The organism is Vreelandella zhuhanensis, assembly GCF_009793355.1.
In the GTDB taxonomy this organism is placed as follows: domain Bacteria; phylum Pseudomonadota; class Gammaproteobacteria; order Pseudomonadales; family Halomonadaceae; genus Vreelandella; species Vreelandella zhuhanensis.
On the sequence record NZ_WTKP01000006.1, the window covers coordinates 57672 to 115342 of the forward strand.

The window sequence follows — 57671 nt, forward strand, 5'->3', positions numbered from 1 at the left end:
GAAGGCGGCCAGGCGGCCGGCGAGCGTTTTTACGATGCCCTGAGTCTGATTCTGCGCCTGGTCAATATCGGCGACGCCAAGAGCTGCTCCTCGATTCCCGCCTCCACCACCCACCGCCAGCTCGACGCCGATGAACTCGAGGCGGCGGGGGTCTCGGCGGACATGGTGCGGCTATCGATCGGCATCGAACATATCGATGATCTCCTGGCGGATATCGACCAGGCCTTGAAGGTGGCTGCCCGCGGCTAGTCCAGTCAGTGACAAGCTAGTCAGCGGCCAGCAGGCGGCTGGGGCGTGACTGCCAGGCGGACCAGGAGTACAGCGCCAGCCCCGTCCAGATCAGCAAGAAGGTCGTCAGCTGGATGGGCGACAGCGGCTCGTGAAACACCAGCAGGGCAATCAGAAACTGAATGCTGGGGTTGATGTACATCAGAAACCCCAGGGTAGCCAGACGCAGACGCCTTGCCGCCCCGGCAAATGCCATCAACGGCAAGGCGGTGATCACGCCGCTGGCGATCAGCAGCAAGGTGGTAAATTGCTCGTCGGCGAAGTGCGAAAGCTCCTGCAGGCTGAGCCAGCTCAATGCCAGCAGGCCCAGCGGGAGCAGCAACAGCGTTTCCACGAACAACCCGGAAAGCCCGTCCAGCGGTACCTGTTTTCTGAGCAGGCCGTAAGTGCCGAAGGACAGCGCCAGTGCCAGGCTGATCCAGGGCAATTCCCCGAGCAGAAAGAACTGAATGGCAATCGCCAGGGTAGCCAGCCCCAGGGCGACCAGTTGCAAGCGGGCCATGAGCTCACGCAGCACCAGCATGCCCAAGGCGACATTGACCAGCGGGGTCAAAAAATAGCCCAGGCTGGCCTGCAGTACCTGCTGGGTTTCCACCGCGTAAATATACAGCCCCCAGTTAAGGCCGATAAGCAGGGCGCAGGCCAATACCCGCCCCAGGCGCTTGGGTTCCGCCAGGGCAAGCCTGACCGGCGCCCAGCGTCTAAGCAGGGTGATCAGGCCGACCAGAAAAACGCACGACCAGATTATCCGATGGATCAATATTTCATAGGCAGGCACACCCTCGAACAAGGCGAAGAAAAGCGGAAAGCAGCCCCACATGACATAGGCGGCAAGCCCGAAGCCCACCCCCTTGGCCGCTTCCGGATCAGCATTGTTTGAGTGGAACATGACGGCCTCATCGTTGAAAAATGTTAATCTAGCACATAATGAACCCCAGATTATTAAAGCGCATGAAGGAGCCTTACCGATGAGTAAGCTGAGAGCCAGCCTGGTGCAATGCGACCTGCGCTGGGAAGATCCGCAGGCTAATCATCAGCACCTGGAAACCCTGCTGGGCGAACTGGATGGGCGTGAAACGGACCTGATCGTGTTGCCGGAAATGTTTGCCACCGGCTTCACCATGAATTCCCGCGAGATGGCGCAGCCGATGCAGCAAAGCCCCAGTGTGGCCTGGCTGAGCGACCAGGCGCAGCAACGCGACTGCGTGATGACCGGAAGTGTGGCGATCGAGGACAACGGCGAATACTACAACCGGATGATCTGGGCCACCCCGGACGGCGAAATTGTGCATTACGACAAGCGCCATCTGTTTCGCATGGCCGGCGAGCACGAACGCTATGGCATGGGCCAGCAGCGTTGCGTGGTGGAACTCAAGGGCATGAAGCTCTTGCTGAGCGTCTGTTACGACCTGCGCTTTCCGGTATGGCTGCGCCAGCAACCCACCGCCGAGGAAGCGTTTGAATACGATGCGCTGCTATGTGTCGCCAATTGGCCGGCACCGCGGCGTCAGCCATGGCGCACCCTGCTCCAGGCCCGAGCGGTGGAAAACCTGTGCTACGTGATCGGGGTCAATCGGGTGGGTGAGGATGCCAAGAACACGCCGTATGCCGGCGATTCGATGTTGGTCGATTTCAAGGGCGACCCCCTGATCGACCGCGACGCCGATAGCGGTTTCATCGAGACCGGCACGCTGGACAAGGACGCCCTGGATGCGTTTCGCGAGAAGTTTCCCGCCTGGCAGGATGCCGATCGTTTTCAACTATTGCCGGGAGTAGGGCATTGATTCGTCTGGATCGTTTTTTGAGTGAAACCACGGAATTGACTCGCAGCCTGGCCAAGCGCGCGCTCAAACGTGAAGAAGTCACCGTCAATGGTGAAGTAACCAAGCAAGGGGCCTTGCAGCTTGACCCTGATCAGGACAAGGTCACCTGGAACGGGGTGCCGCTCGAGCTGGTCGGCCTGCGCTATCTGATGATGAACAAGCCCGAAGGCGTGGAATGCACCGCGCGGCGCGGCCTGTACCCCCGGGTAGTCGAGTTGATCGACCTGCCCAAGGTGGAACGCTTGCAATCGGTAGGCCGGCTGGATGTCGACACCACCGGGCTTCTGCTCTTGACTGACGACGGCCACTGGTCACACCGGGTGAGTGCCCCCAAGAAGCGTTGCGCCAAGGTGTACCTGGCCAGCCTGGCGCAGCCGCTGGAAGGCCAGCAGGCCGAGGAGGCGATTGCCCGGGTAAGCGAAGGCCTGATGCTGGACGGTGAAGAAGAGCTCACCCACCCAGCCACCCTCGAACTGGTGACGCCCACCCAGGCGCGCCTGATCATCACCGAAGGGCGCTATCATCAGGTAAAACGCATGTTTGCCGCCCTGGGCAACCACGTGGAAGCCCTGCACCGCGAGTCGATCGGCCCCCTGGTGCTGGACCCTTCCCTGAAACCCGGCGAATGGCGCGAGCTCAGCGCCGAAGAAGTCGCGCTTTTCTAAACCTGAGTGGGTAGGAGGGCGATTTATCGCGCGAGGGGTTTGCCTGAAATAGGCACCAACCCATAGCCCCCGCAGATCTTGACCGGGTAGGAGGGCGATTTATCGCGCGAGGGGTTTGCCTGAAATGGGCAACAACCAGGGCTCGCCCGACAAGTCGGCCTCCTACCAATCTACTACCACCATCCCCGTAGGAGCTGGCTTCAGCCGGCGATTGGCGCCGCAGGCGCCTGGGACAAGATCCATCGCCCGACAAGTCGAGTTCCCACCAACCCACACCACCATCCCCGTAGGAGCTGGCTTCAGCCGGCGATTGGCGCCGCAGGCGCCTTGGGGCAATAACCCAAGGACTCGCCCGATAAATCAGGCTCCCACCAAACCCACCACCATCCCCGTAGGAGCTGGCTTCAGCCGGCGATTGGCGCCGCAGGCGCCTGGACAACAATCCAAGGACTCGCCCGATAAATCAGGCTCCCACCAACCCACTTCAGCCGGCGATTGGCGCCGCAGGCGCCTGGGGGTAAGCTCCATCGCCCGACAAGTCGAGCTCCCACCAAACCCACTACCACCCCCGTAGGAGCTGGCTTCAGCCGGCGATGGGCGCCGCAGGCGCCTGGGACACCAACCCAGGGCTCGCCCGACAAGTCGGCCTCCTACCTTATTACCCGCCCCTGAGGATCTTGACCTGGTGGGAGGGCGATTTATCGCGCGAGGGGTTTGCGTAGTGGGTTGTCCAGGGCGAGGTAGTTGACTGGCATCTATTTCATTGGCAAGTCCACGTGGAAGGTAGTACCCACGTGGACTTGCGAGTCGAAATGCACTTGGCCTTGCATGCCTTCCACATAGGCTTTAACGAGAGCGAGCCCGAGCCCGGTGCCTGGTCCTTTCGTCTTGCCATTCTGGGCATCACTGCCCGGGGACTGGCTGAATTTCTCGAAGAGATAGGGTCTGAATTCTTCGGGAATACCTGGGCCTTGATCGATAACGCTAATTCGTACCCGGTTGCCATCGCTATGGTCTTCATTGAGGCGCTGTGCCTCGACCCTTACGGCTTTTCTTTCGGGAGAAAATTTGATCGCGTTGGACAGCAGATTGGTCAGTACCTGCTGCAGGCGATCCTGATCTGCAAGCACCTCTACCTGCGGTATCTCTCCGAGCTTTAAGTCGACCTCATGTTTAAGTGCGAAGCCCTGATTGGTGCTCACGGCCTCGTTGAGAACTTCAGCGAGGTTAAGCGGCTTTAGTTTGAAGTCGACTTTGCCTAACTCCGCTTTCTCAAGGTCGAGAAACTCCGTGACCAGCCTCACCAGCCGCTGGCTATTGCGCTGAGCAAGAGAGGCCATTTCGGCTATTGGGTCTGGAACAGGTCCGGCCATGCCGGATGTGATTACCGTGAGCGCGCCATCGATGGACCCGAGGGGAGTGCGTAGCTCATGACTTACGGTGGAAAGAAGGTCTCGCTGGGCACGTTCTATCGCTTTGCGCTCGCTAATATCGCGCACGACACTTGCAAAAACGGGTACGGCAGTCCTGATGACCTGTAGCCGGATCTCTACCGGATACAACAGTCCATTCTTGCGGCGGCGCAGTTGCTCGCTGACCACAACCTCTTTTTCGCCTTGACGCAGCGGCCGAAGTAGCACCTCCAAAGTTTCTCGGTCTAGCTCCGGCATCACATCCACTGGTGTGGCTTCCTTGAGAGCCTCAAGGTCGATATCCAGCTCTTCCAAGGCATTGGCGTTGGCATAAATATAGCGCAGGCTATCCATGTCAAAAAGTGCCACCTCTTCCGACATAGCGTCGAGCACCGATCCAAGCCAGGCGGATCGAGCTTCCTGTCGACGTGTCTTGAGCAGTGTTTCGACCAGCTGGGCCAAGGCATTGATGGCTTCTGTTTGCTCCGGTTCCAGTTGGCGGGGCTTGCGATCCATCACGCACAGAGTGCCGAGGGCATGCCCTTCGGCACTCTGGATTGGTTTGCCGGCATAGAAGCGGGCATGGAAATCACTCTCGACAAATGGGTTGTCGTGAAAGCGCGGGTCCTGGCTGGCATCGGGCACTTCCATGATGTCTTCGCCGAGAATGGCATGACCGCAGAAACTATCTTCACGGTCGGATTCATGTACATCCATACCGTAGGTAGACTTGAACCATTGGCGGCGGGAATCAAGCAGCGCAATGAACGCATAAGGAGTATCGCAGATTTTCGCCGCCAGGGTCGTGATGTTGTCGAACACCGCTTCGCTTGGCGTATCAAGAATATAATGGTCAGTAAGATTGGTCAGTCGAGCAGCTTCATTTGGCGGTAGAAGTGGTTTTTGCATCACAGAAGTCCATTGGCAGCTCATTGATGACCGAGCGTCGAGGCACCGGCACTGTCGAGACTCTAACGCAGGCTTTGTATGTTTCCCAATGAGTATTGGAGTGCTCAATTTGACTAGCTGAATTGACTAAACTGGTTGGGTACAAATTCATCGCTATGATGTTAGGATTAATTTAATCTTGGCGCATTACCTAAGTCCTTCAATTCTTTTCGACGGTAAGAAAGAGCCTTAAGCCCTACAACCCGGTTTTTAGTATGCTTCTGGTTCCGTTGAATCGCTGGCGTCTTGCCGGCCCATGGATTGCGCTGATCACCTTGGCGGCCATCTGGCTTGCAAGCGTGATGGGCGCCTTCCTGCTTCCCGATGCCTGGATGTACTGGCAGTACCATCGCATCAACCCGGTAGACAGACCCGTGCCCCAGGTGCTGCTGGTGGAAGCCGACTTTGAACAGCGCGAGCAGTCTGAATGGCTTGAACTTATCGAGCGACTTGAGCAATTCGATCCCGCAGGCATCGGTTTCATGCGCCAGCCGGCCGGGCTGACTGGTATCCAGCTTGAACGGCTGCGCGAGGCAGGCATCGTGATTGGCCAGACCGCCGCCCAGGCAACCGACCAAAACCGAGTCCTGACGCTTCCACCCTCCCAGAGCCTGGATAGTCTGGGCTTGCACAGGCCCCAGATCATCGACGATGGCGAGCGCTACATCAGTACCGAGGCGATGTTGGCGAGCCGGTCAGAGGGTACTGTGGTTACCGATGATCCCTTTCTAGTCGACTTTCGCCCGGGCATGAACTATCTGCCGATAATCCAGGCCGAGCGGGTGCTGCGTGACGATCTAACTCGGGATCTGGTTGGTGGACGCCTGGTGCTGGTGGGCCGAAGCATCGACCCGACCAATCCGCCGCTGCTCACCCCCTTGCCGGAGGAAGCTGACGTCTCCCGGCTGGTGTATGCCGGCTACACGGTGGATACCCTGCTTCGCGGCCAGCCGCTGCGCACCACGAACTGGTGGCAGAACCTGCTGCTGTCGCTTGCTGTGCTGGGGGTGGCGGTGCTGCTGTACTTCCGCCTCGGGGCCCATCGCGCCATGAGCACCGCCATCGGTGGCACCATCACCCTGCTCATGGCGGGCTGGCTGTGCCTGCACTTTCTGGGCATCGTCCTGCCGGTGGCGGAGCTGATAGCCTTTCATTTGCTGCTCTGGTATCTGCTTTCCCGCCGCGAGCAGCGTCTCGAATCGGCAACTGTGCGCAAGCTTCTGCGTGCCAGCAGCAGCCGTCTGCAGGATCGTCTGCTGCCTTCGGACTTCAATGCAAGTCAGGATCCGTGGGGGCAGATCATCCTGCTCACCACTCAGATATTGAATTTCGATCGGGCCATCCTGCTCGAGCGTCGAGGCTCTGCCAAGCATTTGCAGGAAGTGAAGGCCTATCGTTGCTCCATCGAGGACATCGACGAGCGTCGCCGCGACTTCGAGCGCACTCCCTATTCCACTGCCCTTGCCGAGGGCGGGCCTGTCCTGCTCTCCAAGACCTTCCTGAAAAATCCCAAGCCGGGCAGCCATCAGTTTATCGTGCCGCTGGCGTTCAATGGCCAGCTGCTGGGCTTTCTGAGCGGCGAGGTGGCTGGAGATACCTTCGAGAACAACCCGTTGTTTCTCTCGCTGCTTGGGGACTTCAGCGACCAGATCGGCGAGCTTCTCCATCAGCGCCAGCTGTGGCAGGCGCGCCAGCGCAGCGAGGCCAGCCAGTGGAAGCGGCTGATGCGCCTCGATGCGGTCGAGTCCGAGTACGAATCCCTGAGCGAGGTGTCGCAACTGTTCGAGCGCCGCCTTTCGCTGCTGGAAAATGTCTTCGACTCCCTGCACACCAGTACCATCCTCTATGACCTCTTCGGCCAGGTGATGCAGGTCAATCGCAAGATGGAGGAGCTGATCAGGCATTCAGGATTATCCGTATTCACCATGACTGCCGCAGACGCCATTGCGACCCTCGGCGGGATGCCTCTTTCAACCGCGCGGGACCATCTCCAGCACATGGTTCTGACCGACGAAAGCCTTACCTTTGCGGCAAGTCTGCCCGGGGTGGAGGGCGCCTTCTCGCTCAACGTGCGGTCCCTGAAGGGCGTCGAGATAGAAAGGTCAACTCGCGCCGCGATGCCTTTCCGGATACACGGCTTCTTGCTTGAGCTGGTGGATATCACCCACCTTGTGCGCCTAGAGCGAATGAAGGATGAACTGGGCAACAAGATAACCGCGGAGCTGCGCAATCAGTTGGAGGCAGGCCTCCTGGCCGCAGAGCTTGGTCGTCAGGAAGATGTGACGGCAGTCGACAAGGCGGCATTCGGCGAGCTTATTGAAAACAAGCTGCAGCAGATGTCGCGCACCCTGGCTCGCTCCCAGCGCATTACCAATGCGGTTCAGGATATCAGCCGGCTGTCGGACTTCCCGGTCAGTGTCACTGCCCTGGCCGAGGATCTGGCCAGGCGCTGTGAGCCTCACCTGACCTCTCAGGAGCTTGCCTTCAAGCTCGAGCCTCCCCCCTTCAATGCTTTCGTGCGGGTGGATGTGACGCAGATCGAGAGTACGCTGGATGCCGTCGTTGCCGTGCTTGCCGATGATGCAAGCCCCGGCGGCGTGATACGCCTGAACCTCGAGGAAAAGCGCGAAGGTGATACTTTCTGGACCACCTTCACCTTCGAGAATACCGGCTACGGTATGCCTGAAGAACGCCTCCAGGCCGCCATGACCGACTCGGCCCGTTCCACCACCCCGGCCATGCACCGCCTGCGGCGGGCAAAAGACCAGCTAACCCTCTGGGGGGGTGAGCTGAAAGCCACAACCGCCATCGGCGAGGGCATACGTTTTGAACTACGACTACCAGGGTTTTCATTAGATGACGAGCTCGCAAACGACCAGTAAGCGCATCCTCCTCGTTGATGACGATGCCGACGTGGCACAGCTGCTCGGCTTTGTGCTGCGCCGAGCCGGCTTCGAGGTAAGGCATGCACCAAGCGCCAAGCAGGCCATGGAAGAGGTGGCCAGTGAGCCACTGCCCGATCTCTTCATTCTGGACCTGTGGATGCCGGAGCTCGATGGTGAGTACCTGCTGCGCTGGCTCAGAGACGAACAGAAGATCGCAAAACCCATCATGATGCTCACGGGTACCGTGCGTCCGGGCCTTGAAGAGAAACTCAAGGCCGCCGGCGCCGATGCCGTGGCCCACAAGCCCCTTGATATTCAGGCCCTCGACTCCCTGGTGCGAGGGCTTCTGGGAGAATGAACTGGGATCTGCTGCCTTTTCACATCTTTCCCGAGGGCAGTCTTGCCAGTTCCGTCATTACCACCGTCTGGGTGGGGGTGGCGGTGGTGGCTTTCTTCAACCTTCGCTTTGGTTGGGGCCTGGCCGGGCTTGTGGTGCCCGGCTATCTGGTACCGCTGCTGCTGATCAAGCCCTGGAGCGTGGCGGTGATCATCGGCGAGGGCATGGTCACCTATCTGCTGGTCCAGGCTTTTTCGCTGCTTGGCGCACGCTATCTGGGCCTTGCCGATTTCTTCGGCCGTGACCGTTTCTTTGCCCTGGTGCTGACCAGTGTCATCGTCCGGGTCGTGTTCGATGCCTATTGGCTGCCAGGGCTCGGGGGTTTTCTCGATGCGAACTTCGGCCTGGAGTTCGACTACGCCAACAACCTGCACAGCTTCGGCCTGATCATCGTGGCGCTGATCGCCAACAACTTCTGGAAGCCTGGGCTTGTGCGCGGCACCTTCTGGCTGCTGGTGACCCTGGCCGTCACCTTCGTGCTGGTGCGCTTTGGCTTGATGGAAGTGACCAACTTCTCGGTCAGCAACCTGAACTACCTCTATGAAGACGTGGCGAGCTCGATTCTCGCAAGCCCCAAGGCCTATATCATCCTTCTGACCACGGCCTTCATCGCTTCGCGCATGAACCTGCACTATGCCTGGGAATTCAACGGCATCCTGATTCCCTCGCTGCTGGCGCTGCAGTGGTATCAGCCGACCAAGCTGCTGCTCACCTTTGCCGAAGTGGGCGTGATCTTGATCGCGGTGCACCTTTTGCTGAAGCTTCCGTTCTTCGGCAACATCAATCTGTCCGGTGCCCGCAAGCTGTTCTTCTTCTTCAGTGTCAGTTTTGTTTACAAGCTCTTGCTCGGCTACGGCTTCGAATTCTTCGCGCCCTGGATCAAGGTCACCGACTTCTTCGCCTTCGGCTATCTCATCTCGACGCTTCTCGCGCTCAAGATCCACGACAAGGACATCGGCATCCGGGTCACCCGCGCCACCCTGCAGACCTCGCTCACGGCGGTGGTGGCGGCAAGTTTTGTGGGCTTTGCCCTGAGCTTCATTCCGGCAAGGCTGATCGAGGAGGGCGCCGATACCGAACGCTTCATGGTGTCGCCGATAACTCAGGCGACGCTCGAGGATCTGCTGTTGCGTCAGCGGGTGATCGACTACGGTGTTGTCGGGCAGGAGAACCTTCCGCAACCCAGCGGCACCCAGCTCGCCCGTTTTCAGGCGGCCCTGCTGGCCCTTAAGCGCTACCAGAATGAAGGTGAGCCGGAGCAGCTCCAGCAGGCCCGGCTTGGGCTCAGTGAGCTCGATTACGCCATTTCCCAGGCCGAGGATCGCTATCTGGTTCTGAGCGAAGTGGGCGCACCCCGAGGCTGGGGCACCTTCGTCATCGACACGCGGCCTGAAAGCCGCCTGGTAGTCGAGGTGCCTGCGGCAATCAATGAGCGTGGCGTCGCCGAGGCGGGCCTGGCGGTGTTTCGTGATCAGCAGGCCGCAGCCCTTGCCGTGAGCAGTGCGCGCGTGCGCACTGCTGGCAGCATCGACGTGACGCGCAACCCCGGCAGCTTCTTTCATCAGTTTCACCAGACGTTCGGCTTGCGTCACGCGCTTCAAGTGCGGCTGATCACTCGAACAGCCGCCCGCGAACTCCTGAGTGGCCGAATACCCGAAACGTCGAATCTTCTTGCCATGCAAAGCCAACTGCTGGTGAAGCAGCAGTTGCCGGAAGGCCTGCGGCTGCAGGCCCTGGAGCGGATGCTGGGTGAGGTGGCCCTGCGCTGGGAGGCGCCGAGCATTCCCAATGTGCAGCGCGAGCGCACACGCTCAGGGTTTGCCGAGCTCTACCTCAATCCCGATTCGCTGCGCCCCCTGCTGGCCCGCAGCCACAGTCGGGGGGCGCCGTCTCGCCTGGACGAGCGTGACGGCGCCTTGAGTGATTACCTGCTGGAAAGAACAGACAATATCCGCGAGGCAGGGAGCCTTGGCTTTCGCCAGCCGCGCCTCGATGAGCTGCTGTTTCTCGACCTCGAGGTGCTGAGCCCGCTTCTGGAGCTTGTCGCGGCAAGCGGACCCCAGGCGGCCTGGTCCGAGGACAGGCTGAATGAGCTGCGTTATCTCAATGGCCTGGCTCAGGGGCTTGGCTATCGCATCACCCGCTTCCACGACCGGTCACGCGATCAGGACTACCTGATTCTCGAGAATACGCAGAATGAAGCGCCTACCCAGCCTTGGGGCACCTTCGTCATAAGCACGGGCCTCGCCTCACCCCAGCTTGTCGAAGTACCTCGACCGCGCTTCGAAAGAAATACCCTGGAGGCCGGCACCCTGCTGTTCCAGACACTCGAGGCCGGTGCGCTTCTGGTTGCCGGCAGCCATCCTTTCCTTGACCCCGAGGGAGGAGCGGATGTGCTGAGTCCGCGCAATCCTCTCACCCTGTTCAATCTGATGCACCAGGTGTTCGTGCGCGAAGCAGGCGAAGCGCCCTTGCTTGTCACCCAGGTGCGCGGCATGAGCGAGCAGGCCTCAACCCAGGCCCCAAGCCTTCTGGCCTTCAAGGATGGCCTGCGCCCCGGTGCAGCCCATCTGCCATTGCGAGAGAGGCTGCGCGAGACCCTCGAGGCGATGGGGCTTGCCCCCAAAAGCGTTCTTGGCGATGAAGAAACCGCCGGATACGAGGTGGGGAGCAGCGCCCAGACCCGTTACCTGGATGCCGCCCGTAACACGGATTTCGCCACCGTCTGGATCGCGCCTTCGGCTCGGCGAGCCTTCGAGTTGCCGTCTGACGATCGCCAGCAGCAGCTGCAGTTCCAGGCCCTGGAAATAGACACCGTCACTGATCCCCTTGCCGAGCAGGTCAAGCGGTATGGTTTATCGCAGGCACCGCTGCCGGAAGGGGAGGTGTCTCTGCTTGAACATCATGTGGAGACCGGCGACATCGTTGCCCTGCGCAAGCTGCAGCATCAGGGATATCGTCTTCTTCGCGTGCTCGAGCCTGATTCACGCCAGGCCTTTCTGCTGGTGTCTGAAGCGGGCGATGCTCGCGCTATCCTGGCCATTGCCAACCTGAACCCCCTGGGCCGCGAGATCATCGACCCGGCACCTGGGCGCCTGGCCACGACGCTCGATGACTTCATCAGCCGCCGGGCTTTCCTGCTGCAGTCGGGAGGCAAAGAATGAGAATACTGGGTCGCCTGCTGCTGTTGCTGATGTTCGCCGCCATGGCAGCCTTTCTCTACCAGCCCCTGCGCTCGCTGTTTCAGGTACCGCCTCCGGTTCCTGCCGTCGCCCAGCAGCTCGATCTGACGGCGCGCTCCTCGACGGTGTACTTTCTGCCCGAGGGTGACTGGCTGACCTTTCCCGTCATCAGCCAGGCGGCACGACTTCGCGTACTCACCCATGCTGGCGCCGCTCCTGGGGTCGAGCAGGAAGCCTCCCTGCGCTACGCCCTGGAATATGAGCTTCTCGACGGTGACAGGCGCCCCCTGCACGGGGGGCGCTATATCCACGAGAGCCGGATTCCTCAGCCGCTTTACAAGGATGGTGTGCCGGTTTCGCGCAATCTCTATACCGACAGGGACCTTGCCGTGGCTGCCGGCCAGTCGCTCAACGTGCAGCTGGATGGGCTGCCCCAGACGGCCTATGTCCGCCTGCGCCTGACGCCGCTTGTGCCACCGCTCGAGAACGTCGCCGTGCGTGTCTATTACGAAGAGCGTATGAGTGAAAGCCAGGCATCCGTCGCCTGGGAGCGTCTGAGCCAGCCAAAGAGAGAGCGTCTGACCCAGGGCGTGATCTATCCGCCGGAGCTCTTGACGCCTCAGGAACGGTTGAATCTGCTGGAGCGCCAGTGGCAACCGGTAGGGCCGCTGGGTACCAACCCTGACCAGGGGGTGCTGTTCAGTCTCCAGGGGGCCGAGCCCTTCATCGACCCGGACCGCATGCCTCGCTCCCCCGGCCTCTATGCGGGGCCGGATCGTCTGGGCGTACTGCCCATCGAGACAGCAGGAAACTACCGCATCCAGTTCAAGCCACTCTTCGATGATGGCCTGGCCTCCGAACTCGAGTTGCGCCATGTCACCGAACAGTTCGAGGAACCACGGCAAGAGGTGGTGACACCCTCTGGCGAGCCGCTTTCAATCGAGCAATCCCTGTCGCCCGGGCTGCTGGTGGTCACCCCAAACCAACCCGGCATGCTGGATATCTGGCCGGTCGCGAAATCCGGGGAAAGCTCACTGCCCGAACCGCGTTTTCTGCGCGCCTGGGTCGTGCAGCCGGCGCTTCCTGTGCACTTCCAGATTCTGCCCGGCGAGGATGTTAGTACTTCCCTGCGCCTTGACCTGCGCGCCCATGGCGATGGCGAGCCCTTGGCGGCGGAGAAGACGATCCAGGCCGAGTACCGGCTGCTCGATGCCCAGGGCAGGGCAGTGGATACGGGCAGGCTTGAAGCCAGCGTCGTGCCCTCGATGATCGACAGGGTGGCCGACACCCAGCCTGTGGCGGATCTTTCCGAGCCGGCGAGTTTTTATCTGCGCCTGCCTTCCGAGGCGGTTCGCCTGGAGGTGACAAGCCGTCAGCGGCTGCTCGCCAATACCTATACAAGGCCCTATGATCTGCCCCATCGCACCCGGGTGCCGGTTGACTACTACGCATGGCGTGGCGACGACCCGGGCCAGCCGAGCTGGTTCATCCTGCAGCCACCGGAGGCTCGAGCGCGGACGCCGGATGTTGGGGCTCGAGCAGAGCCCTCAGCTGATAAGGAGCCTTCGACACTTACCCAACTCGATACCAGCCTGGTATTGCACATTCAGTCACGCCCACCCGAGCGTAACCCCGAACTTCTGGCCGGGCGCTACCAGTGGGAGGCGTTTGATCCGCAGCTTGCAGCCCGCGGTGCCCGTATTCTGGTTCCCCTGGGTGGCGAAGAGCAGCTGCGTGCAAGGGGCCTTCCCAGTTACTTCCAGCCCCTTGAACAGGGCATTCAGACAGTGGAAATTGCCGCGCCCGGCGTCACGCGAAGCCTCGAGCCACAGCTTGTCTACCTGCGCGAGGAATCAACCCCCTTCAGCCTGCGCCTGCGCATCGACGGTAAAACGGTGCGCCATGAACTGATCGGCAGGCGTGGCGAAATCAGCCTGCCGCCGGTCACGCCAGGCCAGCATGAGGTGGCGCTCGATGCCAGTACCTCGGGGACCTGGTTGATGAATTACCGCTACCCCGATGATGCCGGTTATCTGCGCCGCATGGCCTTTCGTCTTGACGAAGCACCGCTGCGCTATTTTGTGGACAAGCGCAAAGATGACCAGCTTGTGGGGGCACGCTTTTATTCGCTGGGCGAGGCCGGGTCCGCGAGCACGGTGCGCGTGCGTATCATCCCCGACGCCCTGAAAGACGGGCCGATGCGGGAATGGACGCATCTTGAACGGCTTTACCGAATAACACCCCCCACCGAGGAAGCCGGGGTGGGCCATGTGCTCGACCGGCAGCGCGAGCGGCTTTCCCTCGGCCAGCCCATCCTGATCGATCTCGGCACGGATATAGCCGATGGCCCCGTGACGGTGGAATTTTCGCTTCAGAGCGGGGCGCCGGGCTACGTCGTTTTCCACGAGGTACTGCCGGGACAACACTTACGAACGCGAGGCTTTCGCGAGGAAAAAGACTGATGAAAAAGAGCAAGAGCTACCTGCTGGCAGCGATGCTGCTGATGCCAGGCGCGATGACGCTTGCCTCCCCGAAGGCGTCGAGCCTCGAAGCCCTTCTTGATGGAGCCCGCAGCGAGGAGTACGTCATGCCCGATGCAAACAGCATCAATCAGGCCCAGAAAGGCTTCAGGTACTGGCTTGCCGCGGATGACCGCCTTGTCGCGGCACACGGCTTTGAATCTCCTGGCTTCGACACTCTGGGCTTCAAGCCCGTTGAACTGTCGGAGCCGGGCATCGTCGCCCTGGTTGAAAAGCAAGACGCGCGCCGCGGGCGTGGCTTCTTCGCTGCACGTACCGGAGGCGGCACGCCGCTGCTGATCCAGGCGCCGCACCAGTACTATGACCTGCGTACCGGGACCCTCGCGCGCAAGCTCTTTCTGGAAAGCAATGCCATGGCTGCGGCATGGAATACCACCCATCGTTACCACAGCGATGACACCGACCTGGTGCATATTGCCGACAGCTACCTGCATGCCCTGAGCCGCGCCTTTGCCGATGTGCATCCCAAGGGGCGAATACTCCAGCTGCATGGCTTCAGCAGTGCCAAGCGTGAAAGTTTGGCAGGGCGTGAGGCACAGGCGATCCTCAGCGATGGCAGCAGCTATCCCTCAAAGGCTCTTGCCCGGCTGACCGACTGCCTGTCGCAGCGGCTCGACATCCGTGCGCTGCTCTACCCCCGCGATGTCCGCGAGCTGGGGGCCACCACCAACACCCTGGCCGCCGATCTGCGCCGCCGGGGCTTCGAGGGTTTCGTGCACCTGGAGCTTGATGCCGAGCTGCGCAAGCGCCTGGTCAGAGACGCGGATGCCAGAAACATCCTCATCCAGTGCGTGGCGGAGACCCGTCCATGAAATGGCTTGCCGTGATCCTGGCCTCGGTACTGCCCCTGGGTGCTGCCGGCGAAAACCTGCCATATCCTTATTCCTGGGACCCGCTCACCGAACGTGAGCGCGCCAGTCAGGCGCCGCGGCTGATCTGGGAACAGGCAGAGCGGCTGGATCACGCAAGAGACGGCCGAGTGAGACTCGATGCCGGAGAGACGGCCACCTTCGAGCTCGCCGCCCAGGGGCATCTGCGTTTGCAGCTGGATGGTGACGAGATGCCCCCCCTGCTGTGGTTATCGCGAGACGGGGAGCTCTGGTGGCAGGCACCCTGGACCCCCGGCACCGAAGGGCAGGAATGGTTTCATGTAAAGGACAAGCCGTCGCCACTGCTTGCTCGCCTGGAGGCCGAGACAGACGTCAGTGGCCGGCTGCTTGTCGCCGAGCTTGATCCCGTGGCTTCGCCGGATCCCTACCGGGAAGTCGCCCTGTCGGATTCATCTGCACAGGTCACGCTTGCCGACGATGACGGCGATTGGCTGGATGTTCAGCGCCTGGGTCAAGGCGAGCTTCTCGAACGGGAGGTGGAAGGGCCGGTGGTGCTTGCCCTTGCCAGCCGGCCGGCCGAGGGTCTGGATCACCAGGCGCAGTATTCCTTGAGCTGGACCTTGGATGAGGCCGACTGGCAGCAGATCAGCATCGAGCGGACCCAGCTGAGCACCCTCTACCAGGAAGTGGGCGCCTCTCGGCTGCATGGCGGCATGGACCGACGCTACCTGACGATCCCCGAAGGTGAGCATCGTCTCAAGCTCAAGGCATCCCTGCCTTTGCTTGCAAGAATCGAGCAGGCCGAAGGGGACTACTTTCTGGATTTCAACGAGCCCGAGCCAACCACTGCCGAGCTTACCCAAGGGCTTGTCGACCAGCCCCTGAGCGCCGATGACAGAACACTGGAAGAAGTGGATGCCCTGCGCCAGTCGAATCATTTCGAGGGGGCTGCCGATATTGCCCTGGGCTTGCTTGAACAGGGCTTGCTTGAACAGGGCTTGCTTGAACAGGGCGCATCACTCTGGCCCGGCGCCAGACCTCAGGCGGCCAGGCAAGCCCTTGCCGGCGATATTGAGCGCAGCCAGCGCTTCTTTCGCAACCTCTACCCCAATGCCGGCGCTCGCGCGAAGCGTGCGTCGCTTGCCATGCACACCGCCTGGTTCGCCACCACCAGCCCGCTGGATCTCGAGGCCGATGAGGACTACTACCTGGGTGACGCCGTGCTCGAACGCCTGGGCCGCGGCCTCTTCGCCGAGCTGGGCAAGGAGCCGCTGAGTTACCCCTTGCCAGCGCGCTTCGGGCCTTCACGGCTGCGCCTTGCCATTGCGCGCCTGGATTCTCGAGAGGTCGCCGATCTCTGGATTCAGTACGACGATGCACCGGCTCAGCGGCTCAGGCTCACAGACCCCGCATTACCAGTAGATCTGCCTAAACCCGAAGACGCCGTGCTGTCACAGGCTCAGGCACAAGGGCAATCGTTCGTGCATCCGACCCTAGGGGGAGATTTCGCCGCAAGCCGCGAGCCCGGCCACTACTGGCCGGCTGCCAGCGTGGAGCTGCCCCTGCCGGCCAATATCGAGGAGGTGCGTGTCTGGAGCGACGCGCCGCTTACGGTCGCGCTTCAGTACCGGGCAAGCCAGCCTTTTGAGGCTAGTGAGAGTGCCTATCGCGCGCTTCTTGAAAAGACGGGCCCGCTTTCTCACGTTGCCCGCCTGCACCGGGCATTTGAAGCCGCGCCGAACCCTGAATCAAGGCCGCTTCCTCTTGACCCGACGCCGGAGCAGGCCCTGGAGAATCAGTGGTACCCGATGCTGCGTTATCTGCATGCTGCCCAGGCAGCCTATCTGGATGACGCAAGGCCGGAAGGCCCCAACCCGGCAGTGGCCAATCTGAACGAACGTCTGGAAAGGGCCAGGGCGCAAGCAGAGCGCAAGGACTGGATCGGCGTGCTGGAAACGCTCGGCCGGGCAGGTTACGGCCAGAACCCCGACGCCTACCGGCTGTCGCAGCAGGCCCTGGGAAAACTGGGTGAGCACTATCTGGCGCAGCGCCAGCGCCTGGCAACCGCGGTCTTTGGGCGTGATGCAAAAGCAAGGCGCCTAGCAACCGATGATATGTTGGCGGAATACGCCAAGACCCAGCGCTGGGGAAGCCAGGTTCGCCTGCTGGCCGCGCGCTTTCTGCGCGAAGGCGATAGCACGCTTCTCGATCCGTTAGGCCAGGCGCTGCACCATGCCGGTGATTCCCTCTGGGCAAGCCAGCTTGGCCTGTTGCTCGCCCATGACGGTGCTACACCGGACTGGTTGGCGAAGGCGGCACAGGACGCCGGCTGGCTTGATACGGCGAATTCATCGCCAGACCCGCTGCGCCAGGGCGGGGAGGCAGGCCAAGCACGGATGGAGCGAATGCGCGACGGCGAATCCATTGCCCGCCAGCTTGAAAGCCCAAACCGAGTGCAGCGCCTGGCAGGCGTGGAGCGCTGGCTTGACTGGTCGCTGTCGTCGGAGCAGGCCTTTGACTGGGTATCTCTGGGGGATCGTCTCGAGAGCAGTCGCGGTTTCTCGACGCTGTTCAGCGAGGTCACACGAAAGCCGCTTGCCTTGCCTCACTCAAGCGTCGATGCGCCGCTGGAAGTCGAGGTGGTGGGGCCGGCAGTACTGCGTGTGCAGCTGAGAAGAGTGACGCCGGCTACCCGTAAGCCGGGGGAGGTCGACTGGCTTATGGCTGAACTTGTGGACGCTAAAGGTGACACGACAACGCTTAAGGCGCCGATCCTCAGCCGGGCGGAAAATCCCTATCTCACGTCGATCAATCAAGCGACCACTGCTGCCACCGGTGATGACATCCTGCTTGAAGTACCGGCTGGCCTGCACAGTGTCCGCCTGAGACCCCAGGGCCATGACTACCTGACCCAGCTATGGCAGTGGCAGCCGATAGATTCCTGGGCGGTGCTCCCGCCGCTGACGCCCCTGGCCTTGAAGGACCTGCTTCAGGAGCCTGCGGAAACCACCGGCTTCCTGACTGCCCCGGTTCCGGCGTATCTGCGGGTCGAGAACGCAAGACTCGAGCCGCTTTCCGTGTTGCCTTCCGCGCAGCTCGATACGCTTGACCTTGCTGCCCTGAATGCCTTTGCCCTGGAAGATGCCCTTGAATCCCTCGCGTTCCCCGACCAGGCGATAGGCCCGCGAGACTGGCCGGCAGGCAGTCATGCCGTTCAGGTGAACGCTGTGGCGACCCATGCGAATGTGCCCGAATCACCGGAAGACGCTCATGCGCTGGCCGTGGCGCTGCTCTGGCAGCTTGAGCAGACCCCTGGATTGAGAGACAGGGTGAGTGCGCGCCTGGCACAGCTGGCCGAAGCGCATTCCGAGGTGCCGGCCATTCGCCAACTGGCCGACAGGCTGCTTCAGGGGTATAGCTGGGAGCGGATCAGCAGCAGCTTCGAGAGTGCCGGGGTGCGCCAGTTGCCGCTTCAGGCGCAGATGCATTCACCCTTTCGGCGTGTGCGCCAGGCCCTGCTGGCCGAGTTTCCGGCATCGGCCCTGCTCTTGAGTGGCAGAGGCATCGAGGGTCTAGAGCTTTCCATGCCCGAGCCTCTGGCCATCGAGATACGGCTCGCGCAGCATGTCCTGCCCCATGCAGCCAGAACGCCGGCCGAGGTGATGGTTCAGGTCGACGATCGCGAGCCGCGCTTGGTCCGCCTGTCGGAAAGTGAAACTGTTGAGCGGGTACGCCTGGACCCGGGAGCGCACGCCCTGCGGCTGTGGCTCAAAGATCCCCGACAGCAGCAGTTCGTCACCGCGCGGTTCCGTCGTGCCGGGAGCGGGACGCCGCTACTTGATGAAGACACGCGCACCTACCACATCGCCGCCCCCGGTCAGCCGGCGAGCTTCTACGTCAAGGGGCCCGCCTGGGTACGGGTGAGCGAATGGTCGCCGGGTAATGGCTCGACCGCATATCGATACGTGCCGCCGGGCTGGCAAACCCTGACTTTCGAGGCGGGGAATGATCAAGATCGTTACTACCGCCTGCATGTCCTGCGCCAGGCATCCGACGCAAGGCTGCTTGAGCCGGCAACGATGAAGGCACGCCTTGCCACTCCCGCCAAGGGGCCCTCGCCGCCGCCGGCGCCTGCCAAGCCTGTGGCCTGGACGGTGGAAGATCGACATTCTCCCGGTGCCGGCCTTGATAGCTGGGGTGGCTACCTGAGATTTATCGAGCGTATTGATGGCAGTGAAGATGACGTGGCTCCCGCCCAGGGAACCAGGGCTTTCGAGACCGGTTTAAGCTACCGTTTTCGCCAGCGGGACAGACGGCTGTTCAGCCACAGTGATCTGTTGCTGCGCCGGCTCGAGGGCAGCGAGAACATCCTGGGCGCAAAACAGTGGATAGACTTCTACCCCGAGGACAGCCACTGGCAGCTCGGCTTCTTCAGTGAGGCGTACCTTCAGCCCGGCAAGATCGATGGGCTGGATGGCGACAATCACGGGTCGGCACGGCTGCAGGGAAGCATCGAGCGGACGTATCAGCTGTCGCCTCGGCTCAGGCACGAGCCGGGCCTCACACTGAACCAGCGCTGGTTGAGCCTTGATTCGGTACCCGACGGCGCCCTGGCGGAACTTGATCCGGACGTCTTCTCGCCCTACAAGAACGATCACAAGCGAAGTCTTGTCCTTGAAGACCGGCTTACCTGGACGCCCCATCTGGATCAACGGGTCTATCTCGAAGGAGCGCTGGTCAGCAACGAGACGCTCAATCCTTTCGACGTCGACCACCTGGAGGTTGCCACGGCCGTCAAGCAGCTATTCGGCCCCGTGGCCGGGGAGGCGGGCCTGAGTTGGCGGCGCTATTTCAACGACGATGATCGCGATTCAAGCCTCGATCGCAAGCGGGTCTTCGTGGGCGCCAATCTGCTGCGCTGGGGAGTGGGTGCCAATGCCTTAACCTTGAGCGCCGAGGCTGATTACGATATCGATCGTCGTGACGTTGGCTGGCGATTGAGTCTCGGCTTTGAAGCCAATGAGGGCCGCATGAGCCCAGCCAGGCGCCCAGATGCACTCGACTTTCTGCCTCTGCGACGCGCTCAACAGCGTAATCGCATCGATACCAACCGTCTGGAACCGTTCTACCCATGAAGCGTAACGCCACTCTTCAGCTTGAAACCCTTCTGGTGGAAGGGCTTTCCGCTCCTTGGCAGCGGGTGAACCGACGTCAGATTGAAGCCATCCTGACCTTCTTGCACAAGAGCGGACGCCGCCTGCCCAAGGATGACCGCGATGCCCTGTGCCGGGTGCTTCTGGATACGCTGCTGGACTGGGTCGAGGTCCAGCGCCGGGAGATAGACCGCCTGCATGCCAACCATCACGAGTTCACAGCGCGGCTTGCCAGCGCCGGGTCGGAAGATGAAATCCGCGGGCACGTACTTGATTATGCCCGTACCCAGGGGGCGGGGCGGCGCCAGCTGCAGGGTGATCGTTCGGCCTTCAAGCGCTGGTTCGGCCCTGATGCGGTCAGCGAGCGCTACCAAAAGCAGTTCGCCGATTGTGAGCGTCACCTAAGTTTCAGCCTGGAACGCCTTGGCATCTTGGGGTCGATCTACATGGGAGCCAATACGGTGACGCCGGATGAGGCCATCCAGCGCTGGCGCAAGCTTAATCTCGAGGAAGGTATCGGCGAGCTTCTCGCCTATGAAGGCGATCTGCGTGTTCGCTTGGCCGCCTTTCATGGCCTGGCTCGCGTTGCTCGCTCCCTGCCGCCGGAAGGGCGGGAGCGTTATCTGGGCGACAGCAGCTTGACCTACAGTTACCGGCTGGCCATGGATCATCGTCAGCCGGTCTGGCTTCAGACTGAGGCGCTGTCCTTATTGAGCGTGCTGGGCTACCCCGCCGTGGTGGATATCATCGAGCGCCGCCTGAGGCGTGCAGCAGAGGGCGATGATTTCTTTGTGCGCCAGCATGCGGTGCAAGTGCTTGGCGAACATAGCGATGACCCAAGACTCGAGACCCTGCTTGAGATGGCCCTGCATGACCCGAGCCCCACGGTGCGCCAGGCGTTGATCGATCTTTTGATCAAACTGCGCCCGGCCTCGCTCGAGCAGCACCTGCCGGTTCTTGCCTTGGAAGACAGCGCCCGGGAAGTTCGCGGTTATGCCGTCCATTGCCTGATTCGGCTGGTGGAGAGCGACGTCTCTCAGGTTGGCTTCAGCCGAGAGCTTGTCGAGCGCGGCGCTCGCCAGGAAAGCCAGCCCATCACGCTGCGCCTGTATTGCCACATCATTGCGGCCATCGCCGCCATTTTGCTAGACAAAGGTGAGCAATACGCGCTCGATCAATGGTCGGAAACTGGCTTTGCGGTACTCACGACGCTGCATACCCAAGCTGACGATTTGCGGGTGCGGCGCTGGGCAGCCCAGGCACGGGAAACCCTATGGTGCATGGCCGACCCCGAAGCGCGGCGCCTCCATCGAGAGCTTCGCACCCGGTTGAACAAGACGCCGGTGAATAAGCGCCGTAGCCTAAAGGTTCCCGAAGAGGTGGACGATGACCGGCTCGGCCGCGTTTTGAGCGCGCTCACGCAAGACGACTTCGGCCTGGATGCCAGCCGCTCATCCGGCAAGCTCGCATTTCGGCGCTGGGAGCGTTTTCGCTTCCGGCTCTGGCGGGCCTGGTACGAGCTCATGCACTCCTCACCGGACAAACGCCAGGCGGGCCACCACACCATCGGGCGGGTTTATGACGGCCTCTTTCAGGTGCCCTCGGCGCGGATGTCGGAGCTGAGTCCCACCAAGGTGCCCGGCGAGCCCCTGCACATGATCGACGAGGATGGTTGGCGGCCTTATCTGCCACTGGTGGATCAGGTGATATCCAGTCTCGATCAGTCCTGGCCGACCCGGCCGATGAAGCTCTACACAAGCGAAGGCGTGACCGAAATCACCCCGCCCGGCGGACTTGTCGCCCGGCTGCGCGCGCGGCTGAAGCTGACGTTTCGTTTCGCCCATTACGCGAGGCTACGTAACTGGGAAGCCGACAGCGGCGGGGCGGCGAATATTTATATGCTGGCGCTTCAGTCGCTGGGCTTTACCGTCAGCTTTCGCACCCACACCGATCCTGATGCCAAGCCATTGCCCCAAGACCCAGCGGTGCGACGCTTCTTTCCCGCGCTTGCCTTTCCGCCGCTGCTGCTGGACTGGTGGCAGGATTACACCGGGTACTTCGTATCTGTTTACCAGAATACACTGCGCCAGCTGAGCTTTTTTTTGGCCGGCATGCTGGCGCTGTTCGTCGGACGCCACGTCTATGTCAACCTGACCACGCGCCGCGCCCGCAACAAGCTGCCGTTGGTGATCGGTGGCTGGGGGACTCGGGGGAAGTCGGGCACCGAACGCCTCAAGGCCGCGCTGTTCAATGGGCTCGGCTTTCACGTGATCTCCAAGACCACGGGCTGTGAAGCGATGTTTTTACATGGTTACAGCCATCGTGATCTGCAGGAGATGTTCCTGTTTCGGCCCTACGACAAGGCCACCATCTGGGAACAGGCGGACCTGGTGAAGTTGTCCCAAAAGCTCGATGCGGATGTGTTTCTCTGGGAATGCATGGGGCTCACACCATCTTATGTGCGCATTCTCCAGAAGCAGTGGATGCGCGACGACATCTCCACCATCACCAACACCTACCCTGACCACGAGGACATCCAGGGCCCGGCAGGTATCGATATTCCCATTGTCATGACGGAGTTCATTCCCAAGAACTCGACACTGATTACCAGCGAAGCCGAGATGCTGCCGATTCTGCAACAGGCTTCCCAGAAGCTGGGTACCGAGTGCCATAGTGTTAGCTGGATCGAACCCGAACTCTTGCCCGGCGATACCCTGTCGCGCTTTCCCTACGAGGAGCACCCCACCAACATTGCCCTTACGCTGCGCATGGCCGACGAGTTCGACATTCCCCATCTTTTCGCGCTTAAGGCCATGGCGGACCACGTGATTCTCGATCTCGGCGTGCTTAGGGTCTATCCCTTGGCTCATGCTCGGGGACGCAAGCTGCAGTTCACCAACGGTATGTCCGCCAATGAGCGCCTTGGGGCGCTGGGCAACTGGAACCGGCTGGGCTTTGACAAGCAGGATCCGGAGGCCGAGCCCGGCGTCTGGATCTCGACGGTGATCAACAACCGCGCCGACCGGGTAGCCCGCTCGCGGGTATTTGCCGACATCCTGGTCAATGACATCAGCGCGGATCGTCACTTTCTCATCGGTACCAACCTCGGGGGGTTGATGAGTTACATAGAGGAGTCTTGGCAGGTGCGTCGGGATGAAACCACCCTCTGGCCGCGCTCCCAGGAACACCCGGATCCTTCCGTCGAGTGGTGTCGCCTGGCCCGCCAGATGCGGGTTTGCGTCACTGAAAAGGCGGTGCTCGGCAGGCTTTCGGCCATGCTCGAAGGCTTAGGAGTGGTTCACGATACCCAAGTGCTGGCAGAAAACCTGGCCGACCCTAGCGACTACCTGAAGACGCTTGCCCAGGAAGACAGCCAAGAGAAGACGATCCTTGCGAAGCATCGGGCCTACTACCGGGAGTGGCAGGAATTCAGCGGGCTCGAAGAGCAAATTGCCGGTGACCCGAAGCCCTCGGAGACCCTCGATGACCAGGCCCGCGACCTGCTCTGGAAGTGGTTCAGATCCCGCATCGAGATGGTGCGCTCGCCCTTCGTGACGGGCGAGCAGCTGGTCAACCTGATCTGCGACCAGACACCCCCCGGCTACACCAACCGCATACTCGGCATGCAGAACATCAAGGGGCCGGGGCTTGACTGGGTCTACCGCTGGCAGGCCTGGGACAAGATCCATGCCGCCGGCGAAATGATCCTGAACGGCAACCGCGGGGACGCCACCCGGGGTCTGCAGTTTCTGGCAAGCTTTCAGGAATACGGCCTGCTATCGGCCGAGTACATGCAGGATCTACTGCATCGGGCGCGGGAGCTGCCGGTGGCCCAGAGCGAGAGCTTCCAGGCAGAGCTCAGACTGATCGCCGCCAACCTCGAGAGCCGAAACAAGCCCGAGGAAGACAAAGACCAGCCGCCTAGTGAGCCCACAGGTGACCTCTGGCTGACGCTTGTGACCTGGGTGGAAAAGTTTCTCGACGTGGGCGATGCCGTGCGCCGCCGGCGCAAGGCCGACCAGATCTATCGTGACATGGTGAGTCAGCGTATCAGCACGGCCCGGGCCGCCGATGAGTTGCAGTACCTGACCAAGCGCCAGAAGGGGGGATGGTTGATTCGGCGCTGACCGGGTTCAGCGCTCTGGGTTGGTAGGATCTTGACCTGGTGGGAGGGCGATTTATCGCGCGAGGGGTTGCTTGCAATGGGCACCAACCAACCAGCCCCCGCGGATTTTGACCTGGTGGGAGGGCGATTTATCGCGCGAGGGGTTTGCCTGCAATGGGCACCAACCCAAACCTCGCCCGACAAGTCGGCCTCCTACCTCAGTCCCAGCCCCCCTGAGGTTTTGACCGGGTGGGAGGGCGATTTATCGCGCGAGGGGTTGCCTGCAATGGCCAACAACCCAGGACTCGCCCGACAAGTCGGCCTCCTACCTCAGTCCCAGCCCTCCTGAGGTTTTGACCTGGTGGGAGGGCGATTTATCGCGCGAGGGGTTGGCTTGAAATGGACAACAACCCAGGAACCCAGGGCTCGCCCGGCAAGCCGGCCTCCTACCTCATTACCCGCCCCCCGCGGATCTTGACCTGGAGGGAGGGCGATTTATCGCGCGAGGGGTTTGCCTGAAATGGCCAACAACCCAAACCTCGCCCGACAAGTCGGCCTCCTACCAGCCCCCCGAGGATCTTGACCGGGTAGGAGGGCGATTCATCGCGCGAGGGTTTGCCTGAAATGGGCAACCAACCCAGGGCTCGCCCGGCAAGTCGGCCTCCTGGCATGCTCAATCCCAGCTTTTATCGTAGTCCTCCCAGTAACGGCCTAGATCGCGCTCAAGGGTCATGTCATAGAGGTTGTAACGCCGCCCAAGGCGGGCCCCACCATCGCGGGTCAGCGGCTGCCAGGCGATATTGGCACGCTGTCGGCTCGAGCGAGTGAAGAAAGCATCGAGGGGAATCGATAGATAAAGCCCCTTGTCGAAGCCCCCTTCACCGAAGTCATCGCCGGCGTCGGTCCAGGTGCCCCAGGCCCCCATGCGTACCCCGGAATCGAACTCCCGCGAGAGATCCAGGGTGCCGCCCACGTCCCCGGCCAAATAGCGCCCGACGCTGACCTTGGCCAGCACATCCTCGATGCCGGTTTCGACATAGCCACTCAGGTGACCCGTCCAGGTCGTGTAGTCACGCAATCCCAGGCCTTGATCGAAATCGCGCTGCTGCACCCAGTTGAGGTCGATCCCCACCGCATAGGGGCTATCGAAAGGCCGATACAGCACCTCGCCGCCCACACCGGCATACATCATTTCCAACAAGCCGCCATAGCCCATGGCAAAGACATTCTCGCTGAGCTTGCCGGTGCGCGTGTACTGCAAGTGCTCGATACCCAGCGACGACTCACTGAGATAGTCGCCAATGAAGGTGCGCACCCGGGGCAGGTCGGAATCGGACATGTATTCATAGTTATCGAGGTTGTCGAAGGCTGTCCAGGCCACCTGACTGGAAAACCAGCTATTGGGGGTGACCTGATACTCGGCCTCGGCCACCAGCAATAGGCGATACAGATAGCCGTCCGGCCCCCCGAAGTTCTGATCCAGGCGTGGCCCCACGCCCCAAGTGAAGCGTTGCGGCTTGGCTTCGTAGAGTACCTCGTCCACGGGCGCATCCAGGTTGGCGTGGGCGTAAATACCGTAGCGGTGCGGGTACTCGTGCTCGGCAGAGCGCGCAGCGTTCACAAAGGCCGCCCTGTCGTGCACGCTTTCGCGCAGCGCCAAGCCGCGCTCCTGCCATTGGAAGCGGAACGAATCGATGTCTTCATCTGCCTGGGCGTGCAAGATGCGCCCGGCACGCCCTTCGCTCTGGGGCAGCGCCCGAAAGCGCAGCGGTTCCGCTTCCAGGCGCAGATTGCTTCCGCGACGCGTGATGCGGTTAACCCGCACCCCGGCATTGCGGTTCAATGCCTGGCTTGCCTGCTGCCAATCATCGTAGGCAGGCGCATCGAGGTGCAGCGCAGCCGGGTCGTTTTTTACCTGGCGCAGCCCGGCCAAATCGATGTCATAGCTGATGCCGCCCATCGCCGTATTGCCGCGCTGCCAGCCCGCCTGCAAGGCAAGGTTATCGGTCACTGCCAGGCGGGCGCCCAGATTGAAGCGGGTGTCCTGGGGCTGAGTGTTGCCGTGGGGCTCGTTGCTGTAATCGTTGCCCTCGTATTCGAGCTGCAGCACCAGGGGGTCCCAGGGCGTCTGGTATTCGACCCCGCCGAACAGCGCCACGGGGCCGCTGAACAGCTGGTCCACGGCAAATTCCCCGCCAAAATCGCCCCCGGCACGCTCGGGGCGCTCATCGAAGCGCTCGGCGAGCCAGCCAAGCGGGGAATCCACATCGGCCGCATTGCCCAGATAGCCCCAGCCCAACCCCAGGCTCACATCGATGTTCCCCCAGCGCTTGTTGGCGACCAGGTACTCTGCGCCAAACAGGGTGGTGCCGCCAAAGTCGCGAAAGCCGACCGCCAGTTGCGGCCAGTAACGGGTTTCCTCCAGCAAACGCAGCTTCATGTCAAAGCCCTTGTCGAGATAAGGGCGGTCGCCGGCAATTTCTTCCCCGAACAGGCGGTTTTCAACTTCAACGTAGCGAAAGCCGCCTTCGAGCCAGTCGGTAGGCTGGAGAAAGACGTTATAGCGCCGGTAAGGGGCTGTGCGGCTCCAGCTCGCTGACAGGGTGCCCTTGGGCGCCATCCGCGCGGTGGGGGTCTGCATCAAGCCCACCCCGCCGAAATCGCTTTGCCCGGTTCCCAGCTGGGCGGCTTGGACATTGGCACTCATCACCAGCATCAGCAGAGGGGGCAGGGGTTTAAAAAAAGCTAGTTGGCTTGCCATAGGGGGCAGTCGTCTCCGGGCAGGCGGGTAGAGAGCAAGGTAGGTAACAGGCGGTTGACCAGGCTGCGTTCGGTAGCGGTACCGGGAAAGGGCAGGGCGCCGCTCAGGCCTTGGCGACCGGGCAACTCAAAAAACACCCGGCTCCCTGGTGCCAGGGGGGTGGGCTGGCGGTTCCAGCTGGCCACGCCACGGCGCAGTACGTTGCCGCTGGGCACGATCAGCGCCGCGTGGTCGGCCCGGCGAGCGGTCGACGACAGCTCGCGATACACATCGGCCAGGCGCAAGTCTGGCGTCCAGGGCACACGGCTGACCCCATCCAGGCTCCACACTTCGACCCAATCGGGTACCTGGCAAAAGCCCCAATAAGCGATGGCCGAGAGCGGTGGCACCTGGCGCAGATGGGCGCCTAGCCAGGGCAGGTCGAAGCGCCCCGGGGTGCGGGCCTGCTCATCCTTGAATTCACCCAACGCTGACTGCCAGTGGGCCAGGCCAGTGGCAAGCGCAGGTTGGCCGGAAAGCCGCGCACTAATGCGCAAGGTCCCCAGTTCCTGAATAAGCCGCTGGCGTGGCTGGGGCAGATGCGCCTTCTGGTCATGGCGCAAGGCAAACGCATGGCTCCAGGGAATCGGCGCGGCCTGTTGTTCAAGGGTTGTCTGCCAACCCTCGACCAGGCTGGGCTCAGTGGGCTGGGCATGCACCGCCAGGGGCACCAGGCTTAAAGCGAATGCCGCTAAAACGTTCACCACCATGGCCGAGCGACCTCCCATTGAATGCGCGGCCCGTCAGGCCAGGCAACCTCATCCACCGCCCACAGGCGCCGGCTCTGTGAGTCGCGCCACAGGGTGGCTCGGGAGCGGCTGCCATCATCCCAGTGGCGTTGCGCAGTACAGACTTCGACCCGCTGCTCGCCCAAGGGCAACGTGACAACTTTGGGCGTGGCACAGCTCAACCGGGCATCAGCGCCTAACGCCCGGGTCAGGCCGTCGCTATCTTCCCAGAGGCGCTCCAGGCGGTACTCCAGCGGTGTCGCTTGCTGCCAGGGCACGTAGGCCGTCGCTGCCTTGTTTGCCTGGGGCATCTTACTTGCCTGAAATGGCATGTAGCGGGTGGTCAATAGATCCTCGGGGAGGCCTGCCGTGGCCTGTAAGCCCTCATGATAAAGGCTGAGCATGCCGTTGTTGCCGGTCGGCCAGAACGTGGTTGAACCGCCCAGGGCGCCCAGCACCAACACGCCGCTGCGGTCGCCGGTGTCGACCACCAGCGAGGCAAAAGCAATTTCCGAGGCCTGCTGAACGTGGCCCGCATCACCCGGCAGCAAGCTTTTGACAGCGTCCTCCAAGGGGGTGGCGCCACCGCTGGCGCAGCCGTTGAGTATCAAGGCAGCCACCAGCAGGCCAGAAACCTTCAGGGCGCGTGAAAAAGCCGCCTTTGGGCGGCCTTTATCACTCTGCAACTTTTTGACTAGCAACATGCAGTAAACCCAATCAATTGGTGCCAGTCGTACCCGTCGTGCCGCTGGAACTGTCGGAACCGGAAGAGGCGGCAGCGGCTACGCCTAGGCCGGCGACAGCGGCGCCAGCGGCGACTAATCCCGCGGTAGAAAGGCCGGTAGCGGCCGCGAGACCTGCAAAGCCGCCCGTTGCAGCAGCACCGGCACCGGCTGCTGCACCACCGGCCGCCGCACCGCCTGCCGCCGCGCCACCGGCTGCGCTACCACCGCCCGCCGCGCCAGTACTGGCAGCCGCGCCGGTTTCTGCCTGAGCCATGGCCAGCGGCGATGCCAGCATGCCGGCGATAGCGAACAGTGCAAAACTTTTCTTGATCATCATCGAGAACCCCTTAAAACCTGTGAAACGCCATACGGCGCCAATGCGGGAACATGGTAGCGCCTGTAAGAAATCCTGACTATGCCTGTTGCTTATCTAAGTTTTTATTGTTGGCTCTTTATACTTAGGAAAGTGCCTTTTGTAAGACATTGCCTACAAGGCGCGTAAGCAATTGGCTGTTTTGAGGGCCTGGAAATAAGTCCTCTAGCCTGTGCTTCTGCATATGTGTAATATGCGCCACCCAAACGATAGCGCTAGAGCACAGTAATTAATTGACTAAATCAGTCATGAATGTTGCTCGCTAAAACAACCTTTTTTTTAATAAAAATGACCTAGTAACGCCTGTGTCATGGCGTTTATGCGAAAAGTACCTTCAGGCCTCGAGAATGCGCCATGACATCTCGGGGCGGTAGCGTGCCTGAATTTGAACCCAAGGCCTGGAACCGCATGCACTCTTTTTCATCTTCTTCACGACCTTTGCTTGTTGCCCTGCTGCTGGCTGGCCTGCTTTCCGGCTGCGCCCTGGCACCCGGTGGGCATATCGAATCGAATAGCCGCGCCGCGCCGCTCGATGACCTGGTCGATATCGAACCGATCACCCCCGGGCTGGTGGCCAGTTACCGCCACAGCCAATCCGCCGCGCAGCCGATGAGCAGCGAGCTGCGCGCCGAGCTTGAGGCTTACAAATACCGCGTCGGCCCCGGCGATGTGCTCAACGTGACGGTCTACGACCATCCCGAACTGACGATTCCCGCCGGGGGCGAGCGCAGCGCGGAGGAAGCCGGTAACCAGGTGGACAATGACGGCACGCTCTTCTACCCCTTCATCGGGCGGGTGAAAGTCGGCGGCATGACGCTGGAAGAAGTGCGCAGCATGCTGGCGCGCCGTCTGGTGGCGTTTATCGCCGAACCCCAGGTGGATGTCGGGGTGGCGGCGTTTCGTTCGCAGAAAGTCTACGTTAGCGGCGCGGTGGAAGAGCCCGGCACCTTGCCGGTGACCAACGTGCCCTTGACGCTAAGAGATGCGATCAGCCAGGTGGGCGGTGCTCAGGAAGACGCCAACTGGCACGAGCTCATCCTGACCCGCGACGGCAAGGAGCAGCGCCTTTCGCTTTACGCCTTGATGCGCCAGGGCGACCAGCGCCACAACCTGCTGTTGCGCGACGGCGACATGCTGCATGTACCCAGTGCCGAAAACCAGGGCGTGGCGGTAATGGGCCAGGTACGCACCCCGGGTAATCTGCCGGTGGGCAACGAGCGCATTTCGCTGACCGACGCCATCGCCCGCGCCGGTGGCATTGACGAAGCCACGGCCGAGCCCACCGGCATCTTCGTGGTTCGCACTAATCAAGAGTCCACGGACCCCTTGGCCACGGTGTACCAGCTGGATGTGAGTAACGCGATTGCCTTCGCCCTGGGCAACCAGTTCCCCTTGCAGCCCCAGGATGTGGTTTACGTGACCACAGCTCCGCTGGCGCGCTGGAACCGCGTGATCAGCTTGTTGCTGCCATCGGTTCGTTTGCCGGGCACGGCCGCGGATACCGGCACCGACTTCAAAAGCCTATAAATTTCAAGGGCCTGTAACAGCGCCACTTTTCATGAGGGGTTCGACTCCCTCCTAGCTTTCAGCACCAGAGCTCAATATTAATGTCCGATATTCCTTCACAGACATCGAACCCCGCCGATGATGAAATCGATCTGGGGCGCCTGTTCGGCCTGTTGCTCGACCATAAATGGCTGATCATCGCCATAACGGCACTGTTCAGCATTGGGGGTATTGTCTACGCCCTGTTGGCCACGCCGATCTACAGCGCCGACGCCCTGGTGCAGGTGGAAAACAAGGCGGGCATGGCCAACCCTCTGGAAGATGTGCGCGCCATGCTCGGCGATGAGCCCAGCGCCGATGCTCAGCTGGGCATTCTGCGCTCGCGGCTGGTGCTAGGCCGCGCCGTGGATCAGGAGCGCCTCGATCTAATAGTCGCGCCGAAGCGTTTTCCGGTTATCGGTGACTTCCTGGTGCGCCGTGGCGTCGAGCGCCCCGGTTTTGCCAAAAGCGGTTTCGCCGAGAGCAGTGTCTGGGCGAATGAAGCGATCAATATCGGCGACTTCCAGGTTGATGCACCCTGGCAAGGCAAGGCGTTCACGATCGTGACCGGCGAGGCCAACCGCTACAGCTTGCGCCTGGAAGATGAAACCTTGGGCGAAGGCCGCATCGGCCAGAACGCCGCCTTTCTGAATGGCCAGGTGCAGCTGAGGGTCGCCGAGATCCAGGCCGCACCCGGCGCCGAGTTCACCCTTACCCAGCGCTCGCGGTTGGAAGCCATCAATGAGCTGCGCTCACGCTTCAGCGTCGGCCAGCAGGGCAAGGACAGCGGCCTGCTCAACCTCTCCCTGACCGGCCCTGACCCACAGCATGCCCAGCGTGCCCTCAATGCGATCAGCGAGGTGTACCTGACCCAGAACATTCAGCGCCAGAGCGCCGAGGCCGAGCAGAGCCTGAACTTCCTGGAGGGCCAGGAACCGGAGATTCGTGAGCAATTGCGTGCCGCTGAGGACGCCCTGAATGCCTATCGCATCGAGCGGGACAGCGTGGATCTTTCGCTGGAGACCCAGTCGATCCTGGAGCGACTGGTCAACCTGGAAGCGCAGCTCAGCGAGCTGGAGTTCACCGAGTCGGAAGTCTCGCGGCGCTTCTCGCCGGGCCACCCGACCTATTCGGCGCTGCTGGAGAACAAGCAGCAGCTGATCAACGAGCGTGAGCGGCTCAACGAGAGTATCGACAACCTGCCGGAAACCCAGCAGCAGGTGCTGCGCCGCACCCGCGACGTGGAACTTAATCAAGAAATCTATCTGCAGCTGCGCAACAAGATCCAGGAAATGAAGATCGCCAAGGCGAGTACCGTGGGCAACGTGCGCATTCTTGACGAGGCGGTGGTGCAGCCTGGCCCGGTGGAACCCAAGAAGCCATTGATCGTGGTGCTGGCCACGCTGTTGGGCGGCATGCTGGCGGTGGGGCTGGTGCTGCTGCGCGGCTTGTTCAACCGCGGGGTGGAATCACCCGAGCAGATCGAGGAAATAGGCTTGCCGGTGTATGCCACCGTGCCGCTCTCGAATGTGCAGCAGACGCTGATCAAGCGGATCAAGCGTCGTAGCGATAAACGCAGCAGCAGCATTTCCACCGGCGTGCTTGCGGATCTTGACCCAACCGATACCTCTGTCGAAGCCCTGCGCTCGCTGCGTACCAGCCTGCATTTCGCGATGATGGAGGCAGGCAACAACCGCTTGATGATTGCCGGCCCCAGCCCCAATATCGGCAAGAGTTTCATCTCGATCAACCTGGCGGCGGTATGCGCCCAGGCCGGCCAGAAGGTACTGGTGGTGGATGCCGACATGCGCAAGGGCCATGTGCATCACGCCTTTGGCGCCCAGAGTGAAGGCGGGCTTTCCGAGTTACTTTCGGGTAAAGCAACCCTTGATGAGGTGATTCGTGAAGGCAATAAACAAGGGCTGAGTTACATCGCCCGGGGCAGCGCACCGCCCAACCCTTCAGAGCTGTTATTGAACCAGCGTTTTAGCGAGTTTCTGGAAGAAGCCAGCCAACGCTTTGACCTGGTGATTATCGACACCCCACCAATTCTCGCGGTAACCGACGCCGCAGTGGTAGGCAAGCAGTGCGGCACCACCCTGATGGTGCTGCGCTTTCAACTGAACCCGATCAAGGAATTGCAGATCGCCCAGCGCAGGCTGGAAACCGCAGGTGTTACCGCCAAGGGTGCGATTCTCAATGCCATGGAGCGCAAGGCCGCGACCAGTTATGGCTATGGCTACTACAACTATGCGTATAAATAAGTCAAAAGCCGGACATTGATAACCCATTTATCGTTAGTTGTAGGCTTCAATTTTTCTAATATTCGGAAGGCTATGAAACTTCTCATTACCGGCGGCGCGGGCTTTATTGGCTCGGCCGTGATTCGCCATATCATTGCCCATACCGCCGACAGCGTGGTCAACGTCGATAAGCTGACCTACGCCGGCAATCTGGAGTCCTTAGACGAGATCGAAGGCAGCGAGCGCTACGCCTTCGAGCAGGTGGATATCTGCGACCAGGCTGAGCTGGAACGCGTCTTCGCCGAACACCAGCCCGATGCGGTAATGCACCTGGCCGCCGAGAGCCACGTCGACCGTTCCATCGATGGCCCCGCTGAGTTCATCCAAACCAATATCGTCGGAACCTACACGTTGTTGGAAGTAGCGCGTGCTTACTGGCAAGGGCTAGATGTGGGCCGCCGTGACACCTTTCGTTTCCATCATATTTCCACCGACGAGGTCTATGGAGACTTGCCGCACCCGGCAGACGTTTCTAACGCCCGCGAACAGCTATTTGTGGAAACCACCGCCTACGCGCCCAGCTCGCCTTACTCCGCCAGCAAGGCGAGCTCAGACCATCTAGTCCGGGCCTGGCAGCGCACCTATGGTCTGCCCACCCTGATTACCAATTGCTCCAACAACTACGGCCCCTATCACTTTCCCGAGAAGCTGATTCCGCTGGTGATTCTCAATGCCCTGGAAGGCAAGACGCTACCGGTATACGGCCAAGGTGAACAGATTCGCGATTGGCTCCATGTAGAAGATCATGCCCGCGCCTTATACAAGGTGGTGACCGAAGGCAGGGTAGGGGAGACCTACAACATCGGCGGCCACAACGAGAAGCAGAATATCGACGTGGTACATGCGATCTGCTCCCTGCTCGATGAGATGGTTCCCTCGCACCTAGTTCCTCGCTCTTCGCTTATTACCTATGTAGCCGACCGACCCGGCCATGACCTGCGCTACGCCATCGATGCAAGCAAGATCGAGCGCGAACTCGGCTGGACACCGCAGGAAACCTTCGAGAGCGGTCTTCGCAAAACCGTGCAGTGGTACCTCTGCAATCTAGATTGGTGCCGGCGCGTACAGGACGGCAGCTACCAGCGCGAACGGCTAGGCGTCGCCACGGCGTAAAGCAAGACACCCCCTTGTAGGAGCACAGCTTGCTGCGCGATCCATCGCGCAGCGATGGCCGATCGCTGATCCCAGAAAGGAAGCACATATGGCACGTAAAGGCATCATCCTCGCCGGTGGCTCCGGTACTCGTCTGTATCCCATTACCATGGGCGTCTCCAAGCAGCTACTGCCGATCTACGACAAGCCGATGATCTACTACCCGCTCTCGGTACTGATGCTAGCCGGTATTCGCGAAATCCTGATCATCAGCACCCCCGAAGACCTGCCCAGCTTCCAGCGTCTGCTGGGCGACGGCAGCCAGTTCGGTGTGTCGCTGAGCTATACCGAGCAGCCGAGCCCGGATGGCCTAGCTCAGGCGTTTATCATCGGGGAAGACTTTATCGGTGATGACAGTGTTTGCCTGGTGTTGGGCGATAATATCTTCTATGGCCAAGGCTTCACACCCAAGCTGCAACAAGCCGCTGCCCTCTCCTCGGGCGCCACCGTCTTTGGTTATCAGGTCAAGGATCCGGAACGCTTTGGTGTGGTCGAGTTTGATCAATATCAACGCGCTATCTCGATTGAAGAAAAGCCAGCCAAACCTAAGTCTCACTATGCAGTAACTGGGCTGTATTTTTACGATAATGACGTGATCGAGATCGCCAAGGCAGTAAAGCCCTCGCACCGAGGGGAGCTAGAGATCACCAGTATCAATCAGGCCTACCTGGAACGCGGCGATCTTAACGTTGAGCGGTTGGGCCGCGGTTTCGCTTGGTTGGATACTGGCACTCATGAGAGCTTGTTAGAGGCAGCGCACTTTGTCGAAACCATCGAAAAGCGACAAGGCTACAAGATCGCCTGTCTGGAAGAGGTGGCCTTCAACAAGGGGTGGCTCAGTGCTGACGACCTGAAACGCCTGGGCAACCCGCTCAAGAAGAACGGCTATGGGCAATACCTGCTGGCCATTGCCGGGGAGGAGGTATGAGCCTGTTTCACTGGATCGATTTTCCACCCTTGGGAGATGAGCGAGGCTCTCTGGTCGCGCTGGAAGCCAACAAGACTATCCCGTTCGAGATCAAGCGGGTCTATTATATCTTCGGCACCAAGGAGGGCGTATCACGCGGCTTCCATGCGCACAGCGACTTGAAACAGGTGGCTGTATGCGTGACCGGCAGTTGTCGCATGGTGTTGAATAACGGTAAGCAAAAAGAGGCAGTCTGGCTGGATTCACCAACAAAAGGTCTGCTGATAGAAGAAATGGTCTGGCGGGAAATGCATGAATTTAGCTTGGATTGCGTGCTGTTGGTGATGGCCAGTGAGTACTACGATGAGTCAGATTACATTCGTAGCTATGATGAGTTCATTCAGAAGGTTGGCGAATGAATTCGGTGCATGAATTGGCCGATGTGGCGGAATGTACCATCGGAGAAGGGACGCGCATCTGGCAATACGTAGTGATACTTGCAGGAGCAAGAATTGGACGTGACTGCAATATCTGTGCTCATACCTTGATTGAAGGTGATGTCCAGCTAGGGAACCGCGTCACAGTCAAATCCGGTGTGTTTCTCTGGGATGGTACCCGTATCGAGTCAGAGGTCTTTATCGGACCAAATGCCACCTTTACTAACGACCCCTGTCCACGCTCGAAAGCCTATCCTGAAGTGTTTTCAGGTATCACCGTGCGGCACCATGCCAGTATCGGGGCGAACGCTACATTGTTGCCAGGCATCACCATCGGGGAATATGGGATGGTAGGTGCCGGTGCTGTTGTCACTCAGGATGTGCCGGCAAGAGCCGTGGTGGTGGGTAATCCAGCAAGAATTATCAGGTATATCGATTAATGGTTCCTTTCCTCGATCTGAAGGCTATCAACGGCCAGTACCGCGATGAGCTCGTGGCTGCAGCTATCCGTGTTATAGATTCTGGCTGGTATATCCAAGGCGAAGAAGTCCAAGCGTTCGAGCAGGAGTTTGCCGCCTACTGTGGAAGTACGCATTGTATTGGCGTGGCCAACGGCCTGGATGCCCTAACCCTGACTCTCAGAGCATGGAAAGAGCAGGGCAGGCTAAAAGAGGGTGACGAGGTGATTGTGCCGGCCAACACCTACATCGCCAGCGTGCTGGCCATTACCGAAAATCGCCTGACCCCGGTGCTGGTGGAACCCGATGAGGCTACCTATAACCTGTGCCCAAAAAAGGCCGAAGAAGCTATAACATCCCGAACACGAGCGATTCTCCCGGTGCACCTATATGGCCAGCTAGCGGATATGCCAGCGATCATGGATATTGCCGAACGCCATAAGCTATTGGTGTTGGAAGATGCCGCGCAGGCCCACGGTGCAAGCCTATACGGCCGCAAAGCCGGTAGCTGGGGCCATGCCGCGGGATTCAGCTTTTACCCCGGCAAGAATCTCGGCGCCTTGGGTGATGCCGGTGCAGTAACGACAAACGATGATGAATTAGCGCAAACCCTTCGAGCCATAGGCAATTATGGCAGCCACAAAAAATACGAGAATTTGTATCAAGGCGTCAATAGCCGCCTGGATGAGATGCAGGCTGCCATGCTGCGGGTAAAACTCAAACATCTTGATGCTGAGACACAACGGCGCAAGGAGATTGCACTTGCTTACGCCTGCGGAATTTCAAATTCAGTATTGACTCAGCCAATACCCGCTAACAGTACGGTTGAATCACTGGAAAACCATGTATTCCATCTCAATGTAATCCGCACAACAGCGCGTGAAGCATTGCAGTCATATCTGACTGATGCAGGTGTTCAAACGCTGATCCACTATCCGATCCCGCCGCATCAACAAAAGGCTTATGCCGAGTGGGATATCCAAGCCTACCCACTGACAGAAGCCATTCACCAACAAGTGCTTAGCTTGCCCATTAGCCCCGTGATGACTGACGATCAGGTACAGGCCGTTATTGATGCCTGCAATCGCTTGAGATGCGCTGAAGCATGACACTTATTAAAACCAGCCTGCTGAATGGAGTTGCTGTTGCCATCAAAATGCTGACATTGCTGGGCCTGAACAAAATACTAGCCATCTATGTTGGCCCAGCAGGGTATGCCGCGCTGGGGCAGTTCCAGAATGCCGTGCAAATGATCACAACACTGGCCAGCGGTGCGATCAATACTGGCGTTACCAAGTACACTGCCGAGTATTACGAAGACGAAGCCAAGCAGCATGCGGTCTGGCGTACAGCAGGTACTATCTCCTTGGTCGGCTCCGTTGTGGTCGCGGTCAGTGTCATAGCCTTCAACAAACCTTTAGCGGGTTGGTTTCTCAAGGATGAAAGCCTTGGTAGCGTTTTCATCTGGTTTGCTGCAACACTGGTGTTGTTTGTATTCAACACCTTGTTGCTGGCCATCCTCAACGGGAAAAAAGAGATACAGCGCTATGTAACCGCTAACATCGCAGGTAGTTTGTTTGCCCTGGCGGTCACCACTGCCATGGCAATTCAGTTAGGCCTCTACGGTGCGCTACTTGCGCTGGCAATTTACCAATCGCTCACCTTCTTTGTCACCCTGACGCTCACATACAAAGCACGCTGGTTCAAACTGCGCTATCTGCTCGGCGGTATCGATAAGCAGGCAGCTAAAAATCTTGCGAAGTTCACAGCAATGGCACTGACCAGTGCAGCCTGTGTGCCGCTAAGTCACATCTTGATACGTAATCACTTGGGTGAAACATTGGGCTGGGATGCCGCAGGCTACTGGGAAGCCATGTGGCGACTCAGCGCAGCTTATCTGATGCTGGTGACAACAACACTAAGTTTGTATTACTTGCCAAAACTGTCTGAATTGCAAAATTCTTCTGATATTAAAAAAGAGATAATGCAAGGCTACAAAATTATACTGCCAGTAGCGGCAGCTTGCAGTTTGGTTATCTACCTGTTGCGTGACTTTATAATTCGCGTACTGTTTTCAGCTGAATTCTCCCAGATGGAAGTATTATTTGGTTGGCAGATGGTAGGCGATACATTGAAGATTGGTAGTTGGATTCTGGCTTACCTAATGTTAGGGAAAGCCATGATAAAACTGTTTATCTTATCAGAAATAAGCTTCGCAGCATCTTTCTATGCGCTGACTTATTATTTCACAGGATTTTTCGGGCTGGAAGGCGTTGCTGTTGCACATGCCGTCAATTACTTTTTTTATTGGGCTGTTATGGCAGTCTTTATTGGTTATACGCTGAGAGTAGGGGCTGATGAATGTTGCACTGCTAATCATGCAGACCAAAGTTAATTTTAATTTTCATAAATAAGTAAGATAGTGTTACGTATACAGAAAATTTGCTAACAAAAGCATATGGAATAAGCCGATAAAAAACTAGCTAAATATCAGGCCGTGAAAGATATATATCAAATAGGTTATAAAAAACTTAGGTACGAGCAGTGAATAGACAACAACCGTTGGTGAGCATAGCAATAATTACATATAACCAAAAGGAGTTCTTGAGAGAGTGCATAGAGTCCTGCCTAGCACAAGACTACCCTAATATTGAAATCGTAGTAGCGGATGATGGCTCAACAGATGGTACGCATGAAATGCTTAATGGATATGTAGAAAAGTATCCAGGAAAGTTTGTGCTGCGATTATCAGAAGAGAATCAAGGCATAACAAAAAACTCTAACACTGCACATTTTGCTTGCTCTGGCAAATTTTTTGCTTGGATTGGTGGCGATGATCTAATGTTGCCAAGTAAGATCGCAAAGCAAGTTGATTATATGGAAAACAATCCTGATTGTACCATTTGCTACCATGACTTAGATGTGTTTGATAATGAAACAGGGAATTCGCTCTATAAGTTCTCGAATAAAAATAAACCTAGAGAGGGTAGGGTTGCAGTAGCTGTAAAATATGGTGTTTTCAATGGTGCATGTTCCACTATGGTTAGGGCAAATAAAGCACCCGTAAAAGGCTATAATGAGCTATTGCCTGTCGCATCTGATTGGTGTTATTGGGTTGACTCACTGTCAAGCGGTGGTGAGATTAGGTATATACCCGAAATATTGGCACGCTATAGACGTCATCAAAAAAACGTTACTGTACTCAAAAAAGATATTGGGCAGAATTCACTAGATCATCTTAATACATGCAATCACATAATTGCGAATTACCCAGAATATGCGAGAGAGGCATTGTATTGCTATGCAATTAACATAAGGTCTTTGAGGAAAAAGCTCCCTTATCTGAGTACTTTGATTTATGTAATTAAATCTACAGGCGATATAAAATCTATTGTTGCTGGTTTCGTTTATATTTTTACTTTTAGTAGGATTAAGATCTGATGAAAAGATGAGTTTTTATACGTCTTGGCCGTGCATTATATGAAGATTTTAGTAAGTTATTGCGCTCAGTTTCTTCAATCAAGCTTCCATAGTCTGTATAATACTTCTCATTTTAGCACTTTTTGAAAAGAGACTAAAGCATTATAGGCTAATTTAACAAAATGTATTTTAACTCTACAAGAAGTGAAAAGGCTAATTAGATGTGTGGTTTATCTGGGTTTTATTATTTAACCAACAAGAAGCTTTGTTCATCTGATTCAAACTTTGTGCTTGAACAGATGGCATCTACGCTAAACCAGCGTGGGCCTGATGATATCGGCATATGGTGTGATGAAAATGAAAGAATCGGTCTAGCCCATACCCGCCTCTCAATTGTCGATCTAACTCCGGCTGGGCACCAGCCCATGGCATCAGCCTGTGATCGTTTCGTTATTGCTTTCAACGGTGAGATTTACAACCACATTGACTTACGTGCACAGCTTGAGGCTCAAAACACTGCACCGCTATGGCGTGGTCACTCGGACACTGAAACTCTGCTTTCTTGTTTTAGTGCATGGGGCGTTGAGCAAACCCTACAATCAACAGTTGGCATGTTCGCATTAGCTTTGTGGGACAAACAAGAGCAGAAGCTGACATTGGCACGTGATCGCTTGGGTGAAAAACCGCTCTACTGGGGTTGGTGTGGCGATACATTGTTATTTGGTTCCGAGCTTAAAGCACTTAAAGTACATCCTGGTTTTAATGCGAACGTGGATCGCGGAGCTTTGGCCCTATTACTGCGCCACAACTATATCCCCGCGCCACATTCTATCTATCAAGGCATCGAAAAGCTGCCTGCCGGTCAGTATGTGCAGATCAAAAATGGCAAGCTGCGTACTGATGTACAACCTAAGGCGTATTGGCAATTGAATCAGGCTGTGGAGTCTGGCCTTTCTAATCCGTTTAACGTCTCCGATCTTGAAGCCACTAACCTGTTGGAACAAACGATTAGCCAGGCAGTATCAGATCAAATGCTGGCAGATGTTCCTGTAGGGGCGTTTCTCAGTGGTGGTGTCGATAGCAGCACTATTGTGGCTTTGATGCAGCAGCATTCTAAACAGCCTGTTCGCACTTTTGCGATTGGCTTTGATGAGCCAGGTTATAATGAGGCTGAATACGCAAAGGAAGTCGCACAGCATTTAGGCACGGATCATACTGAACTCTATGTCAGTGCTCAGGATGTATTGGACTTGGTACCTCGCTTACCCGAGATATACTGTGAACCTTTTGCTGATAGTTCTCAATTACCTACCTTTTTGGTCAGCCGCATGGCAAAGGAGCACGTCGCCGTTGCACTCAGTGGTGATGGTGGTGATGAGCTCTTCGGTGGCTACAACCCTCATCAGTTTGCACCGCGTATATGGGATCATTTAAAGCGCTTGCCATTACCGCTGAGGCAACTGGCTGTTCGCCTGCTATCAGGGCTGCCTTTACCCGATAAGCTGGCTAAGCTTTTGAGCGTTTTTCCGGCCAAGGATCGAGAACACTTTTATCAAGTACTGATGAGCCACTGGAATAGGCCAGAGCAGTTGGTAATCGGTGCGCGGGAACTGCCTACACTGCTGAATAGCCGTGATCAATGGCCGCAAACTGATAGTTTTGAACATTGGATGATGGCCATGGATGCCGGCCAGTACATGGCGGACGACATCCTTGTGAAGGTAGACCGGGCGGCTATGGCAAATAGCCTTGAGACACGTGTCCCCTTGCTTGATCATCGCGTTGTTGAATTGGCTTGGCAATTACCCTTGCAGATGAAGATTCGTGATGGTGTGGGTAAATGGATTCTGCGTGAAGTGCTGTACCGCCATGTCCCTCGTGAGCTGATCGAACGTCCTAAAAAAGGCTTTTCAGTGCCGCTGGGGCAGTGGTTGCGCGGGCCATTAAGGGACTGGGCTGAGAACTTGCTTGACTCCCATCGCTTGGAGGAAGAAGGCTACTTCCATCCGGCTCCAATAGGTGCTTTGTGGCAAGCTCATTTATCAGGCAAACGTGATCATGCACGTAAGTTGTGGAGTATTTTGATGTTTCAGGCTTGGATAGAAAAACAGTGAAAGTAGCACACGTTATTATTGGCCTGGATGTAGGCGGCGCTGAACTGATGCTTAAGCGTTTAGTAGAGTCACATGTTGAACAGTCAGACATTGAGCATGTGATTATTTCACTGACAGATCAGGGTGTATTTGGTGCGCAGCTTAGCAAACAGGGTATTACCGTATATTGTCTGAATATGTCCTCTATTGCTAAAGGCCCCTTTGTTTTTTTCAAGTTGCGTAAACTTTTGCAGCAATTACGCCCAGATATTGTTCATACCTGGATGTATCATGCCGATCTTCTGGGTGGGCTGGCAGCACGTAGTGCAGGGCTGCGTAATGTGGTTTGGGGTATCCGCAGTACCGATATCCGTAAGGGCGGTAGTAAAGTCACTTTGCTGGTTCGTAAACTGTGTGCATGGTTGTCAGGGCCGATACCTCGCGTCATTGTGTGCGCGGCCAACGCATCCCAAAAAGTACATGAAGGTATTGGCTACGCATCGAGCAAGATGCAGGTGATTCCCAACGGGTTTAAACTTGATAAGATTCTTTCAACAAGCAATGCTGAATCAACCGTTCGCGAACAGTTGGGCATAAGCCAGAATTCTAAGGTTGTTATATCTGTCGGGCGTTTCAATCCGGTAAAAGACCATAAAACTTTCATCGAAGCCGCTGGCAAGGTGGCCGCACATTTTGACGATGTAAGGTTCTGGCTGGTAGGGCGTGACCTTGATCACTCGAACGCACAGCTCATGACCATGATTGAAAAAACAGGCCATGCCGAAGCCTTTCATCTGTTGGGTGAAAGAAGCGATGTATCTGCATGCCTGCAATCCAGTGATATTTTTTGCCTGCACTCTGTAACAGAAGGCTTCCCAAATGTATTAGGTGAGGCGATGGCGGTTGGTTTGCCCTGTGTGACAACGGATGTAGGCGATGCAGCTTACCTATTGAATAAGTCTGAATGGGTAGTCCCAGCTGCCTCACCTGAAAGGTTAGCAAAAAAACTGAGTGAAATGCTATCCATCTCATCAGCTGGAAGGGATGAGTTAGGGCATGCTGCTGCTTTGAGAATTCGTCATAACTTCACAATAGATGCCATTAGCCAGCAGTATTTTGATCTCTATAAATCACTAGTTGATCCCTTAAACATGAAACTTACTATGGAAGTCTGACCTTACCTACTAGGGAAAACGCATAAAAAACCGCGCTACAACGGGCTTCGTAGCGCTTTGCTAGTAGGAGCTAATGTGGTTATCTAACGGCTTTTGCTCATGGAGCTTGAGGCCGCCCACCTAGTTTTTCACTTGTCTGAATATTTGGTATTTTTCCTGGTTGTAATCAACGTATCTCAAGAGTTTATAGCGTATTCATGGAAATTGTTTCAACTGCTTGGCACGTCATCGTCGCTTTTTCTGTTTTTGTAATCGGTGCTCTGCTAATGATTTTATTGGCGAGATGCTTCAGCGTCGGCTCGCTACGTAGCTTGGGATTATATTGCTGGCACACAATATTTTGTCTATTTTATTTATGGTTTGTCTTGCGGTTTGGCGGTGACGCCGTTGCGTATTTTCGGAAGGCTTCCGAAGGTGAAGTTGTATTTAGTTTCGGAACTGCGGGTGTGGATTATTTCACGGCTTTTTTGGTGCAGGGCGTTGGTGTTTCTATACTAGGCGCTTTTCTCATATTCAATATCTTTGGATCCATCGGGTTGCTTGCTCTCAATGGCTCTCTTAAAGTCGCTACTCGCAATGCAAAGCCGTATGTTATTAAGCTGGCAACAGTCATCGTATTTTTGCCGTCAGTGAGCTTTTGGTCATCAGCTATTGGCAAAGACTCGTTATCTTTTATGGCCACAGGATTGGCTCTTTGGGCGGCTTTAGACCTTGGTAAACGCGGGTTGCTGATGGCAATAGCCATCGTAGTCATGTTAATGGTGCGGCCTCATATGGCCGGTATTATGGTAATGGGGTTAGCGCTTGCCGTAATGTTTGACTCCAATATGACGCTCGGTAAAAGGTTAATTTGCGGGATTGGCGCTATCTCAATCGCTGGGATGCTCGTTCCCTTCGCTCTGCAATATGCTGGCGTTGGGGAAACCGTCAGTGTTGATTCGCTTAATGCATATATCGATAAACGTCAATCCTATAATATGGAGGGTGGAGGGGGCGTGGATATTTCTTCCATGAGCCTGCCGGTACAGTTGTTCACCTACATGTTCCGACCAACTTTTTTAGAGATAAATTCAATTTTCTCAGTTGCTGCGGCACTAGATAATGCGATCCTCTTGTATTTATTTGTGTTTGGTGGGTGGGTTTTATTTAAGTGTCGTGTGCGCTCAGTTGGTAATAGAGTATTCATGTGGGCTTATGTGTTGGTGGCGTGGATTATATTGTCGATGGTAACTGCAAATCTTGGTATTGCCTTGCGCCAGAAATGGATGTTTGCACCTATGCTGATTTTTCTACTGCTCTCTGTCATTGGCAAGAAACAATGCACGACACCTCCGATCCTTTCGTTGAGCAAGAGCGATGACAGTGAATTGAAATAATGAAGCCAATTTTAATAGTAGCAAGTTATCCAGTGGTCGCCGCCTTGGTCTGTATGAACGAGGCACTGACCGCACCACGTCCGGCCTGAGCGCAGGCAGGCAATTCTCGACTCCTCATCATGCGTCTCTTCTCTATACGACTCTTCCCCACATCTAGTACCAACAGGAACCTCCATGTCATTCGACGAATGCCAAGCCGCGCTGCGCCAGCAGCCGCGTCGCTGGCTGGTAACCGGCTGTGCCGGCTTTATCGGCAGCAACCTCCTGGAAACCCTGCTCAAGCTCGACCAGCAAGTGGTCGGGCTGGACAACTTCGCCACCGGCTTTCAGGCCAACCTGGATGAGGTGAAGTCCCTGGTCACTCCGGCACAGTGGGCGCGGTTCCATTTCATCGAGGGGGATATCCGCAACCTGGAAGATTGTGCCAAGGCCTGTGAGGGGGTGGTCCATGTATTGCACCAGGCGGCGCTGGGTTCGGTGCCGCGCTCCATCGCGGACCCCATCGCCACCAATGCGGCCAATATCACTGGCCAATTGAACATGCTGGTGGCCGCCAAGGATGCCGAGGTGAAGAGCTTCGTCTATGCGGCGTCGAGCTCCACCTATGGTGATCATCCGGCACTGCCCAAGGTGGAAGACCGCATCGGCAAGCCGCTTTCGCCCTATGCGGTGACCAAGGTGGTCAATGAAATGTATGCCGAGGTGTTTGCCGGCACCTATGGCTTCAAGGCCACTGGGCTGCGTTACTTCAATGTGTTCGGCAAGCGTCAGAACCCTAACGGTGCCTATGCGGCGGTGATCCCCGCCTGGGCGGGGGCCATGCTCACCAACGATACGCTGTTCATCAACGGCGATGGCGAAACCAGCCGCGATTTCTGCTTCATCGAGAATGCCGTCCAGGCCAACTTGCTGGCCGCCACCGCAACGGATGAGGCCCAGGGCGAGGTATACAACGTGGCGGTCAACGCCCGTACCAGCCTCAATCAGCTGTTTGACGCCATCCAGGCCGCCTTGGCCGAGCAGGGCGTTAGCTACTCTCAGACCCCCACCTACCGCGACTTTCGCCCCGGTGATGTGCGCCATTCCCAGGCCGATATCGGCAAGGCCCGGAAGCTACTCGGCTATGCCCCGACCTACACCATTCAGGATGGCATTCACGAGGCGATGCCCTGGTATGTGAAGCACTTTCGTGGCCGTGGTTGAGTGGCCGCTATCTCGATTCAACTGTTACCCGTTTTTACTGATAGCCGTTTTTATTGATCAAGCACCGCGAGGGAGAAACTGATGCTGAGCATGGATAATGTGCGCCTAGGCGTGATCGGCCTGGGCTATGTGGGGCTGCCGTTGGCGGTGGAGTTCGGCAAGCTACTGCCTACGGTGGGCTTTGATATCAATACCCAGCGTATTCGTGAGCTGAACGATGGCATCGATCTCACCCTGGAGGTGGAGCCGGAACTGCTGGCCCAGGCCAGCCGGCTGAGTTTCGAAAGCGATCTCGAGGCGCTGCGCGGCTGCAATGTATACATCATTACCGTGCCCACGCCCATCGATGCCAGCCGTCAACCGGATCTTACCCCCTTGATCAAGGCCAGCGAGACCCTGGGCCAGGTGGTGCAGAAAGGCGATGTGGTGATTTATGAGTCGACTGTCTACCCCGGTGCCACCGAGGAAGACTGCATTCCGGTGATCGAGCGGGTCTCGGGGCTTACCTACAACCAGGACTTCTTCGCCGGTTACAGCCCGGAGCGCATCAACCCCGGCGACAAGGAACACCGCGTGACCACCATCCGCAAGGTGACCTCGGGTTCTACCCCGGAGATCGCCGACTTCGTGGATGCGCTCTACCGCCAGGTGATCACCGCCGGTACCCACAAGGCCAGCTCCATCGCCGTAGCCGAGGCGGCCAAGGTGATCGAGAACACCCAGCGTGATATCAACATCGCCCTGATCAACGAGCTGGCGGTGATCTTCAATCGTCTGGGAATCGACACCGAGGAAGTACTGGAAGCCGCCGGCACCAAGTGGAACTTCCTGCCGTTTCGCCCGGGGCTGGTGGGTGGTCACTGCATCGGCGTGGACCCCTACTACCTGACCCACAAGGCCCAGCAGGTGGGCTATCACCCCGAGGTGATCCTCGCGGGGCGGCGCATCAACGACAACATGGGCGCCTATGTGGCCAGCCAGCTGATCAAGCAGATGATCAAGCGGCGCATCCATGTGGAAGGGGCACGGGTGCTGGTGATGGGCTTGACCTTCAAGGAGAATTGCCCGGACCTGCGCAACACCCGCGTGGTGGATATTCTCAACGAGCTTGCCGACTACAACATCGCGGTGGATGTCTATGACCCCCAGGTCAACAAGGCCGAGGCCGCGCATGAATACGGCATCCGCCCAGTGGAGCACCCGGAAGCTTCCGCCTACGATGCCATCATCCTGGCCGTGGCCCACCAGGAGTTCCGCGAGATGGCCGTTGAAGCCATTCGCGCCTGGGGCAAGCCCGAGCACGTGCTCTACGACCTGAAGTATGTGTTGCCCAAGCGCGACGTGGATTTGCGACTTTGAAGACATTTCTGTTGATTGCCAGTTTCCCCGATTCGCTGATCAAATTTCGAGGGCCGTTACTGCAGGCCTTGCTGGCAAAGGGGCTGGATGTGCATGTGGCGGCGCCAGACCTGGCCGGTGTGCAGGATATTCGTGAAGAGCTGGAAGCGCTGGGCATTACCCTGCATGAGATCGGCCTGAAACGCACTGGCACCAACCCGGTTGCGGATATGGGCACCATGGCTGAACTGTGGCGGCTGATGCGCCGCATTCGGCCGGATTACGTGCTGGGGTATACCATCAAGCCCGTGATTTACGGCTCCTTGGCGGCGTGGCTGGCGGGTGTGCCCAACCGATTTTCACTGGTTACCGGGCTGGGTTATGCGTTTACGGGTGAAGCCTCGGGTAAACGTGGCCTGCTGCGAAAGCTGATTCAGCGCTTGTATCGGTTCGGGCTTTCCAAAAGCCGCAAGGTGTTCTTCCAGAACCCGGATGACCAGGCGCTGTTTCGGGAACTGGGTTTGCTGCCAGCCAGTGTTCCTTCCTGCGTGGTGAATGGCTCCGGTGTGGATGTGGCGGATTACTCGCTGGCACCGCTGCCGGAGAAGCCTTCATTTCTGCTGATTGCCCGCCTGTTAGGTGACAAGGGTGTTCGTGAGTATGCCAAGGCAGCCAGTAAGGTGAGGGCGCAGCATCCTCAGGCAAGCTTCAAGCTGGTGGGCTGGATTGACGATAACCCGGATGCCATTGCCCAGCACGAGCTGGATGAGTGGGTAAGCTCCGGTGCCCTGGAATTTCTGGGCAAACTGGCGGACGTTCGCCCGGCCATTGCCGATTGCAATGTGTACGTGCTGCCCTCTTACCGAGAGGGCACGCCCCGCACCGTACTGGAGGCGATGGCCATGGGCCGGCCGGTGATCACTACCGATGCCCCCGGTTGCCGGGAGACAGTCACGGATGGTGACAATGGTTTTCTGGTGCCGGTAAAGGCGGTGGACGAGCTGGCGGCTGCCATGGTGCGTTTTATTGAAACACCGGAACTGGTGGACAAGATGGGACAGCGTTCCCGGCAGGTGGCGGAGCAGAAATACGATGTGCACCGGGTGAATGAGTTTATGTTGGGGGAGATGGGGATTGAATGATTAAGCGTATTTTCGATGTGGTAGCGTCCACCGTTGCGCTGGTGGTTCTGTTGCCGGTAACCGCTGTTGTTGCTCTGCTGATCCACCGCAAACTCGGCTCCCCCGTATTCTTCCGCCAGACCCGCCCCGGTTTGCATGGCAAACCCTTCGAGATGGTGAAGTTCCGCACCATGCTGGATGCCTTGGACAAGCACGGCAACCCGCTGCCGGATGACCAGCGTATGACACCGTTCGGCAGTTTTCTGCGCGCTACCAGCCTGGATGAGCTGCCGGAGCTGTGGAATGTACTCAAGGGTGACATGAGCCTGGTGGGGCCGCGCCCGCTGCTGATGGAGTATCTGCCGCTCTACAGCCAGGAACAGTATCGCCGCCACGAGGTACGCCCGGGGGTAACCGGCTGGGCCCAGGTCAATGGGCGCAATGCCTTGAGCTGGGACGAGAAGTTCAAGCTCGATGTCTGGTACGTCGACAACCGGTCGTTCGGGCTCGATCTCAATATCCTGAAATTAACCGTGAAACAGGTGCTGGTTCGTGACGGTATCTCGGCGGAAGGCCAGGCGACGATGACGAAATTTCGCGGTAACCCGCATGAAATGCCTTGTCATGCCGACAACGAGTCGCGCTCGTAATCTTTCTCTCTTTCTCTCTTTCTCTCTTTCGCTCTGCGTCGATTGATACGCTATCATGGTATGAGTTTCGTCATTCTGTCTCATCAAGTGCTTGGTACTAAGCAGGCAGCCATGACAGCCTTTAACCGTAGAGGAATGCCCATGACCCGCACCGACTCTTCAAACCGTAAGACGCGCCGCCTTGCTGTGCTGGGTGCCAGCGGCCATGGCAAGGTGATTGCGGACATGGCCATTCAGCTTGGCTGGGAGCAGGTCGTCTTCTTCGACGACGCCTGGCCGGAAAAGCAGCTTAACGGGATCTGGCATGTCGTGGGTGATACCGAAGCGCTGTTCGAACAGCTCGCCGACTTCGATGGCGTCATCGTGGGTATCGGCAACAACGCCATTCGCCTTAATAAACAGGCTGCTCTGGCCAATGCCGGTGCTAACCTGGTGAGCTTGGTGCATCCCGCCGCGGTGGTTAGCCGCCTGGCCAGCCTGGGCAAGGGCAGTGTGGTGATGGCGGGTGCCGTGGTGCAGGTGGATGTGCACCTGGGGGAAGCCTGCATCATCAACACCAGAGCCAGCGTGGACCACGACTGCCGGCTGGGCGATGGCGTGCATGTCTCACCCGGGGCGAACTTGGCCGGCGGTGTGGTGGTGGGTGAAGGCTCCTGGGTCGGTATCGGCGCTTCCATCAGGCAGCTGGTGCACCTGGGCAGTGGAGTGGTCATCGGCGCCAACGGCACTGTGGTGTCCCATGTCTCGGATGGCCTGACCATGGTGGGCACCCCGGCCCGCCCGCTGCACTCCGGCCCGCCCGCTGCAATCCGGCACCAGCCTTCAGGCGGAACCGCTCTCCTGACACAATAGCTTCCTGGACATATCCTCCTCTTCCTGCGTGGCTTCACGCAACACTTCCATTCTGACGGGTTAACGAGATGCTTAATGGACCCTTTTCCTCCTGGCCTTCCTTTACCGAGGAAGAGGCCCAGGCAGTGCAGCATGTGCTGCTTTCCAACCAGGTGAACTACTGGACCGGCCAGGAGGGCCGCCAGTTCGAGCGCGAATTCGCGCAGTTTTCCGAAAGCGACCATGCGATTGCCGTTTCCAACGGCACCACGGCGCTGGATCTGGCCCTGAAGGGGCTGGGTATCGGCGAAGGCGAGGGTCGGGGGCGCGATGAGGTGATCGTCACAGCGCGTACTTTCCTGGCCTCGGTCTCCAGTATCGTCACCGCCGGTGCAGTGCCGGTATTTGCCGATGTGGATCGCGACTCCCAGAACATCACCGCGGCTACGGTGGCGGAGAAGATCACCCCCAACACCCGCGCGATCATCGCCGTGCATCTGGCCGGCTGGCCCTGCGAGATGGACGAGTTGGTGGCGCTGGCCGAACAGCACGGTCTTTACGTGATCGAGGATTGCGCCCAGGCCCACGGGGCCCGCTACCGCGGGCGTAGCGTGGGCAGCATCGGCCATGTGGGCTGCTGGTCGTTCTGCCAGGACAAGATCATGTCCACCGGCGGCGAAGGCGGCATGGTCACCACCAATGATGAGGCGCTGTGGCGCAAAATGTGGGCCTACAAGGACCACGGCAAGAGCTGGGCGGCGGTCTACGAGCGTGAGCATCCACCGGGCTTCCGCTGGCTGCACGAAAGCTTCGGCACCAACTGGCGCATGACGGAAATGCAGTCCGCCATCGGTCGTATACAGCTTGCGCGCATGCCCGAGTGGAAGGCCGCCCGCCAGGCCAACGCCCAGCGTATCTGGCAGGCCGCCGGTGAATGCCCTGGCCTGCGGGTACCGGAGATTCCTGCGCATATCGAGCACGCCGCCTACAAATGCTACGTATTTGTGAAGTCTGATCAGCTGGCAGAAGGCTGGAACCGCGACCGCATCATGGGTGAGATCGCTGCCCAAGGGGTGCCGTGCTTCTCCGGCTCTTGTTCGGAGGTGTATCTCGAGAAGGCGTTCGATGGCTACTCTGATGATAATTCCGCCAGCCCCGGCTGGCGCCCCGAGCAGCCGCTGCCCGTGGCCCGGGAGCTGGGCGGAACCAGCCTGATGTTTCTCTGCCACCCCACCTTGACCGAGGCAGAGATCGACAAGACGTGCGACGTTCTCAAGCGCGCCATGGCAGAAGCCGCAAGACGCTCAGAACAAATATCGCAAAAAGAAACGTGCTCATCGCGCTAATGGGGGTGCCTGCTTTTCAGGGGCACCCCACTCTTGCTTCTTCATGGAAGAGAAGTCTCCTCCTATGCTCATGACATTACTCAAACCCCTGTTTCGGCTGCCGCGGCGGCAGAAGCGCCTGCTGCAATTAGCGGCGGATAGTCTGCTGATCATCCTCAGCTTTTCCATGGCGATGCTGCTGCGCCTGGATAGCTGGGACTTCGCCAGGGACCCGAAAGTGTGGATGGTACTGCCGGTGATGATCCCGGTGAGCTTGGCCATCTTTATCCGCCTGGGCTTCTACCGGGCGGTGATTCGCTACATGAGCATCAAGGCCATAAAAACGGTGCTGGCCGGGGTGCTGGCATCGGCGCTGACGCTGGTGGTGGTTAACTACCTGTTCGATCTGCCGGTGCCGCGCTCGGTGCCGTTCATCTACGCCATGCTCGCGCTACTGACCATTGGCGGGGTTCGGGCCGCTCTGCGCGCGATGTATATCAAGGGTCAGCTGCGCTACAAGACGCGGGTACTGATCTATGGGGCCGGTTCGGCAGGGCGCCAGCTGGTGCAGTCGCTGCGCCATGGCACCGAGTACGACCCGGTGGGTTTCGTGGACGATGCACCGCACCTGGAGGCGGCCTTCATCCAGGGGCTGAAGGTGTATTCGCCCGGCGAGATCGGACGCCTGATCAAGGACTACGGGGTCAAGAAGGTACTGATGGCGATTCCCAGCGCGCCGCGGGCGCGGCGCCGCGAGATCCTGGAGCGCCTGGAGCCGCTGGAAGTGCCGGTGCAGACCATCCCGGGTATGGCCGACGTTGTCTCCGGCCGGGCGCAGATCAACGACCTGCGCGATGTCGCGGTGGAAGACCTGCTGGGCCGTGATCCGGTGCCGCCGGACGCCTCGCTGATGGGCGCCAATACCACCGGCAAGGTGGTGATGGTGACCGGCGCCGGGGGATCTATCGGCAGCGAGCTGTGCCGCCAGATCCTGCGCCAGCACCCGGCGCAACTGCTGCTGCTGGAGCTTTCCGAGTTCAGCCTCTATCGCATCGAGCAGGAGCTTGGGCAGATCGCCCGCGAAGAGGGCATCGACTGCCCGGTGAAGGCGCTGCTGGGCTCGGTGCAGTATCGCAACCGGGTGCAGAAGATCATGACCGTCTTTTGCGTGCAGACGGTCTACCACGCCGCGGCCTACAAGCATGTGCCGATGGTGGAGCACAACGTGGTGGAGGGGCTGCGTAACAACGTGATGGGCACCATGGAAACGGCCTGGGCGGCGGTGGAGGCCGGCGTGGAAAGCTTCGTGCTGGTGTCCACCGACAAGGCGGTGCGGCCCACCAACGTCATGGGGGCCAGCAAGCGCCTGGCCGAGCTGGTGTGCCAGGGGCTGGCCAAGGCCCAGGCGGGCACGCGCTTCAGCATGGTGCGCTTTGGCAATGTGCTGGGCTCCAGTGGCTCGGTGGTGCCACTGTTTCGCCGCCAGATTGCCGCCGGCGGCCCGGTCACGGTGACAGACCCGGAGATCACCCGCTACTTCATGACCATCCCCGAGGCCGCCCAGCTGGTGATCCAGGCAGGCGCCATGGCGCGTGGCGGCGATGTGTTCGTGCTCGACATGGGCGAGCCGGTAAAGATCGCCGAGCTGGCCGGCCACCTGATCCGGCTTTCCGGGCTGGAGCCGAGCTACCCCGATGGCCAAGCGGGCAGCGCCGGGAGCGGCGATATCGAGATCCGCTACACCGGCCTGCGTCCCGGCGAGAAGCTCTATGAAGAGTTGTTGATCGGCGAGAGGGTGGAAGCCACCCGCCATCCGCGGATCATGACCGCCAGCGAGATCTCGCTGCGCTGGGAAGAGGTGGAGGGGCTGCTGGAGAGCCTGTTCGATGCCTGCCGGTCCTTCGACGCTCCGCGAATTCGCGAGCTTCTTGAACAGGCGCCGCTGGGCTATCAGCCGCAGAGCGAGCCGGTCGACCTGGTGTGGGCTCAGCAGACCCCGACACAGGCCTCGCAAGGCGATAAGGTGATCGAGCTGCATTCCCAGCCTGCCTCAACCTGTTGAGGTCATCGTTGTTGAGCACCCGATAAACAAGGATTTATATGAATGTGACTGTCTTCGGCACCGGCTATGTTGGCCTGGTGCAGGGTGCCATCCTGGCGAATGTCGGCCACCATGTCGTCTGCGTGGATGTGGATGCCGAGAAAGTGGATAAGCTGACCCAGGGTATTATTCCCATTTACGAGCCGGGCCTGGAAGCGCTGGTGAAGGAGAATAGCGCGGCAGGGCGGCTACGCTTTACCACCGATGCGGCCGCGGGCGTTGCCCACGGCGCTGTGCAGTTTATTGCGGTGGGCACGCCCCCCGATGAAGACGGTAGCGCCGATTTGCAGTACGTGCTAAAGGTCGCTGAAACCATCGCCGAGCATATGCAGGCGCACCGTATTATCGTCGATAAGTCGACCGTGCCGGTCGGCACCGCTGACAAGGTACGCGCACGGGTGGCGCAGGTACTGGAGCAACGCGGTGAAACGGCGCTGAGCTTTGATGTGGTGTCCAACCCCGAGTTTTTGAAAGAAGGCAGCGCCGTCGCCGACTGCCAAAAGCCGGATCGCATCATCATCGGCACCGAAGATGACCATAGCGTCGAAGTGATGCGCGAGCTCTACGCGCCCTTCAATCGCAACCATGAAAAAATCATCGTGATGGACGTGAAGAGCGCCGAGCTGACCAAGTACGCCGCCAACTGCATGCTGGCCACCAAGATCAGCTTCATGAACGAGATGGCTAACTTGGCCGAGCGTCTGGGCGCTGATATCGAGGCAGTGCGTCAGGGCATCGGCTCTGACCCACGTATCGGCTATCAGTTTATTTATCCGGGCGTAGGCTATGGCGGCTCGTGCTTCCCTAAAGACGTGCAAGCGCTCATTCGCGCCGCTGACGCTATTGATTTTGACGCCAAGGTTCTGAAAGCGGTAGAGAAGCGTAACTATCAGCAGAAGACCACGCTGTTCGAGAAGATCCTTGCCCACTTCGATGGCGACCTCTCAGGCAGAACGTTTGCTCTCTGGGGCCTGGCCTTCAAGCCCAATACCGACGATATGCGCGAGGCACCCAGCCGTGTGTTGATGGAGGCGCTGTGGGCGGCTGGTGCCCAGGTGCAGGCTTATGATCCCGAGGCCATGGAGGAAACTCAGCGCCTCTATGCGGATCGAGACGTTCTTTCTCTATGCGGCACCAAGGAAGCGGCGCTCAAGAATGCCGATGCCCTGGTGATTGTGACGGATTGGCAGAGCTTCAAGGCACCCGACTTCGACCTGATCAAGCAGAAGCTCAGCCAGCCCACCATTTTCGATGGGCGCAATATGTACGATCCCAAGCGCATGGCGCGCAAAGGCTTTACCTATTATTCTGTGGGGCGCCAAGCGGCGTTTCTAGACCCAGCCTAGGGGAAGCATTGAACACTTATTCCTTCATTAAAACCCTCGCTGCCCAGATGTTGATGCCCTTGCCGCTGTGTTTGGGTTTGTTGGTGGTGGGTTTGTTGTTGCGCAATCGCTGGCGGCGCCTGGGAAATGGCTGCGCGCTTTTCGCGCTGCTGTTGTTGGTGTTGTTCAGCTGGGCACCGGTGGCCGATCGCCTCTTGGCACCGTTTGAATCCGCCTACCCGCCACTGCATAACTGGCCGCAAGGGCAAACGGTAGACGCCGTGATGGTGCTGGGCGGCGGTTACCAGCCGCATCAGCCGTGGGTACTCACCGGGCAGTTGAGTGACAGTTCCGCCAATCGGCTGTTGGAAGGCTTGAGGCTGTGGCACTTGAACCCTGACGCCCGTCTTATAGTGAGCGGCTCCAGTGGCGATGCGGACGTGGTACCCATGGCCCAGGCCTATGCCAACATTGCTCAGGATATGCAGGTACCCGCCAGCCAGTTGCATGTGCTGGATACGCCCACCGATACCGGTCAAGAAGCCCGCGCCGCCGCTCGGTTATTGGGCGAGGGCAGTTCGCTGCTGTTGGTCACCTCTGCCTCGCATATGCCTCGCGCCATCCAGCATTTTCGTCAGGCAGGCTTAACCCCGATCGCCGCGCCGACGCATTATCTCGCCCTGCGCGACTCCGCCAGCTCCCTGGGTTACTGGGTGCCTGCCGCTCGCCATCTGCATAAAAGCGAACGCGCCATTTACGAGGCGCTAGGCCTGTTGGCAGCACGCTGGGAGTAGCCAGCTCTTACGCAAGAAACCCCTCGCGCGATGAATCGCCCTCCCACCAGGCAACCCCACCCGGCTGATACAGGGTAGGAGGCCGACTTGTCGGGCGAGCCCTTGATTGTTGCCCTTTGCAGCCAACCCCTCGCGCGATGAATCGCCCTCCCACCCAGAACAAAACCCCAGAGTCAGCCGAGCTGGTGGGAGGCCGGTTTACCGGGCGAGCCCTTGATTGTTGCCCTTTGCAGCCAACCCCTCGCGCGATGAATCGCCCTCCCACCAAACAACCCCACCCGGCTGCTACAGGGTGGGAGGCCGGTTTACCGGGCGAGCCCTTGATTGTTGCCCTTTGCCGCCAACCCCTCGCGCGATAAATCGCCCTCCCACCAAGGCCGCTCTTTGCGTATCTGGCTGTTTTTTTCTTTATACGACAGCAAGATAGCATGAGCTGGAAAAGCGTTTGACAGCGGACCTGTGTGGTAAGCTGAGTTGTATCAACGCAGGAGTGCCCATGAGCGACCTACTCGATCCCACCAATGATTATGTGTTCAAGCGACTCTTTTCCGAGGCGCCCGAGTTGCTGGTGGATCTAATCAACGACCTGCGTCCGGATCTGCCGGATATCGCCTCGGTGGAGATCCTCAACCCCAATATCGAAGCCAGCGAATTGACCGGCAAGTACATCATTCTTGACGTCCTGGCGCGTGATGGTGAGGGCCACTGCTATAATGTCGAAATACAGGTACGTCGTTACGGTGCCTGGCACAAGCGGGGTTTATTTTACTTGGCCCGCACGCTGGGGACTCAGCTGACCGCGGGCGAAGACTACCAGGAACTGCGTGCCTCGGTGGGGCTGCACCTGCTGGATTTCGACCTGTTCACCGCGACAGAAAATGAACGCCAGCAAGCCGTATGGCGTTTCGAGATGCGCGATGAGCGCCAGCCGAATATCTCGCTGGGGAACATCTTGCAGATGAACCTGATCGAACTGAACAAGGCGGATCGCCTGGGGTTGCCACCCGGCCCGCTCTTGGCGTGGATTACCTTCTTCAAGCACTGGCAGGAGGAACTGACGATGGCCAATGTTGCACACGAACCCCGTCCAGAAGGCCATGAGCCGCATCCGACAGCTTAGCGCCGATGAAGAGACGCGCCGTCTTGCCTTTGTGCGGGAACGGGCGCTGCGCGATGAGGTGTCGTTGTTGAATGATGCTAAGCGCGAAGGTCGTGAGGAGGTCGCTCGCAGTATGATTCTTAAAACCGAAATGGATGACGTGATGATTGCTGATATCGCCGAATTGTCTGTTGAGGACGTGTCCAAGCTGCGTGCTGAAATCAAGCACTGACCCTACCTTCCCTGTTTTCTTTCGCATCAGGTACAAAATAATAGGGCAGCCGCCGGTGGGAGGCCGACTTGTCGGGCGATGGATGTTTCCCCAGGCGCCTGCGGCGCCAATCGCCGGCTGAAGCCAGCTCCTACGCAGCCAACCCCTCGCGCGATAAATCGCCCTCCCACCCAATAACAAACCCTCCATTTTCAGCCAAGCCGGTGGACGGGAGCAGACTTTCAAACGTGCTATTCTGATCTGGCAAGTTTTACTGTCGCCAGCTGGAGGTGTGCGATGTATGCGATAGAGTTTGAAGCCGATATCCGAGATGGCATGGTCAAGATTCCAGATGAATACAAACTGCTGAAAAACGGACATGCCAGAATTGTCGTTTTGTATGACTCATTTGAAGAGAATGAAGTTACCGAGGAGCAGGTGGAAATCGATTTTTCTCGGGTTAAGGCGCCTTCTTTAGCCCAGCGGGAGGGAGTGGAGTATCAAAGGAGCCTGAGGGATGAGTGGTAGCTACCTGCTGGACTTTAATGTCTTCATTTAGGAGATGGATATGACAGCTTATAAAATGCCTGCCCGTATACGTAAGCATGAGCGTGATGACCCTATGCAGGATACTCGTAAGCTGAGAGATTTCGCACGAACCGCTTCACGCATGGCAATAAAAAAACAGCTTGAATGTGGTGTTCCAGTTGTTTATGAGAAAAATGGCAACCTCGTTGAGGTGAGCGCCGATAAAAAGGAAAGGGTGATAAAGGAGCTCAAGCCTAAAAAGCCGTTTGATCTACGAGCCTACTTATGCCAAGACTCCGATTGATTGCGGGGCCTAATGGCTCGGGTAAAACAACGCTTGCTCGCTATTTGATCAGCCGCGATGTGCCTTTGGGGCAGTACATTAATCCTGATGATATTGCGAAATATATTGCTTTTTCCGACATGCTGCGGGCCACAGCCGGCGCGATAGAGGTGGAGGTGCCATCTATTGAGGGCAACTCGGCGCAATTTGCTGACACCTTTGCTGCCATGCTTGCCCAGCGTATTGCAGTTGGACTTCGTGGGGAGTGGGTTGATGCTAAGCTTTCCTTGACCAAAATGCGCGGCATGCCCCGTACTTTTAGTGCGGGGAAGGATAGCGCGGGCGCCGAAGGCGCCCTATAATACTGGATGAAATAACAGTTAAAGGTGCTCATGCAACGCCTCCAAGCCTTCAAATACGAGCTGATGCCCAACGGCGAACAGGTGCGCAAAATGCGCCAGTTCGCCGGCATGGCGCGGTTCGTGTTCAACCTAGGCCTGGCGTTGCAGAAAGAACGTTACGAGGCGGGAGAAAAGAAGCTGGGCTACGCCGCCTTGTGCAAAAAGCTCACCGGCTGGCGCAACAGTGCCGATACCCCCTGGCTCAAGGACGGCCCGACCCATCCGCTCCAGCAGTCGCTGAAAGACCTTGAGCGCGCCTACACCAACTTCTTTGCCAAGCGGGCCGACTTCCCACGCTTCAAGAAGAAAGGCCAACGCGACAGCTTCCGCTACCCCGACCCAAAGCAGATCCGGCTCGACCAGGGTAATGGCAGGCTATTTCTGCCCAAGCTGGGCTGGCTGCGCTTCCGCCAGAGCCGCGAGGTGCTGGGCGCGGTGAAGAACGTCACCGTCAGCCAGTCGGGCGGACGCTGGTTCATATCGATCCAGACCGAACGCGAGGTGGAAGTACCGGCGCCCTCGGGCGGCGCGGTCGGCATCGACATGGGCGTGGCGAGATTCGCCACGCTCTCGGATGGAAGCTATCTCGCTCCGCTCAACAGCTTCAAGACGCACCAGGTGGCCCTGCACAAGGCGCAGCGCGCCCTGAGCCGCAAGACAAAATTCAGCAATAACGGGAAGAAAGCCAAGGCCCGCATCCAACGAATACAGGCTCGCATTGCCAACGCCCGCCGCGATTAC

The 57671-nt window shown here is 58.6% G+C and carries 43 protein-coding genes (2 of these 43 cut by a window edge); 37 read left to right on the top strand and 6 right to left on the bottom strand.

Going from position 1 to position 57671, the window contains the following annotated elements; all coding sequences use genetic code 11:
- Window positions 1-249, top strand: partial view of an O-acetylhomoserine aminocarboxypropyltransferase/cysteine synthase family protein gene (locus GPM19_RS09640; RefSeq protein ID WP_160418832.1) — the end only. It extends 1029 nt beyond the left edge of the window; the window shows 249 of its 1278 coding nt (coding positions 1030-1278); its start codon lies beyond the left edge, outside the window; its stop codon occupies window positions 247-249.
- 16 nt (window positions 250-265) lie between these two features.
- On the opposite strand, the gene rarD is transcribed toward GPM19_RS09640, so the two are convergent.
- Complete coding sequence (rarD, locus tag GPM19_RS09645; RefSeq protein WP_160418833.1) at window positions 266-1177, bottom strand: EamA family transporter RarD; 912 nt, start codon at window positions 1175-1177, stop codon at window positions 266-268.
- Between the two features lie 79 nt (window positions 1178-1256).
- Here rarD and GPM19_RS09650 point away from each other — a divergent pair, with 79 nt between their 5' ends.
- Window positions 1257-2072, top strand: a complete 816-nt coding sequence (locus tag GPM19_RS09650; protein WP_160418834.1) for an amidohydrolase — start codon at window positions 1257-1259, stop codon at window positions 2070-2072.
- Window positions 2072-2776 carry a pseudouridine synthase gene (locus tag GPM19_RS09655; protein WP_160418981.1) on the top strand — a complete coding sequence of 235 codons (705 nt, stop codon included), beginning with the start codon at window positions 2072-2074 and terminating at the stop codon, window positions 2774-2776. Before GPM19_RS09650 ends, GPM19_RS09655 begins: the two co-directional genes overlap by 1 nt.
- A 755-nt stretch (window positions 2777-3531) precedes the next feature.
- Here GPM19_RS09655 and GPM19_RS09660 read toward each other — a convergent pair.
- A complete protein-coding gene (locus GPM19_RS09660; RefSeq protein ID WP_160418835.1) occupies window positions 3532-5097 on the bottom strand; it encodes a GAF domain-containing sensor histidine kinase in 1566 nt (521 codons plus the stop codon).
- Window positions 5098-5351: 254 nt separating this feature from the next.
- Here GPM19_RS09660 and GPM19_RS09665 point away from each other — a divergent pair, with 254 nt between their 5' ends.
- The 7 genes from GPM19_RS09665 to GPM19_RS09695 all read left to right on the top strand — a co-directional run bounded on the left by GPM19_RS09665 (window position 5352) and on the right by GPM19_RS09695 (window position 24250).
- Complete coding sequence (locus GPM19_RS09665) at window positions 5352-8018, top strand: sensor histidine kinase (protein ID WP_160418836.1); 2667 nt, start codon at window positions 5352-5354, stop codon at window positions 8016-8018.
- Entirely contained in the window at window positions 7993-8379 is a 387-nt protein-coding gene (locus GPM19_RS09670; RefSeq protein WP_160418837.1) for a response regulator, read from the top strand. Before GPM19_RS09665 ends, GPM19_RS09670 begins: the two co-directional genes overlap by 26 nt.
- Window positions 8376-11582 carry a poly-gamma-glutamate biosynthesis protein PgsC/CapC gene (locus GPM19_RS09675; protein ID WP_160418838.1) on the top strand — a complete coding sequence of 1069 codons (3207 nt, stop codon included), beginning with the start codon at window positions 8376-8378 and terminating at the stop codon, window positions 11580-11582. Before GPM19_RS09670 ends, GPM19_RS09675 begins: the two co-directional genes overlap by 4 nt.
- Complete coding sequence (locus GPM19_RS09680) at window positions 11579-14062, top strand: hypothetical protein (protein WP_160418839.1); 2484 nt, start codon at window positions 11579-11581, stop codon at window positions 14060-14062. The genes GPM19_RS09675 and GPM19_RS09680 overlap by 4 nt, the downstream gene beginning before the upstream one ends.
- A 125-nt stretch (window positions 14063-14187) precedes the next feature.
- Window positions 14188-14952, top strand: coding sequence for a hypothetical protein (locus GPM19_RS09685; RefSeq protein ID WP_160418840.1), 765 nt, complete (start codon window positions 14188-14190; stop codon window positions 14950-14952).
- A complete protein-coding gene (locus GPM19_RS09690; RefSeq protein WP_160418841.1) occupies window positions 14949-20105 on the top strand; it encodes a hypothetical protein in 5157 nt (1718 codons plus the stop codon). Before GPM19_RS09685 ends, GPM19_RS09690 begins: the two co-directional genes overlap by 4 nt.
- Window positions 20102-24250 carry a HEAT repeat domain-containing protein gene (locus tag GPM19_RS09695; RefSeq protein ID WP_160418842.1) on the top strand — a complete coding sequence of 1383 codons (4149 nt, stop codon included), beginning with the start codon at window positions 20102-20104 and terminating at the stop codon, window positions 24248-24250. Before GPM19_RS09690 ends, GPM19_RS09695 begins: the two co-directional genes overlap by 4 nt.
- Before the next feature lie 651 nt (window positions 24251-24901).
- Here GPM19_RS09695 and GPM19_RS09700 read toward each other — a convergent pair.
- The 4 genes from GPM19_RS09700 to GPM19_RS15235 are packed head-to-tail and all read right to left on the bottom strand — an operon-like array spanning window position 24902 to window position 28818.
- A complete protein-coding gene (locus tag GPM19_RS09700; protein ID WP_202114779.1) occupies window positions 24902-26989 on the bottom strand; it encodes a YjbH domain-containing protein in 2088 nt (695 codons plus the stop codon).
- Complete coding sequence (locus GPM19_RS09705) at window positions 26974-27738, bottom strand: capsule biosynthesis GfcC family protein (RefSeq protein ID WP_160418843.1); 765 nt, start codon at window positions 27736-27738, stop codon at window positions 26974-26976. Before GPM19_RS09705 ends, GPM19_RS09700 begins: the two co-directional genes overlap by 16 nt.
- Window positions 27729-28460, bottom strand: a complete 732-nt coding sequence (locus tag GPM19_RS09710; RefSeq protein WP_160418844.1) for a YjbF family lipoprotein — start codon at window positions 28458-28460, stop codon at window positions 27729-27731. Before GPM19_RS09710 ends, GPM19_RS09705 begins: the two co-directional genes overlap by 10 nt.
- A 13-nt stretch (window positions 28461-28473) precedes the next feature.
- Window positions 28474-28818, bottom strand: a complete 345-nt coding sequence (locus GPM19_RS15235) for a hypothetical protein (RefSeq protein ID WP_202114780.1) — start codon at window positions 28816-28818, stop codon at window positions 28474-28476.
- A gap of 444 nt (window positions 28819-29262) precedes the next feature.
- On the opposite strand from GPM19_RS15235, the gene GPM19_RS09720 reads away from it, so the two are divergent.
- From GPM19_RS09720 to GPM19_RS09845, 27 genes are all read left to right on the top strand, one after another.
- Entirely contained in the window at window positions 29263-30381 is a 1119-nt protein-coding gene (locus GPM19_RS09720; RefSeq protein WP_160418983.1) for a polysaccharide export protein, read from the top strand.
- A gap of 80 nt (window positions 30382-30461) precedes the next feature.
- Window positions 30462-32663 (top strand): polysaccharide biosynthesis tyrosine autokinase, encoded by a 2202-nt coding sequence (locus GPM19_RS09725; protein ID WP_160418845.1) that lies wholly within the window; start codon window positions 30462-30464, stop codon window positions 32661-32663.
- 72 nt (window positions 32664-32735) lie between these two features.
- Window positions 32736-33815 (top strand): dTDP-glucose 4,6-dehydratase, encoded by a 1080-nt coding sequence (rfbB, locus tag GPM19_RS09730; protein WP_160418846.1) that lies wholly within the window; start codon window positions 32736-32738, stop codon window positions 33813-33815.
- Window positions 33816-33903: 88 nt separating this feature from the next.
- On the top strand, window positions 33904-34782 hold the full coding sequence (rfbA, locus tag GPM19_RS09735) for a glucose-1-phosphate thymidylyltransferase RfbA (RefSeq protein ID WP_160418847.1): 879 nt from the start codon (window positions 33904-33906) through the stop codon (window positions 34780-34782).
- Entirely contained in the window at window positions 34779-35180 is a 402-nt protein-coding gene (locus GPM19_RS09740) for a sugar 3,4-ketoisomerase (RefSeq protein WP_160418848.1), read from the top strand. The genes rfbA and GPM19_RS09740 overlap by 4 nt, the downstream gene beginning before the upstream one ends.
- Window positions 35177-35638, top strand: coding sequence for an acyltransferase (locus GPM19_RS09745; RefSeq protein WP_160418849.1), 462 nt, complete (start codon window positions 35177-35179; stop codon window positions 35636-35638). The genes GPM19_RS09740 and GPM19_RS09745 overlap by 4 nt, the downstream gene beginning before the upstream one ends.
- A complete protein-coding gene (locus GPM19_RS09750) occupies window positions 35638-36765 on the top strand; it encodes a DegT/DnrJ/EryC1/StrS family aminotransferase (protein ID WP_160418850.1) in 1128 nt (375 codons plus the stop codon). Before GPM19_RS09745 ends, GPM19_RS09750 begins: the two co-directional genes overlap by 1 nt.
- Window positions 36762-38051: an O-antigen translocase gene (locus GPM19_RS09755; protein WP_160418851.1), complete on the top strand. Its 1290-nt coding sequence runs from the start codon at window positions 36762-36764 to the stop codon at window positions 38049-38051. Before GPM19_RS09750 ends, GPM19_RS09755 begins: the two co-directional genes overlap by 4 nt.
- A gap of 149 nt (window positions 38052-38200) precedes the next feature.
- Window positions 38201-39097 carry a glycosyltransferase gene (locus tag GPM19_RS09760; protein WP_160418852.1) on the top strand — a complete coding sequence of 299 codons (897 nt, stop codon included), beginning with the start codon at window positions 38201-38203 and terminating at the stop codon, window positions 39095-39097.
- A gap of 200 nt (window positions 39098-39297) precedes the next feature.
- Window positions 39298-41190: an asparagine synthase (glutamine-hydrolyzing) gene (asnB, locus tag GPM19_RS09765; RefSeq protein ID WP_160418853.1), complete on the top strand. Its 1893-nt coding sequence runs from the start codon at window positions 39298-39300 to the stop codon at window positions 41188-41190.
- Complete coding sequence (locus GPM19_RS09770; RefSeq protein ID WP_202114781.1) at window positions 41187-42344, top strand: glycosyltransferase family 4 protein; 1158 nt, start codon at window positions 41187-41189, stop codon at window positions 42342-42344. Before asnB ends, GPM19_RS09770 begins: the two co-directional genes overlap by 4 nt.
- A 197-nt stretch (window positions 42345-42541) precedes the next feature.
- Window positions 42542-43720 carry a hypothetical protein gene (locus GPM19_RS09775; protein WP_160418854.1) on the top strand — a complete coding sequence of 393 codons (1179 nt, stop codon included), beginning with the start codon at window positions 42542-42544 and terminating at the stop codon, window positions 43718-43720.
- A gap of 174 nt (window positions 43721-43894) precedes the next feature.
- A complete protein-coding gene (locus GPM19_RS09780; protein ID WP_160418855.1) occupies window positions 43895-44923 on the top strand; it encodes an SDR family oxidoreductase in 1029 nt (342 codons plus the stop codon).
- A gap of 81 nt (window positions 44924-45004) precedes the next feature.
- A complete protein-coding gene (gene tviB / locus GPM19_RS09785; RefSeq protein WP_202114782.1) occupies window positions 45005-46282 on the top strand; it encodes a Vi polysaccharide biosynthesis UDP-N-acetylglucosamine C-6 dehydrogenase TviB in 1278 nt (425 codons plus the stop codon).
- Window positions 46279-47403, top strand: coding sequence for a glycosyltransferase family 4 protein (locus GPM19_RS09790; protein ID WP_160418856.1), 1125 nt, complete (start codon window positions 46279-46281; stop codon window positions 47401-47403). The genes tviB and GPM19_RS09790 overlap by 4 nt, the downstream gene beginning before the upstream one ends.
- Entirely contained in the window at window positions 47400-48032 is a 633-nt protein-coding gene (locus GPM19_RS09795) for a sugar transferase (RefSeq protein WP_160418857.1), read from the top strand. Before GPM19_RS09790 ends, GPM19_RS09795 begins: the two co-directional genes overlap by 4 nt.
- Before the next feature lie 141 nt (window positions 48033-48173).
- On the top strand, window positions 48174-48884 hold the full coding sequence (locus tag GPM19_RS09800) for an acetyltransferase (RefSeq protein ID WP_160418858.1): 711 nt from the start codon (window positions 48174-48176) through the stop codon (window positions 48882-48884).
- A gap of 68 nt (window positions 48885-48952) precedes the next feature.
- Window positions 48953-50209, top strand: a complete 1257-nt coding sequence (locus GPM19_RS09805; RefSeq protein WP_160418859.1) for a DegT/DnrJ/EryC1/StrS family aminotransferase — start codon at window positions 48953-48955, stop codon at window positions 50207-50209.
- Between the two features lie 64 nt (window positions 50210-50273).
- Window positions 50274-52250: a polysaccharide biosynthesis protein gene (locus GPM19_RS09810; protein WP_202114783.1), complete on the top strand. Its 1977-nt coding sequence runs from the start codon at window positions 50274-50276 to the stop codon at window positions 52248-52250.
- A gap of 38 nt (window positions 52251-52288) precedes the next feature.
- Window positions 52289-53635 carry a UDP-glucose dehydrogenase family protein gene (locus GPM19_RS09815; RefSeq protein ID WP_160418860.1) on the top strand — a complete coding sequence of 449 codons (1347 nt, stop codon included), beginning with the start codon at window positions 52289-52291 and terminating at the stop codon, window positions 53633-53635.
- A gap of 8 nt (window positions 53636-53643) precedes the next feature.
- On the top strand, window positions 53644-54408 hold the full coding sequence (gene elyC / locus GPM19_RS09820; protein WP_227842338.1) for an envelope biogenesis factor ElyC: 765 nt from the start codon (window positions 53644-53646) through the stop codon (window positions 54406-54408).
- Window positions 54409-54904: 496 nt separating this feature from the next.
- Window positions 54905-55528: an Rpn family recombination-promoting nuclease/putative transposase gene (locus GPM19_RS09825; RefSeq protein ID WP_227842340.1), complete on the top strand. Its 624-nt coding sequence runs from the start codon at window positions 54905-54907 to the stop codon at window positions 55526-55528.
- Entirely contained in the window at window positions 55506-55739 is a 234-nt protein-coding gene (locus GPM19_RS15400; protein ID WP_227842342.1) for a hypothetical protein, read from the top strand. Before GPM19_RS09825 ends, GPM19_RS15400 begins: the two co-directional genes overlap by 23 nt.
- 276 nt (window positions 55740-56015) lie before the next feature.
- Complete coding sequence (locus GPM19_RS09830; protein ID WP_160418861.1) at window positions 56016-56246, top strand: hypothetical protein; 231 nt, start codon at window positions 56016-56018, stop codon at window positions 56244-56246.
- A 40-nt stretch (window positions 56247-56286) separates the two neighbouring features.
- Entirely contained in the window at window positions 56287-56550 is a 264-nt protein-coding gene (locus tag GPM19_RS09835) for a hypothetical protein (protein ID WP_160418862.1), read from the top strand.
- On the top strand, window positions 56532-56891 hold the full coding sequence (locus GPM19_RS09840; RefSeq protein WP_160418863.1) for a hypothetical protein: 360 nt from the start codon (window positions 56532-56534) through the stop codon (window positions 56889-56891). Before GPM19_RS09835 ends, GPM19_RS09840 begins: the two co-directional genes overlap by 19 nt.
- 30 nt (window positions 56892-56921) lie before the next feature.
- Window positions 56922-57671 carry the 5' portion of an RNA-guided endonuclease InsQ/TnpB family protein gene (locus tag GPM19_RS09845; protein WP_160418864.1) on the top strand. Its footprint extends 459 nt past the window's final position, so only the first 750 of its 1209 coding nucleotides appear in the window; its start codon is at window positions 56922-56924; the stop codon falls past the right edge of the window.

What these genes read in the sequence shown, in the direction of transcription:
- rarD (WP_160418833.1), bottom strand. Translation starts at nt 1,177, where the DNA reads ATGTTCCACTCAAACAATGCTGATCCGGAAGCGGCCAAGGGGGTGGGC.
- GPM19_RS09650 (WP_160418834.1), top strand. Translation starts at nt 1,257, where the DNA reads ATGAGTAAGCTGAGAGCCAGCCTGGTGCAATGCGACCTGCGCTGGGAA.
- GPM19_RS09660 (WP_160418835.1), bottom strand. Translation starts at nt 5,097, where the DNA reads ATGCAAAAACCACTTCTACCGCCAAATGAAGCTGCTCGACTGACCAAT.
- GPM19_RS09665 (WP_160418836.1), top strand. Translation starts at nt 5,352, where the DNA reads ATGCTTCTGGTTCCGTTGAATCGCTGGCGTCTTGCCGGCCCATGGATT.
- GPM19_RS09670 (WP_160418837.1), top strand. Translation starts at nt 7,993, where the DNA reads ATGACGAGCTCGCAAACGACCAGTAAGCGCATCCTCCTCGTTGATGAC.
- GPM19_RS09675 (WP_160418838.1), top strand. Translation starts at nt 8,376, where the DNA reads ATGAACTGGGATCTGCTGCCTTTTCACATCTTTCCCGAGGGCAGTCTT.
- GPM19_RS09680 (WP_160418839.1), top strand. Translation starts at nt 11,579, where the DNA reads ATGAGAATACTGGGTCGCCTGCTGCTGTTGCTGATGTTCGCCGCCATG.
- GPM19_RS09685 (WP_160418840.1), top strand. Translation starts at nt 14,188, where the DNA reads ATGCCCGATGCAAACAGCATCAATCAGGCCCAGAAAGGCTTCAGGTAC.
- GPM19_RS09690 (WP_160418841.1), top strand. Translation starts at nt 14,949, where the DNA reads ATGAAATGGCTTGCCGTGATCCTGGCCTCGGTACTGCCCCTGGGTGCT.
- GPM19_RS09695 (WP_160418842.1), top strand. Translation starts at nt 20,102, where the DNA reads ATGAAGCGTAACGCCACTCTTCAGCTTGAAACCCTTCTGGTGGAAGGG.
- GPM19_RS09700 (WP_202114779.1), bottom strand. Translation starts at nt 26,989, where the DNA reads ATGGCAAGCCAACTAGCTTTTTTTAAACCCCTGCCCCCTCTGCTGATG.
- GPM19_RS09705 (WP_160418843.1), bottom strand. Translation starts at nt 27,738, where the DNA reads ATGGTGGTGAACGTTTTAGCGGCATTCGCTTTAAGCCTGGTGCCCCTG.
- GPM19_RS09710 (WP_160418844.1), bottom strand. Translation starts at nt 28,460, where the DNA reads ATGTTGCTAGTCAAAAAGTTGCAGAGTGATAAAGGCCGCCCAAAGGCG.
- GPM19_RS15235 (WP_202114780.1), bottom strand. Translation starts at nt 28,818, where the DNA reads ATGATGATCAAGAAAAGTTTTGCACTGTTCGCTATCGCCGGCATGCTG.
- GPM19_RS09720 (WP_160418983.1), top strand. Translation starts at nt 29,263, where the DNA reads ATGCACTCTTTTTCATCTTCTTCACGACCTTTGCTTGTTGCCCTGCTG.
- GPM19_RS09725 (WP_160418845.1), top strand. Translation starts at nt 30,462, where the DNA reads ATGTCCGATATTCCTTCACAGACATCGAACCCCGCCGATGATGAAATC.
- rfbB (WP_160418846.1), top strand. Translation starts at nt 32,736, where the DNA reads ATGAAACTTCTCATTACCGGCGGCGCGGGCTTTATTGGCTCGGCCGTG.
- rfbA (WP_160418847.1), top strand. Translation starts at nt 33,904, where the DNA reads ATGGCACGTAAAGGCATCATCCTCGCCGGTGGCTCCGGTACTCGTCTG.
- GPM19_RS09740 (WP_160418848.1), top strand. Translation starts at nt 34,779, where the DNA reads ATGAGCCTGTTTCACTGGATCGATTTTCCACCCTTGGGAGATGAGCGA.
- GPM19_RS09745 (WP_160418849.1), top strand. Translation starts at nt 35,177, where the DNA reads ATGAATTCGGTGCATGAATTGGCCGATGTGGCGGAATGTACCATCGGA.
- GPM19_RS09750 (WP_160418850.1), top strand. Translation starts at nt 35,638, where the DNA reads ATGGTTCCTTTCCTCGATCTGAAGGCTATCAACGGCCAGTACCGCGAT.
- GPM19_RS09755 (WP_160418851.1), top strand. Translation starts at nt 36,762, where the DNA reads ATGACACTTATTAAAACCAGCCTGCTGAATGGAGTTGCTGTTGCCATC.
- asnB (WP_160418853.1), top strand. Translation starts at nt 39,298, where the DNA reads ATGTGTGGTTTATCTGGGTTTTATTATTTAACCAACAAGAAGCTTTGT.
- GPM19_RS09775 (WP_160418854.1), top strand. Translation starts at nt 42,542, where the DNA reads ATGGAAATTGTTTCAACTGCTTGGCACGTCATCGTCGCTTTTTCTGTT.
- GPM19_RS09780 (WP_160418855.1), top strand. Translation starts at nt 43,895, where the DNA reads ATGTCATTCGACGAATGCCAAGCCGCGCTGCGCCAGCAGCCGCGTCGC.
- tviB (WP_202114782.1), top strand. Translation starts at nt 45,005, where the DNA reads ATGCTGAGCATGGATAATGTGCGCCTAGGCGTGATCGGCCTGGGCTAT.
- GPM19_RS09795 (WP_160418857.1), top strand. Translation starts at nt 47,400, where the DNA reads ATGATTAAGCGTATTTTCGATGTGGTAGCGTCCACCGTTGCGCTGGTG.
- GPM19_RS09800 (WP_160418858.1), top strand. Translation starts at nt 48,174, where the DNA reads ATGACCCGCACCGACTCTTCAAACCGTAAGACGCGCCGCCTTGCTGTG.
- GPM19_RS09805 (WP_160418859.1), top strand. Translation starts at nt 48,953, where the DNA reads ATGCTTAATGGACCCTTTTCCTCCTGGCCTTCCTTTACCGAGGAAGAG.
- GPM19_RS09810 (WP_202114783.1), top strand. Translation starts at nt 50,274, where the DNA reads ATGCTCATGACATTACTCAAACCCCTGTTTCGGCTGCCGCGGCGGCAG.
- GPM19_RS09815 (WP_160418860.1), top strand. Translation starts at nt 52,289, where the DNA reads ATGAATGTGACTGTCTTCGGCACCGGCTATGTTGGCCTGGTGCAGGGT.
- GPM19_RS09825 (WP_227842340.1), top strand. Translation starts at nt 54,905, where the DNA reads ATGAGCGACCTACTCGATCCCACCAATGATTATGTGTTCAAGCGACTC.
- GPM19_RS15400 (WP_227842342.1), top strand. Translation starts at nt 55,506, where the DNA reads ATGAGCCGCATCCGACAGCTTAGCGCCGATGAAGAGACGCGCCGTCTT.
- GPM19_RS09830 (WP_160418861.1), top strand. Translation starts at nt 56,016, where the DNA reads ATGTATGCGATAGAGTTTGAAGCCGATATCCGAGATGGCATGGTCAAG.
- GPM19_RS09835 (WP_160418862.1), top strand. Translation starts at nt 56,287, where the DNA reads ATGACAGCTTATAAAATGCCTGCCCGTATACGTAAGCATGAGCGTGAT.
- GPM19_RS09840 (WP_160418863.1), top strand. Translation starts at nt 56,532, where the DNA reads ATGCCAAGACTCCGATTGATTGCGGGGCCTAATGGCTCGGGTAAAACA.